This is a genomic window from Porphyromonas gulae DSM 15663, from assembly GCF_000378065.1.
Classification (GTDB): domain Bacteria; phylum Bacteroidota; class Bacteroidia; order Bacteroidales; family Porphyromonadaceae; genus Porphyromonas; species Porphyromonas gulae.
This window is the reverse complement of sequence record NZ_KB899159.1, coordinates 1-57671: the sequence shown is the minus strand read 5'-3', so window position 1 is coordinate 57671 and position 57671 is coordinate 1. Positions and strand designations below refer to the sequence as shown.

Sequence of the window (57671 nt, the reverse complement as noted above, 5' to 3'; positions counted from 1 at the left end):
AAAGCAGGGTCCCATTTTTGCAAACTTTATTTTGGCCGATGAGATCAACCGTGCTCCGGCCAAAGTGCAGAGTGCTCTGCTCGAAGCGATGCAGGAGAGACAGGTTACCATTGGTGAAACGACCTTCAAGCTCCCAGAGCCTTTCCTCGTAATGGCTACCCAGAATCCTATCGAGCAGGAGGGTACTTATCAGCTGCCGGAAGCACAAGTAGACCGATTCATGATGAAGGTACTGATAGACTATCCTCAAAAGAAGGAGGAGATGCAGATCGTTCGGCAGAATATCGGTGGCCGGTCAGCTGAAATTCGTCCCGTGATCTCTACGGAGGAAATACTGGAAGCACGCCGAGTAGTAAGGCAGGTGTATCTGGATGAAAAGATCGAACACTACATTGTCGATATAGTTTTTGCCACACGCTATCCCGAACAATTCGGGTTGAACGATTTGAAAGATATGATCAGTTTCGGAGCTTCGCCGCGAGCTTCTATCAATTTGGCGTTGGCTGCACGTGCATACGCTTTCATTAAACATAGAGGTTATGTGATTCCTGAGGATGTGCGTGCCGTATGTCATGACGTGATGCGTCACCGTATCGGACTCAGCTATGAGGCAGAGGCTAATAGCCTGACTCCGGACGCCGTCGTCAATGAAATCCTGAACAAAGTAGAAGTCCCTTAATTAGAGGCAAGTGCAGACAAGCGACCTACTTAAGAAAGTTCGACGGATCGAGATCAAAGCGCGAGGCCTTTCGCGACAAATCTTTGCCGGACAGTATCATTCCGCTTTCAGAGGACGCGGTATGGCGTTCAGCGAGGTGCGCGAGTATGCCGTAGGGGATGATGTGCGCGACATCGACTGGAATGTGACGGCGCGTTATGCACGCCCTTATGTGAAAGTTTTTGAGGAGGAACGTGAACTGACGGTCATGCTAATGGTCGATATGTCCGCTTCGTTGTCTTTCGGTACGGAGGTAGAGACTAAGCGAGAGCTGACGGCTGAAGTGGCAGCTACATTGGCCTTTTCCGCTATCCAAAATAATGACAAGATCGGAGTCCTTTTCTTTACGGACAGGATCGAAAAGTATGTGCCACCCGCCAAAGGAAAGAAGCATATCCTGTATATAATCAGGGAGCTATTGGAGTTTCGTCCGCAGAGCAGAGCCACGGATCTTTCAGTTCCGCTCTCTTATCTGACTCGCTTGGTGAAGAAGCGGTGTACAGCATTCCTGATTTCCGATTTTCAGTCAGAGCCGGATTCCTATGAAAAGACTTTGCTGATGTCTGCTCGTAAGCATGATATTGTAGCCATCAGGATATTCGATCGGCGAGAGGCCGATCTGCCGAATGTAGGGTTGATGCGCTTTCGCGATGCAGAGACAGGGCAGACTCATTGGGTAGATACTGCTGATGGCTCCGTTCGGAAAGCGTATGCGTATGCCTATGAGCAGAGGCAAGCAGCACTTGCCGTTTTGCTCAAACGGTGTGGTGTAGATGCTACCGAGATACGTACGGGGCAGGATTTCGTGCAGCAGCTTCTCATCTTATTTAAAAAACGCTCATGAGACACTCTCTTGCCATTCGCCGCTTTGTCCTTTCTGCTTTTTGCATGCTCCTTGCCTCTTCCCTGCTGAAAGCGCAAGAGCTTTCTATCACCGGCAAACTGGATCGTGCAGAGATGCAAATAGGAGAGCAGGCAGTCATAGATATTACTATCCGCACAGCCGACTTGGCAAGTACACATCTGCAAATACCGACTGATTCGACTATGAGCCGGATCGAAATTTTGGCATTCGGTATTACTGACACGGTTGTAGTGAAAGACCCGGTCGTGGAGATAAAAGCCAAGATGGTGATTACCTCATTCGATTCAACCCTGCTGGAGATTCCTCCTTTTATTGTCACGGATGGTCGGGACCAGGTTATGTCCAAAAGTCTTTTCCTGAAAGTTACAATGCCGGAGGTCGATCTTTCCCAACCGGATTCTATTTATGACATCAAGGAGCCGTGGGGCGTGCCTTATACGTGGAGCGATATTTTCAATATCATGCTTCGCCATCCCCTTACGTGGATCATACTTGCAGCCTTTTTGGCTGTATTGTCTTACCTCTTTTATAAGAGATACAAGGAGCACCAAGCTCGCCGTCCTGTGGTGATTCCTGATACTCCGGCTATTCCTGCTTATGACCGAGCTATTGCAGCCTTGGAAACATTGCGTGCAAAAAAACTGGTGGAGGCCGGTTTGTATAAGGAATACTTTACGGAATTGACAGATTTGCTTCGGAGCTATATTGCCGAAACTCGCGGAATAGATGCCAGGGAGATGACCAGCAGTGAGATATTACAAGCCCTCCAGCGGATCGAACTTCCTGAAAAAGAAAGACTGCTGCTACGTGGAATATTGCAAACGGCCGACCTGGCCAAGTTTGCCAAGTATAAGCCGATGCATGGAGAGGATGCGGAAGCTATTCGAGATGCTCGCGCCTTCCTCGATGAAGTGCATAATATCTGGGAGTCATGACGTTTGCATATCCTGAACTGCTTTGGCTACTGATCCTGTTGCCTTTGATGGCGGCCTGGTATATTCTGCAAGCTCGTAAGACTTCGGCAACGATGACCATATCTTCATTGAAGCCTTTCGAAGGAGGTCGCCGAGGATTAAGGGTCTATTTGCGCCATTCGTTGCCGATATTGAGAGTTCTTTCAGTAGGCTTTCTCATTATTGCTCTGGCTCGCCCACAGAATACCAATAGCTGGCAGAAAGATTCGATCGAGGGAATAGATATTATGTTGGCCATGGATGTCTCGGGTAGTATGCAGGCCATGGACTTCAAGCCGAATCGCTTGGAGGCAGCCAAAGATGTAGCGATTTCCTTTATCAACAATCGTCCGAACGACAATATTGGGATGGTTACATTCGCAGGAGAGAGCTTTACTCAATGTCCATTGACTACCGACCATGCCGTACTGCTCAATATGGTACAGGACTTGCAGATGGGTGTTCTGGATGATGGTACGGCTATCGGCATGGGACTGGCTACGGCCGTCAATCGACTGAAGGACAGCAAAGCCAAGAGTCGTGTAGTTATTCTGCTGACGGACGGATCGAACAATATGGGTGATATCACTCCCCGTATGGCAGCCGATATTGCCAAAACGTTCGGTATTCGTGTGTACACAGTCGGTGTAGGCACACGAGGAGAGGCTCCTTTCCCCATTCAGACGGAATTCGGAGTTCGGATTCAGAATGTACCTGTGGATATCGATGAGCCGACATTGGACGGAATTGCCGAGGTGTCGGGTGGAAAATATTTCAGGGCAGTCGATAATAAGACGTTGGATGAAATTTACAAGGAAATCGATAAGCTCGAGAAGACGAGACTTATGACCAAGAGCTTCAAGGCTTATGAGGAAAAATATTTCGTCTATGCCCTCATTGCTTTTCTTTTGCTGCTGACAGAGTTTTTACTTCGCAATACGCTTCTTCGTTCCAACCCGTAAAGAGATTCCCATGTTCAGATTTTATTCGCCGGAATACTTATACTTGCTGTTGCTGCTTCCATTGCTTGTGGGGGTAGGCTTCTATGCTTATCGCAAGAGACGGGCACAAGAAAGACGGTTTGCCGAACTTCCGCTGCTGAAGGCCCTCAAACCGGAGGCAAGTACCAAACGGCGGATCTGGCGCAACGGATTTCTTCTTCTTGCCATCGTTTTCTTGATCGGGATGCTTGCTCGCCCCCAAATAAGTATTCGTGTGGATGTGCCTAAAGAGGAGAAAGGCATTGAGGCTATGATTTGCTTGGATATTTCCAACTCCATGCTCTGCGAGGATGTCAAGCCCGATCGTTTGAGTTTTGCCAAGCAAGTATTGGGAAAACTCTTTGATGGTATGCAGAACGACAAGGTCGGATTGGTTGTTTTCGCAGGTAATGCTTATACGCAAATACCGATTACTACGGATTTGTCTGCTGCCAGACAGTTTCTTGCGGACATAAGTCCCAACATGGTTACAGCTCAGGGAACGGCTATCGGAGCGGCTATCGAACTTGCCTCAAAATCTTTTTCCGATAATAAAGAGATCGGCAAGACGATCATCATCTTGACGGATGGAGAAAATCACGAGGGAAATGCTATCGAAGCAGCACAGCAAGCTCGTGAAGCAGGCATCCGGGTCAATGTTATCGGTCTTGGAACAGCCTTGGGTGCGCCTATACCTATTGACGGGGGATACCTCAAAGACGAAACGGGCAATCCTGTTGTTACCAAATTCGACGAAAAGATGTGCCGTGACATTGCTTCCGCAGGAGATGGTACTTTCTTTTCCGGGCAGAGTGCCTCTGCCCTGGTACGGGCTGTAGAGAGTCAGTTGGACAAGCTCCCCAAAGCTGTCCTCTCTTCTTCGTCTTCATCGGGCTATCGCGAAGTGTACGGATGGTTCGGATTTGCAGCTTTGATATGTTTATTGTTGGAGTTCCTGATTCAAGAACGGAAGAGCAGGTTCTTCAGTAGGATCAAATTGTTTGACAGATGAGACATTCATGGGCATACGCCGCCTTCATAACTCTCTTCATACATCTTGCTTCGTCGAGCCTCTTGGCGCAGAACATGCGAGAAGAAGTACGTCGGGCTCGACAGGTATATCGAAACCGTCAATATGCCAATGCGGAAGTTGCATATCGCAAAGCTCTCTCCAAGGATAGCACTTTCACCGAGGCACGATTCGGGTTAGCCGGTACGCAGTATGCACAAGGTCGCACGGACGAAGCACTCCAAAACTATGCTGCTCTTGTGCAAGATCCGACATTGACGCCTAAGCGCAGGGCCGAACTGATGCACAATCTCGGCAACTCCTTTATGAAGAAGAAAGACTATCGCCAGAGTGTAGAGGCTTATAAGCATTCGCTCCGAATGAATCCGACCGATGAGGAGACTCGCTACAATCTGGCTTTGGCTATGAAGCTGCTCGAGCAGCAACGACAGCAAGGGGGCGGGGACAATCAGGATCAGAATAAGGAGAATAATCAAGACAAAAACCAGCCACAGAACAATCCGAATAACAATAACCAAGGCGGACAGCAGCAACCTCAACCGTCCAAGCAGGACAATACGCAAAAGGATCAGCAGTCACGGCAGAACGAGATGAGTCGTGAAAGTGCTGAAAAGATATTGAAAGCCTACGAGCAGGATGAGGAGAAAACGCGCGAAAAAGTAGAGCAGATGCGTAAGCAGCGCATGAAGCAGCAAAAGAGTAATTCCACCAAGCAGTGGTAGCCCGTTTCTTTGTCTCGTTGGTCGTTTCGATGCTATTATTCCCACAGTTCCCGAAAGGAATATGTATTTTAGCAACCTGCTGAAAACAAAATAGCTACCGGTTGAAACCTTCTGATAGTTTTTATAATGCCGGCATTAAGAAAGAAAACAGATCTCAATAATCACGGACTATACGATGATTAAGGTGCGATATATACTGGCAAGCCTTTTCTTGTGTCTCTCTTGGTGGACCCATGCACAGGTGTCTTTCACGGTTCAGGCCCCTGCAAGTGTGGCGATGGGGGAGCAATTCCGGGTGAGTTTTACGCTCAAAGATGCTAATGGAGCGGAGTTCAAAGCTCCTGCAATGAGCGACTTCGAAGTTCTTTTCGGTCCGGCTACTGCTACAAGCTCATTCAGTTCCATTTCCAACGGCAAGACCACTTCGTCTCGAAGTGTCACTTATACGTACACGCTGATGCCCAAGTCGGTCGGCACCTTTCAGATCGGGCCGGCTTCCATCCGTGCCAATGACCGAGATTATAAGACCAAGCAGGTATCTATCAAGGTACTTCCGGCCGACAAGAAATCATCGAAAAATACTAAGTCCTCCTCTTCTTCCTCACGGGTCGATGCCGGTAGTTTGTTTGTCCGAACCATCATCAATAAGACCAAAGTGTACGAACAGGAAGCCATCCTCGTCACTTATAAGCTCTACACTCTCCATCCCAATTTGCAGTTCGAGCAGGTCAAATTCCCCGAATACGAAGGGTTTATATCACAGGATGTGGAGGACAATGCAGAGAAGCAATACAGCCTTGAAAGCTATGAAGGGCGGAACTATCAGACAGCCGTTCTCAAGCAGTCGCTGCTCTTCCCTCAAAAAAGCGGCAAGCTGATTATCCCATCGGGTAACTTCCGTGTCGTGGTAGCGGTACGACGGGAGATAGACGACATAGATGACTTCTTTGTTCTCCAGCCGTATGAAAATGTGCGGAGGACTCTGACCACCAATCCGGTCACAATAGATGTCGCCCCCTTGCCGGAACCGAAACCCCAAGGATTCGATGGTGCCGTCGGTAATTATCGGATCTCAGCTTCTTTCAATGACCGTCAGGCCAAAACAAACGAAGCCCTTACACTCAAGCTTGTAATTAACGGAAGCGGAAATATCAAGCTAATGGGAGATCCCAAAGTGAAATTTCCCGACAGCTTCGAACAATACGACTCCAAGGCCGAGAGCAGCCTTCGTGTAAGTGTTTCGGGAGCCGATGGACAGCGTACGATCGAGTATTATGTGGTGCCTCGTCAGACGGGGAAGTTTACCATACCCGCCATCAGCATACCCTATTTCGATCCTGTATCCCGCTCATACAAAACAGCTTCCACGCAAGAATTCACCATTCAGGTAGCGAAAGGAAAAGGCGAGAGTGCTACCATGAGTGGCTCCGGGTCCGATGCGGTCAAGATGTTGGGGCAGGACATTCGTTACTTGAAGCCCTTTACAACTTCTTCCTCTCCCTCTTCCTTTGCTTTTTCGGTCGCTTATTGGGGCATCTATCTTCTCTTGTTTCTGCTCGCACTCCTGTTGCTTTTCCTCTATCGTCGAAGGATGAAGATGATAGCCGACGAAGCCGGTATGCGATGGCGCAAGGCTAACAAAGTTGCCGTCAAACGTCTGCGACGGGCAGCCGAATATAAACAGAGCGGACGGGGCGATCTCTTCTACGAAGAAATCCTTAGAGCCGTTTGGGGCTATTTGGGTGATAAACTGGGAATAACCGTGTCGGAATTGAATAAGAATAATATAGCCGAACGGCTTGCTCAGGCCGGTCATGTGCCGGAAACTCTTATCGGGGAGCTCATGCAGCTGATCGAGACTTGCGAATTTGCCCGATATGCTCCTGAGAGCAATGAGCATGCGGCTATGGACTCCGTGTACGAACGTGTTTGCAGTATAATCGAACAGATTGACAGCACTAAAACCTTGAAGAGATGAGAACGCCTGTACTACGCCATATTGCGGTTTTACCCTTGATCCTTTTTCTGTCGATCGGCTCCCTGCTGTCCTTGCAGGCACAAAATCCGGATACCTCCGTTCGCCGATCCGTATTCTTGCCCGTGGATTCTTCCTCAATCGCTGTGTCGGAAGTAGAGACTGAATCGGCTGCCGATTCTTCGACAGTGGAAAAGATTTTATCCGCCGAGGAGATCCACCGCTTGTTCGATGCCAAGCAATATGGCCGGGCTGCTGCTGCATACGAACGAATCCTGCGCGAGACAGACCGGCCCGATGCTTCGTTGCTTTACAACCTCGGTTGCTGCTATTACAAGAGTGGCGAGGTGGCTCTTTCCATCCTCATGTTCGAGCGCGCTTACCGACTGGCTCCGAATGACAAGGATATACGCGTCAATCTGGAAATGGCCAGACTCAAAGCCTTTGATAAGATACCGGATAGCGAGAGTATTGCTGCCAAGCTCTGGCGACGTCTTTGTTATTCGGTGTCGTCGGGTGTAATCGTAGTAGCGGGGATTATCTGCTTTATTATTTTTCTCGGTAGTATTTTGCTTTTTCTGTTAGGGGGAAGCCGGAAGTTGCGGCGAGGGGGATTCTATGCTGCTTGGGTCAGTTTGTTCTTTTGTATCCTGCTCAATTTGGCCGCTTTCCGCCGCAAGGCTGATTTCCATGACGATAGCTATTGCATCATGATGGCATCCGTAGCCAACGTCAAGAGCTCTCCGGACGAAGATGGCACCACCCTTTTTGAACTTCATGAGGGTGTGCGTGTTAGAATTACAGGGGAACCTATTGACGGCTGGTACCCAATAGAACTGGCTGACGGCAAGGAAGGGTGGCTTCCTCAGACCGTCCTGACTCGTATTCATGTCTCTCCCGTGGACTGATACTTACTTCTCTTACATATATGTTTTTGGAATACATTCTCGAAGTAGAACGAAACCTCTTTTTGGCTCTGAACGGAGTACAGCATCCTTTGTTGGACGGCTTCTTCTATTTGATCTCGGCCAAATGGACTTGGGTGGTAATGTCCATTGTGTTTCTGTTCTTCCTTTTTTATAAGAAACCGACGAAGGAAGCCCTCTTCATCGTAGGAGCAGTCTTGTTGAGCGTACTCATCTGCGACCAACTCTCCTCTTCTTTTTTCAAGCCTTTCTTTGCAAGATTCCGCCCTTCGCACCACCCTGATTTTATCGACTATGTGAAGACGGTCTACGGCTATCGGGGAGGGAAATTCGGATTTATCTCAGGGCATACGACGAACTATATATCGCTGGCAGTGCTGACGAGCCGCATTTTTCGGAATAAATTCTACACGTGGACGATTTGGGGCGTCGTCGCACTCGTCATCTATAGCCGTATTTATATCGGAGTACACTTCATTACCGATATTATCCCGGGTATCGCTGTCGGACTTATCGTCGGGCACTTCGTCTATAGAGTCTATCTCTATGCCCGTTCCCGTCGGTTGGGAGCCTCATGCCCTGCCCACCCCTCGGCAGTCTATGCCGGCGATTCCATTCGGCTTTGGACCCTTAGCCTTATCGGCTTTGTCTTTGCCATGCTGTGTATGTCTCGCCAGCTGATGGAGATACTGCAGTACTACGTCTTCCTGCACTTCTGAGGGGATTCCTCGGTATCAATCTTCGAGCAGGAGCTGTAGTTCGTCCGTGGTGATGTCCTGATGAATCTCTCCGCGGTAGGCAAACGAAATCCGCCCTCTCTCTTCGCTGATAATGATGATCTTGGCATCCGTCTCCTGCGAGAGGCCGAGAGCCGATCGGTGCCGCAATCCCAAATCCTTGTTCAGATCCGTATTGTATGCAACCGGCAAGATACAGCCGGCTGCAATGATGCTATTGTCCGCAATGACCATGGCACCGTCGTGCAGCGGACTGTTCTTGAAGAAAATATTTTCGATCAGTCGGGCATTTACTTCTGCCCGGAACACCTCGCCCGTATGGGCAAACGGAGTGAGGTCTATTCCCTGCTGGATGGCGATGAGAGCACCGGTCTTCTTGCGAGCCATGTTCATACAGGCAAGCATCAGGGGGGCTATGATGCGGCGTTCGTCCTGCAAGTCCTGCTCGCGCCTTTCCTTATTGAGAAGGCGCCTGAGCGAACGCCATCGGCGTGTGGAGCCTATCGCCGTGAGCATTTTGCGCAGCTCTCCCTGAAAAAGAATGACCAGCACGAAGAACCCCAAGCTGACGAACTGATTGAGGATGGCTCCCATCAGACGCAGCTGGAATATCTGCGATACGATGATCCAGATGACGAAGAAGGTGAGAATCCCCGAGAAAAGGGCCTTGCTGCCCGAGTGCTTGAAAGTGGTATAGATGGCATAGATGAATAAAGCCACGAGCAGAATGTCTATTATATCCTTGATGGTAAACTGGAGAAACATGAGATTGAGATGTTTTTTTGTGAGTGGTAAGAATTTCTGTTTCCGAGAAAGGGAGTGCTCCTATTTGACAATGCCGAGTTTGTCCGCTATGCGGCATACTTCCACCGCTTCTCGTACGTCGTGCACCCGAAGGATGTCCGCCCCATGCATGACGCTGTACATATTGAGCGCCGTGGTACCGTTGAGCGCCTCCTCCGGAGTGGTGCCGAATAGCTTGTAGATCATACTCTTGCGCGAAATCCCGACCAGAATGGGAAGCTCCAGCTCGCTGAAAGCCTCCTCCTGCCGCGACAGCAATTCGTAATTCTGCTCCAGCGTCTTGCTGAAGCCATAACCCGGATCGAGGATGATGTCGTGCAAACCCAATTCGCGCAGCTCCCCGACACGCTCCACGAAGTAATCCAGTATATCCACCGCAATGTCCTCGTAGTCGGTGAGGCTCTGCATCGTAGCCGGTGTACCCCGCATATGCATCAGTATATAGGGCACTTGCAAAGCCGCCACCGTGCGGAACATGTCGCCGTCGAGCTGTCCGCCGGAAATGTCGTTCACGATAGCCACCCCGTACTCTTGTACGCACATCTTGGCCACATCGGCACGGAACGTATCCACCGATACCGGCACGTCCGAAAACTCATCCCGCAATACTTTCAATGCCGGGCGCAGCCGCTCCATCTCCTCCCGTGCCGATATGTGGTCGGCATTGGGGCGCGACGAATAGGCACCGACGTCGATCAGGGCCCCTCCTTCTTCCACGATTTCGCGAGCCCGACTCCGCACACCGTCCGCGCTCGAGAGGCGGCTACCGGAGTAAAAAGAATCGGGGGTGATATTCATAATACCCATTACGACGGGCTTTTCCAGACTGAAAAGCCTGCCGCCGAGGTTGAGAGTCTTCCGTTTCATCTGCTTAATGCTTTCTTTTTGACACCCCCAAAAGTAGCCAATTCGCTCCATACCGAGGTCGTACAATGTTCATACCCAAAGGCTGTGGCTTCCGGTCTCAAGAGCAATGGGCAGATGATTATCCCCTCCCCGCAGTGCGGATGAGGGAGGCTATCGATTCGTTCAACTCGCGATAGTCTTCGGAAAGGCTTTCGATCGGAATGGGCATCCGATAACGCCAGTAGTGGTCGGAAATCTCCGGCTTGTTGATCTGCTCGGCCTCGGGTGTGACGGCTCCTTGCAAGTCTTCGGAGAGTGCCAGCCAGTCGGCCAGCGGGAGAATAGCCAGCATGGATGAGGAGCGGAGGTGCTGCCCAAGGATTCGGCGAGCCGTCTCCGGCGTACATGCCTGCGGGGCACTGCCTTTCTCTCCGAGGATCATCGAATAGTAGTGCCGGCGCAGCGGTTCGTTTTCCTGCCACCAAAGGCGTAGGGGGGCCATATCGTGCGTGGACGTGGTACATACCGAGCAATAGGGCTGCCGACTCATATCGGCAAAGTCCTGTCCCGGCTCTTTGGATATTCTTTCCAAAATGAGGGATAGCAGCTGCAACTGTTCCATTACGACGGGCACCGCAGGTGGTATCATCCCCAGATCCTCCACACAGACGAGCATATCCGTCGAGGAAAGCAGCGGTATCAGCCGTGATAGTGCCTCTTGCTTCCACAGTTCATCGTTCCGCTTGTAGAAGTAGTCGTCCGACAGACGCTGCCAGGCTTTCTTTTCTTCCAAGCTCAGATGGGCATAGCGAAGGGATCTTTCGAAATGGATGCGTGGGTGAAAGGCTGCCGGCTTATCGAAGTCGATAACGAAGCATACTTCCGTGGCTACACGCATCAAACCCCTGATCGTGTCCTCTCCTCCGACAACGGCTGCAGGGTCTAACGCCGCTATATCGGTCTGATAGAAATTCTTCGTCGTCAGCGTATAATAATCCGAATCGAATGGGCGAAGGTGTCGACAGCACACTTCGCTTGCATAGCGTCCGAAAATCGGCTTGAGGTCATCCGTATGAATGAGCGGAAGGGAGCAGAATCGGGCATCAAACGGGAAGCCGTACTCCTTTATCTCCTTTTCGGTCATGGCTATAGCCGGATTAAAATGTCCCAGCAAGCCCGAAATATGCTTGACAGGGATTTCCCATATTCGGAAAAAGCCCAATATATGGTCTATGCGAAAAGCCTTGAAGTAGTCGGACATGCTCTCGAAACGCTTGCGCCACCAGGCAAAGCCGTTTTGGCTCATTACGTCCCATCGGTAGATGGGGAAACCCCAGTTTTGTCCATTCTCGGAGAACTGATCCGGAGGAGATCCGGCTGCATGTTCCGTATCGAACAGGGACGGCTCCATCCACACCTCCACACTGTTGGGGCTGACTCCGATCGGTATGTCACCTTTGAGTAGGATCCCTTTCTCTTCGGCATAGGCCGATACGGCATGCAGCTGCTCGTGGAGTAAAAACTGTACGAAGCGGTAGTAATTAGTCTCCGTTTTCAGTTCGGGAGATACCGCCATTCGTTCGATTCGGTTTTTTTTCCACGTATATTCAGGCCACAGGTGGAGCGGCAGTCCCTCGTACTTATCACGCAGATGGCAGAAAGCTGCATATGGATCCAACCAATCGGCCGCTGCTGATACGAATTGGCGGAAAGCTTTCTTGCGCATCACATTCGCCCCCTCCTGTCGATACAAGGCATGCAGAAATTCCTCCTTCAGAGCCAACACGGCCGGATAATCCGTTTGCTCGAGCACCCTCAGTGCTTCGGCCTGCTTCTCCATTTTTGCCATCAGAGCACTATCCTTCAGTCGTGGTAGCGCATCCAAATCGGCATAGATAGGATGGATGGCAATGACGGATACTATATTATACGGATAGGAGTCGCGATAAGAGCGTGTGTAAGTGGTGTCGTTGATGGGCAGGAGCTGTATGATGCGTTGGCCGGTCATTGCCGCCCAATCCACCATACGGCGGAGTGCGCCGAAGTCTCCTATGCCCCAATCCTTGCGGCTACGCAGTCCGAACAGTGGGATGACGGTGCCGGCATAGCGTGGCATATAGTCACCCTCGCGGAAACAGAGACCGGCCAAATAGACGGCACCGTAGGCATCCGTTTCTTCGAATCGGTAAGATCTGTTTTCGCCCTCTTCCCAACGGATGTCGGAGCAGTCGTCTTGTCCGGCGATGAAAAACTTATATTCCAAAAGTGGGGGCAATTCGTCCTTCTCCAGCGTGATAGACCATTCGCCCTTTCCCAAATGGTGCATGGCACGGGCTTGCTGCACAGACCAGTTGCCAAGAGCAGGGCTATTGCCCGTCATATAAATCTTTTGGTCAGGGTGAACGCATGGAGCATATAGCTGCATGACGACTTTGACGCCCTCTTTCGTTGGTTTCGGGGCGCGTTCCAGCTTCTCCTCATGGCGGAAGAAAACATCGTAAAAAGCAGAACTGAAAAAAGGTGCATTTTTCGGTCGATCGATCCAGTAATCGTCCATCAACACTCGTTTATAACCATGATCCAACACCAGATGGTGCATGCGCTTCCATTCCTTGCGAACGGAGTGTCCGTCAGCATCCCGTACCAGATAGTAGTACTGTATATCCTTGCGGCGGCCGTCTATGATCACACGTCCCACCCATCTGTCCTCGCCCGTGGCTGTCAGCTCCAAGGCAAGTGCTTCGTCCCAATTTCCCAATTCGGCCGAAGAACCCGATATACAGAGGCGTTGCCCCCAATCGGCTCGATACTTGATCGAAAAAACTATCTCCATCGTTCTTACGAATATCTCATTCCGTTATGGCCGATCGGTCAGCCACTTTATCTCCTCATAGGCGTAGGTGGCAAAGCTACCCAGCCAATGATCGCCACCGTAATTGCTGTTGAATATCTGCTTCATGCCCTCTTCGTAATGCAGCTTGGCTGCTTGTCGCAGCCGTTTGCCCATGCTGTCGTTCGTCGGCAGAGTCCTCGCTATGGCTCCCATACACCATGCCCGAGAGAAAGAAAGTCCCACCAAGTGGACTATGTGATAATCGTTCAGATCCGATACGATGGGAGGCGTACACAGGCGTTCCAATCCCTCGGCCGTAAAAAAATGCTTGAGCCATTGCCGATAAGTATCGGCAGGCATGACTCGTCTCATCAGATCCGCTTCCTGCAAGGAGGGAGAGAAGAAGTCCGTGGCGTTAGGTTCCCATTCGGCCGGTATGGCTCGGTCATTAGCAAAGACGTCCAACGCTTTTTGGCGTAGTACTTCCTGAAACCTACTGTCACCCACAGCTACAGCCCAGTCGTAGGCAAAGGCCATACCGAAAGCCGAGTTGGAGTGCGTGCCGATTCGATCGGCGTAGGTCATCTTGGGAAGATAAGCTTTCCATCGGGCTACGATGGTTTGTGAGAGGGGAGCCATATGCCGATGCCATTCGGCTGCGCGGCTTGCCAAGTGCTGAGGCATGGCTGGATCCTGAGACATCCGAAGCAACTCCTCGTCCAGCTTCAAAAGCCAAGCCCAACCGTAAGTGCGCTCGAACGTCGCCCCTCCGGGTCTGTCGAAATAGGCGGCCTCCGCTGCAAGCTTCTCAGCCGTAAATGAATGGTCCAGAGCTGCAACGATGCTATCCCGAAGGGCTATATCGGGTACAATTCGCAGCGTATGTACCAGCATCCAATGGCTGTGTACGCTGCTGTGCCAGTCGAACGATCCGTAGAACACTGGATGCAACTGAGAGGGCGTCAGTCGGGCATCGGCTTCGTCATTGATCACCTGCCCCGTCTTATTGGGGTATTCCGTGGTAATACTCTTGAGTGGCATACGTACGAGCCGCACCAGCGTGCTCGCATCTTGTGCCAATAGCAGATAAGCAGAAAACAAAAGGAAGGTAATGGCAGCAATTCTTCTCATAATTTTAGAGGGATAAGCGTACAAATTTAAGATTTTGACCTGATGAAAACCAGGAAACGGATTTATTTCGTCTGCTTAAAGTCTGCGTGGGGTCCACCGTTTTTCCGATGTGGGCATCGGCGCCAAGAAATGATATTGAATGTACCCATAGAAAAAAGGTGTGTCGAAGCACTCGCATGCTCCGACACACCCTGTACGTCCCCGCTGAGGGAGGATAAGCTGTTTTTTTAGTAAGACAACTTCACGGAGTGATTGCCCACCTTAACGACGAAAGTTCCGCCCTGGCCCAAATCCGCTACGATAGACTTGTTGCCGGAGTTGTTGCTATAAACCAAACGGCCGTTGAGGTCGTAGATGCTTACGGCTTCGCCATGAACATTGTCGATATGGATATTGTCCTCTACGACTTTCACCATAGCCTTAGCCATGCTCACGGAAGGAGTCAGGCTCGTGGGAGAAGGACTGATGCCGAAAGATTCGAGCTGACTGTAAGCAGATATTTTATAGCCTTGGTATTGTACACCTTGGCCTCCATGCTTCACGGCAGCCACCTGGTGGAACATTTCGTTATTGAATACCTGCTGGGGCACAATCACATCAACAGATTGGCCATCCACATATCTCTTGAAGAGGAACGGATCCATCAGACTCTCGCCGGCTTTATACTGCTGAGAGATCTTGAGGTCGTCTACGTAGAGGTTCTCCGGTGCATACACAGCGTATATACCGATTACCGAACGCGCCGTTCCCTTCGTCAGAGAAACGTTGAATACCTTCCACTGATCCACCAGTCCATCCGATTCTTTCAGATATACCAGCTCGGACTGAACATAGTCGCCGAGAGTCTCATCATATTGGAAGAGAGCGATCGCAGCACGCGTATAACCTTGTACCTCATTGCCCTGACCATCGTCACCGACGTATTTCGTAGCATAGAGCTTCACGCTCAGGTCTATCTTGCCACCATTTTTGGAAAGATCCAACTCCGGTGAAATCAGACCTGCATCTTTCTTATTGAAAATGTACTGCCATGCATCCAAGCAGATATAGTCCGTGTAAGGAGCATAGTTGGTTCCTTTCCAACCGGCCTGTACCAGATCGCCCAGGTAGACTTCATCGTACGTATAGGTAGAGGGATTTTCGATCGTCCAGCCGGTCAGTTCTCCGGTAGGAGTCTTGATGCCATCGAAGTTTTCGTTGGTAACAAAGAATACGCCATCAGCGGCAGCCGTGCGCTTGAAGCGAGCGAAATAATTGTAGCGTTCGGCCGAAGGTACGGCGTTCCATGAAGCAGTATAGGTTACCTCTTCTGCGGAAGCAGCGAGATTGTTCACCGGATTCATCTTAGGTGCTTCAAGGTCGAACACTTCCATGGGTTTGGATACGATGGAGGTGTGAGTTCCCTTGCGAGAACGAACCTGATAGTAATAGGTTTTGCCCGATTCGGCGTTCGTTACGTTGAAGGTAGTATCATTCACAGCCTGTCCTTGCAACAAATATTCGGGATCCATCCCGTTGCCACCGGAGAAAACATCCAACAGATAGCCCTCGGCTCCTGCTACCTTGTTCCAGTTGGCATTGAAGCTGGTACCCTTGTAATTGCTGTGGGGCAATGCTTTGGGTGTGCCCACATGCTGGTCGATCTGGTAAACCTCCAAGTTGTCGATATAGACGGGATGATCGTTGACTACGATATTGAATATCGAGTACGAACCTGCCCCGTAGAAGATCACCTCATAAGTCTGCCAGTCCGGAGTAACGGGAGGCAAGATATAAGCACCGAGGATGTCCCATGTAGGGCTCATATTGAACGTTTCGGCCGCTTCTATCATGATCTGATTGGCGATATCATCTGCCGTACGGGCATCGAAGCGTACAAGAACGATGTTCTGATAGCCGGAAGCATTGAGCATGGGGGTATTCAAGTGGGAGAAATTCTCTCCATCTGCATTGAGGCAGACGGTGCCACCGGCCTGCCACACATTAGCAGCACCCCAACCTTCTTGGTGGGTGTAGCCGGGCTTGAAGTTGATCCAAGGATATTCACATTCGCCGGGGAAAGCATAGGTCAGTACCGTATTCAGATCCGGTGCTCCTATAGAACCGGCGGTAAAGCCGGCAAAGTCTTCTTTCAAAATGCTAACCTCTGTGCCATAATCGTTCGCTTTTTTTTGCTTTCTCGGCATAACCGATACCTGTACTTTGCCTTGGCTGAAGCTTGGCTTCTGAGGAGTGGCCACCTTGACCTTTCCGGCAGTCTGCGATGCTGCCGAAATAGTTCTGCCTGTCAGCTGGGCCGATGTCTCTGTGGCAGCAAATAATGACAATGCCGCCATGAGCGCAAATGATGTAACTTTCTTAGACATAAGTTTTTTTCTATATCCGGATTTTCGTGACTACGATCCCGCTTCGGTGTGGCAAAACCCGTGAAAATCAACATTGAAGCGGTCTTAGGGCACCAAAAATAGCCAAAATCGTCAATATATAAGACGCCTGTTCGATGCTTATACTCAAAGTAAGAACCAAGAGGAACACCGTCTTATTGACACCTCCGGGATTTCTGCTCTGTCAGTGGTTGCAATCCGGCTTGGATAGATGGTTTTTCAATATCCGGTGTTCATTCCGCCGATATTATTTTAGGCTCGGGATTTTCTTTGTGTATGGCACCCAAAAACGTGGTTCGCGAAAATTTTTGTATTGGCGCGGGAAGTAAAAATTTTACGCGCCGGAACGAAAAAAATCTCGCGCGCTTTTTCTCGCTTTTACGGACGGCAATTTCATCATTTTCGGCTCCAAAAATCCGAGACCGATCCTGTCGAATCGCCTCAAAAAGTAGCATGAATTGCATGCAATGGAACTCGGAAATCCGATTCGGCAGCCGTAGCCGATGGATAATTGAGTAGAATTGGCAGGTAAGAGGCTTGCACAATTGAAAGATATGTGTACCTTTGCACCGCTGCTCGCAGGAGCATCCATTTATGATGGTGGGCGTAGTTCAGTGGTAGAGCAACGGATTGTGGTTCCGTCTGTCGTGGGTTCGAGTCCCATCGTCCACCCCAATCATTCCGAGAGACCGTTTCAATATCGCATTGGAGCGGTCTCGTTTTTATTTACATGGCTCAGTCTCTCACATGGACTTACCCTTTTTGCTTTTATCTTTGTGGGACTGGCGGTAATCAAATTATAGTCTGTGAGCGAACGTGTTGCATGCCGGTAGCGTTCGTATCGCCCTACACCAAGAGCTATAATTTAACTTTCTCGCAATGAAGACGAAGATGAAAATTCAGTACAAATCGCTGATCTTCTTTTTCCTGACGGCAATGATGCTCACGCTTTTCGCCCCACAGGAACTGAAGTTCAAATACCAGTTCTATCGTGGCAAACCATGGCAATATGAACTGCTCACGGCTCCTTATGATTTCCTGATATACAAGCCTCAAGTGATACTCGATGCCGAGCGCGACAGTCTGCGCAATACCATCAAGCCGTATTTTACGATGGACGATACGATCGGGGCGAAGATGCAACTGGCTTGGCGCAGCGACTATGACAAAAATCACAAGGGCAGATTGTCGCCCATGTACGACCAGTACGTAGTGGGCTTCCTGCGCAATATATACAGACAGGGCCTCATCAGCAATGAAGATAGCAAAGCTCTCCATGACGATGACGTGATGGAGATCAATCTCTTACAAGCCAATCGAAACTCGAATCGCGAGCCCCTTACGCGTTTCTACACGCTCAAGGAGGCTTATGAGATGTTCGTGGAAGAGGCTCCGTCCGAGTTGGATCGGGAAGTTCTTCGCGGACTGAACCTGACCAACTACTTGCGAGTGAATCTCACCGAAAGCCCCGAAATGCACAGACAGGTGGTACAGGAAGAGCTACAGAATCTATCGGTATCGACCGGAATGATACAGGCCGGCGAACGTATAATCGGTACAGGCGAGATTGTAGACACCTATACTTATAATGTCCTTCAGTCGTTCAAGAAGACCTATGAAGAGCGTTCGGGAGGTACGACCCTCAGATTTACACGCAATCTCGGCATCTTTCTGATTATCTTCTTCCTGCTGCTGGCTCTTTGGACTTATATGCTCTCGTTCCGCCCTGCCTTTTTCGATCGGCTGCACAATTCCTTCTTTGTGCTCTCACTGATTTTGGTGATCAATTTGATTACGGAACTGGCTATCAGCTTCGGATGGTTCAATATCTATATCATTCCTTTTATCATTCTGCCCATTTTGGTACGTACGTTTCATGATTCGCGCACGGCATTTTTTGCCCATGTGATCAATGTCCTGATCGTTGCCATGTTCGTACCGGACATTTACGAGTTTATCCTCTTGCAAGTACTGGCCGGTATCGTATCGGTGACCAGTATGCGCCGTCTGACATCACGCCTGCAGTTGGTTCGGACGACCTTTTTGGTTTTCCTCACTTATTCCATCGTACAGCTTTCGTTCTCACTGATGCAGGACGGTCGGGTGGAGATGGAAGACGGGCTGAACATTCTCTATTTCGGTGTGAATCTGATCTTCCTCATGTTCAGCTACCTGCTCGTCTATCTGATGGAGCGTGCTTTCGGCTACGTTTCCAATATCAGTTTGGTAGAGCTGAGCGACGTCAATACGCCACTGCTCAGTCAGCTCTCGGAGGTGGCACCGGGCACCTTTCAGCATTCGATCCAAGTGTCCATCCTCGCTACGGAGGCAGCCACCAAGATCGGAGCAGACGTGCAGCTTGTACGCACCGGTGCTCTCTATCATGATATAGGAAAAATGAAGAACCCATCCTATTTCACAGAGAATCAGGGGGCAGAGAATCCGCACTCCAAATTGCCTTTCGATGAGAGTGCTCGCATTATCATTCGTCATGTGACCGACGGTATTGCCTTGGCGCAGAAACACCGCCTGCCGGACTCCGTTATCGACTTTATCCGGACGCATCACGGACGGGGCAAGACCAAATACTTCTATAATTCCTACTGCAATCAGTACCCCGACAAAGAGGTGGATCCGGAGTCGTTCACCTATCCTGGGCCGAATCCATTCAGCAAGGAGACCGGTATACTGATGATGGCAGATGCCATCGAAGCATCGAGTCGAAGCCTCAGCCGCCATACCGAAGAAGGTATCAAGCAGCTTATCGACAAGATAGTCGATGGCATCTTACAGGACGGTTTACTCGTGGATACACCTCTTACATTCAAGGATATTCGTATCTGCAAGGAAGTTTTCTTCGAGAAGATCAAGATCATGTACCATTCACGCATCACCTATCCGGAGTTGAAGAAGAAAGCTCCGGAAGGTGAGAGCACCACCGAAGAGACACAAGGGGCCGTCTGATCGTTTCAGGTGCTTTGCTATCGGTGGCAATAAGAAGATGAGGTAAGATGCACGCTCCGATTTTTATCGTTGGCTATATGGGTTCCGGCAAGAGTACGGTAGGGCGCAAGATGGCCGATCTGCTCGGCTGGCGTTTTATTGATACGGATTTCTTCATCGAGAACCGATTTCGCAAGTGCGTGGCGGATATATTCCGTGACGAGGGCGAGGCGGTTTTTCGCAGGCGCGAGCGTGTCGTCATCGAGGAACTATCGGGGATGGAGGATACCATTATTGCCACAGGGGGCGGATTGTCCTGTCATTCGGACAATATGGAGCTGATGAACGAAGCCGGCCTGACGCTGTATTTGGAAGTTTCGGACGAGGTTCTTGCCGTTCGTCTGGAGTTATGCAAGCGGACAAGGCCGAAGGTGAAAGACAAGACCGGCGAAGAACTGCTCTCCCACATCCGTGAAGAAATGGCTTTCCGAGGCGATATATATCGCCGTGCAAAGGTGATTGTAAATGCAGAGAAGCTGGTGGACGAAGAGGATGAGAGGCGACTTGTCACTCGTATTGTCGCCGATTTGCGCGCCAAAGGATACCTACCGCAAGCAATACAGCCATAATACATAGTGCGACCGGCAAGGAAGGCTGCCAGGCGTATTCCACGTTCGGCGACACAGCAGCTGCCGCAGTGACCAATCTCTCCGCCCCATCGGCACAAATACCGACTACTCGAGACAGCAACACCAAAGGGAATCCGACAGCTGCCAATACCATATAGATAAGGCTAAGGGGAATCAGAAAAACGACCAGCAGGGTAAGCGGAAGATTGGCCCAAAGGAAAATAATGCCGATATGTCCGAAATAATGAGCCGCCAACGGCAGGGTGAAAGCCTGTGCTGCGAGGCATAGTGCCATGGTATCACGACACAGACGGAGAAGAGGCTGCCGCACATCGGGGAGCAAGGACGCCAGCGGTCTGAAGAAGATCAGGATAGAAGCTACCGCAGCATAGCTGAGCACAAATCCTACATCATAGAAAGAGAGTGGATCGACCACGAGTGTGATACAAGCTGCCGCAGCCCAGATATTCAATCCATCCGTCGGTCTGCCCAAGCATTTGCCGACTATATATAAGGTAGCCATCAGCATGGCTCGGACTACGGGAGCACCCAGCCCGCAAACGAATGCGTATATCCATCCCCCTGCAAGCGGAAGCAACCACTCTGCCCGACGCCATCGCTGCGGTATCGGCAGAATGCGCATAAGAAAACCGAGGGCAGCCAATACGATACCCACGTGAAAACCACTCACCGCAAGGATATGTGCCACGCCTGCCGCGACGAACTTGCGGCGAACGTCGGGAGCTTCGCCCTCACGCCCCAGACACATGGTCTCGAGCATCGCACGCTGCGATTCGGACAGTAGCCAAGGGGAAAGTTCGTACAACGTAGCCGCCAAGCGATCCGACAAATCCAAAGCCTTTTGTCTGAGAGAGAACGGCCGTTCGGCTGCCGGCAAGATTTCTACATCTCCGGTCTTGGCATGCAGACTGCCGGACAGTCCCTTGCCGGCCATATACCGCCCCATCGCAGGAGCTTGCTGCTCCCATTCTTCGGCCGATCGGGCATAGAATTTCCTGAGCTTGAGCATATCGCCACGAACGATCGGCTCGTATTCTCCTTCGTGTCGGATGTACAGGATATAAGATGAGGAGGAGGCTTCGGACAGTTGCACTTGCATCCGCAGCTTGCCTTCGCATGGCTCCGGATTCCCGATGACCCGAAAGGTGTCGGACGAAGACAGCTTGTAGCGTGAAGACGCTGTCAGCCGCTCTCGTGTCAGCTGTGTAGAGAAAGCTCCCGCAGCAACGAGAAGCAAGCCGATCGGGGCGAAACGAAGAGCTGCAATAGTCCTTTTTCCAACAGCCGGACGGAAAAAGAAACTGAGGATATAAAGAAAAAATCCTGTCGTCAGCGCACCAAGCGCAACGACAGGAGAGCGAAAGTATTCCGTCAGGCCTATGCCTATCGACAGGAAAAGCAATACCCACAGAAACGGTCCGGGGCAAAAGTACGGCTTCGGGCAGACCGGCATACCAACAGCCTAACGGCTATAACTCTTCAGCAGACTGATGGCCTCTTCCGGCTTCTCTGCTCCGAACACATAGCTGCCGGCCACGAGCGAATCGGCTCCTGCTTCGATCAGGCGTTTTCCCGTGGTGGCATTGACACCGCCGTCGATCTGAATAATCGTATCCAGACCTTGGCTATCGATCATTCGGCGCAGGCGTTGCGTCTTGTCTATCGTCCTTTCGATGAATTTCTGTCCTCCGAATCCGGGGTTTACGCTCATCAGAAGCACCATATCGGCCTCTTCCAGCACGTCGGTCAGCACCTCCACGGGAGTATGCGGATTGAGCGTGACGCCCGATTTCATGCCGGCCTTGCGAATCGCCGCCAGTGAGCGATGCAGGTGCGGACTGGCTTCATAGTGGACGTTCATCATATAAACGCCCAGTTCGGCGAGCCTGTCCACGAACTTCATCGGCTCCACGATCATCAGGTGAACATCGAGCGGCTTCTTACAAATCAGTCGGATAGCCTCGAGAATGGGAAAACCGAACGAAAGATTGGGGACGAATACGCCATCCATGACGTCGATATGCAGCCAGTCGGCCTCGCTGCGATTGATCATTTCGACATCGTCGGCCAGATGCAGGAAGTCGGCCGACAGCAAAGATGGAGATACGATAGGTTGCATAAGATAGTATCGGGTTTATTTTTTGTTGATTCGATACTCACAAAGTTATGCCTTTCTTTGCGATCACGTACAGATTCAAACGGGCTTCCTGTAATTTCTGTAATTCCCAAGCCCTGGGTTTTTATCTGCGAAATCATTGTGGATTGAATTATTTTTCTACCTTTGCGCCGTATTCGAAAAGACAATTGCCCGGATGGCGGAATTGGTAGACGCGTTGGTCTCAAACACCAATGAATGCAAATTCGTGCCGGTTCGATCCCGGCTCCGGGCACTTCCCGTCTAACTCTCTTTCCCTAAATGATGAATCCGATCAGTATCATCAATAAGTACTACACAGAGGGAACCGACCAATATCATATCTTAGTAGAGCATAGTCGCGACGTGGCGGCCATGGCTCTTCGTGTCGTCGATAGCCATCCCGAACTTCAAGTGGATCGTCTCTTCGTCGAAGAGGCTGCCATGCTGCATGATATTGGCATATTCTTGACCGATGCCGAGAGCATTGCCTGTTTTGGGAAAGAACCTTATATCCTACATGGATATCTGGGTGCCAATATTCTGCGCAAAGAGGGTTATCCGCATCATGCTCTGGTTTGCGAACGCCATACGGGGTCAGGATTGACGCCGGAGGATATTGCTGCCAGACAGATTGCTCTCCCGGCAGGTATTTATATTCCTCATAGTATCGAGGAGAAAATTGTTTGTTATGCAGATAAGTTTTTCTCCAAAACGAAACTCCACCGTGTGAAGAAACTTGAAGCAGTCAGACGCAGTATGCTCTCCTATGGGGCTGACAGTCTGCGCCGTTTCGATGAGATGCACGCCATATTCAAGATTCCGGTAGAATAATAGTCCGGAGTAAACCGTGGAGCCGCTCGATATAATCGGACGATGTATTCCCCTTCTGTATACAAACGGTATTGTTAGATAGTATAACAGCTTCATAATCAATCGATCGATGACAGACAAATTGCCTTTCGCTCTTTATTCGCGCTGCGTCAAAGCCGGCAAACGCTTCTACTACATTGATGCCAAACGCGATTCCAAAGGAAATGACTATCTGGTGATAACCGAAAGCAACAGTGCCGAAGAAGGTGCTGCAATGACGCGGCATAAGGTTTTCCTGTATCGTGAAGATTTTGCCAAATTCACAGAAGCCTTTTTGGACGTGCTAAAGTCTTTCGAAGAGAAGAGTGAGGTGCCCGGATGCGAACAAGCCATTGGCTTGCCCGATATGGAGCAGAGACTTTCCTATATGGCTACAGAGGTGGAGGGCTTGGCGGAGTCCTCCGATTCTATTTTGGGAGGAGATGAGCCGCTGAAAATAGATTTCGATTTTTGACCTTTTCCTATTCTCACCTCTCTCTGTGCGGATATAAAACAAAAAAGCACCTCTCCTCCCGGAGAAGTGCTTTTTTTCGGTATTTCTATGAAGTCCTACCGACTGCGATCGATTTATCACTTTTATAATGGTTACATCATTAAGACCAAATGGCTTTGGTTAAACAAATGTGTTACTATTACATTGGCAAAGGTATAGTCAGCCATGTATCTCCGCAATACCGATTAATAAGTAAAATTATTCTATACGCTACCTAACCATATGGCTAAATGGATATAAGCTCCAAGATCTTGCCAATGTGTACTAAAAAGAGTTGAGGCTCGCAGCCGTTAATCCGGCTTTGGATTCCTACTTACATACATCACTTAGGCCATACTGCTTTGGGCGAATACAAGAAGTCTGAGTATATCCATCGCAAGAGGTAGAAATGGCTATGCCTTATAAAAGCAAATCCATCAGCAAAGCGGGATGCCTCGCTGATGGATAAGAAAGTATTACTGTCCTAAGGACTATAAGCCCTTTTCCTGATGGGGCGTATTACGCTGCGGAAGCAGTGGCTTGTCTCACTTGATGCGTTTTAGCCGCGGGGCTCGCGATGTTCACGATCGCCTCCACGAGGCTCGAAATTGCGACCTCCCTCGCGTCCGCCTTCGCGACGCTCACGTCGCTCTCTCGGCTGAGGCTCCACGTAGCCTTCCGGTTTTTCCAATAGTACCTTGCGGCTGAGTTTGAATTTGCCGGTCTTCGGATCTATGTCGAGCAGCTTCACGTCGATGGATTCGCCTTCCTTCAGGTTGGTGTCCTCGATGGTCTCGAATCGTTTCCAATCCACTTCCGAGATGTGCAGGAGTCCTTCCTTACCGGGGAGGAATTCGACGAAGCAGCCATAGGGCATCACACTTGTGATCTTGCCCGGATAGGTTTCTCCAACTTCCGGCATAGCCACAATACCCTTGATCATGCCGATCGCGGCATCGATGCAGGACTTGTTCGTACCGCTGATTTCGATAACGCCCATGCCATCCACTTCTTCGATGTTCACCGTGGCGCCGCTCTTCTCTTGTATACCTTGAATGATCTTTCCGCCCGGGCCTATCACGGCTCCGATAAACTCCTTGCCGATGCGCATCTTCTCGATACGTGGGGCGTGGGGCTTGAGGTCGTCTCTCGTCTCGGGTTGAGCTTCCATAATCTTACCGAGGATGTGTAGGCGTCCTTGCTTCGCTTGCTCCAGAGCATTCTCCAAAATCTCGTAGCTGAGACCGTCTACCTTGATGTCCATTTGCGTGGCCGTGATACCGTCTTTCGTACCCGTTACCTTGAAGTCCATATCGCCGAGGTGGTCTTCGTCGCCGAGTATATCCGAGAGGATGGCGTAGTTCTTACCCTGATTTTCGGAGATCAAGCCCATGGCAATACCGGATACGGGTTTGCGGATCTGTACGCCGGCATCGCGCAGAGCCAAAGTTCCCGCGCAGACAGTAGCCATTGAGGATGAACCATTGGATTCTAATATATCGCTGATCACGCGTACCACGTAAGGGTAATCTGCCGGTATCATGCGCTTGAGGGCACGGTGAGCCAAATTGCCATGACCGATCTCGCGGCGGCCTACACCACGCTGGGGGCGAGCTTCACCGGTGGAGAAAGGAGGGAAGTTGTAGTGCAGCAGGAAGCGTTCCTTCGTATAGTTGAGTACGTCGTCCACGAGCTTTTCGTCGCTCTTTGTTCCGAGAGTAACGGTCGTGAGGGACTGCGTCTCACCACGAGTGAAAATAGCTGAACCATGCGGGCCGGGCAGGCAATCTGTTTCGATCCATATGGGACGGATCTCTGTGGTCTTGCGTCCGTCCAGACGTTTGCCTTCGTCAAGGATGGCACGACGCATTGCTTCCTTTTCTACATCATGGTAGTAGCGAGCTATCATTTCGCCCTTCTCAGTGAGCTCTTCTTCTGTATACTGAGCTTTGAATTCTTCTACGATCTTTTCAAAAGCTTCGCCGCGTTCATGTTTGCCGGTGCCACTGGTCGCCACCTCATAGGCGCGAGCGTAGCATTCGTCGTGTACCTTCTTGCGCAGGTCTTCATCGTTCACTTCGTGGCAGTACTCGCGCTTTTGGAGCTTTCCTACTGCTTCCGACAGTTCGAGCTGTGCCTTGCACTGTACCTTGATGGCTTCGTGTGCTACGCGAATGCCTTCGAGCATTTCGGATTCCTGTACTTCGTCCATTTCACCTTCGACCATCATGATGTTGTCCATCGTGGCTCCGACCATCAGGTCTATGTCGGCGCGCTCAAGCTGCTCGAAAGTGGGATTGATGATAAAACGGCCGTCCACACGCGCTACCCGTACTTCGCTGATAGGGCCGTTGAACGGTATATCGGAGACGGCGAGAGCTGCCGAAGCAGCCAAACCGGCCAAGGCATCGGGCATATCCTCGCCGTCGGCTGAAAAGAGGATCACATTGACGAATACCTCTGCATGATAGTTGTCCGGGAAAAGCGGACGAAGGGCGCGGTCCACAAGGCGGCAAGTCAGGATCTCATAATCCGAAGCCTTGCCTTCACGGCGAGTGAATCCTCCGGGGAAGCGTCCGATGGCGGAGTATTTCTCCTTGTATTCCACCTGAAGAGGCATGAAGTCGCAGCCGGGGTTAGCGTTTTTGGCTGCACAAACTGTAGCGAGCAATACCGTATTGCCCATGGTGACTGTCACGGCACCATCGGCTTGCTTGGCCAATTTGCCGGTTTCGATCTTAATGGAACGGCCGTCCCCCAGATCGATAGTCTTACTTACAACGTTAAGCATAAGTCTTTTTTATTTCTAATCTATAACTCTTTAGTATCGTGGGCAAAAGTACACAAAAGGGACGATAAAATGCAGAATAATAATAAAATAACTCCACTGCACATCCCATCTGCAGTAGCGTTGCATATATACATAGAAAAAGACGCCGACGAAAGTGTTCTCATCGGCGTCAATAGGATTCAAATAATACGTTTTTTCGCGATGCCTCTTGATAGAATGCTCAAGGTCGGTTTCTCAGAGCTGACGAAACCCGTCCTACAAGATGATGTTCTTAGATGTCTGTGTATTATCTGCGAACAAAACAGTGACGAGAACATGGCCCTTCGTCTTTAAGTCGATACAAAATTCTCGGCCCTGTGTTTGACTCGTGGCAAAAAGTATCCGTCCTGCCATATCATAAATATAGACTGCTTCGATCTGTTTTTCTGCCTTGATGCTGATGACCGTTCCTTTGGCGTAGACATTTATGTCATTCGACGAAGGTATAACGTTTTGGCTGTCTGTCGTGTGGCATGATTTGGCAACCGTGCTATAGAAGATAATGGGATACTTCAGCTGGTAATCCTGCACAATATCTCCCTCTATCCTGACGTGTGTTTGGAGGGGGTAGGAGTTGCCGGCTATCATTACTTCGCCATTTTCACTACTGATAAAGTTGCCTTCGTCATCTTTGATTGCGATCTCGAAGCCGCTGTCCTCTTTTACGCAAACAATGGTAGCTGTCACTTCCGGATACGTGAATTGCGGCATAGGAATCTCGGTAATCACTCCCTCGAATGTTCGATTGGGGAGAGTGATGCGTGTGCACATCAGTTCATAGTAGGCATCAAATTCATGGAAACGACCTTCTGTAACGAGCCTATCGCCCAACTTGGCGTATGGACAGAACTCCCTTAATCCCCCATAATAAGCTGTAGGATAATAATAACCTTTTCCCTGATAACTGAATGGTGCTCTAAAGGCTATCGGCTTGTCAAAGGCATTCAGTTGTGCATCGCATACCATCCCCCAGGCCGAGTGATAATCGACTGAGACAGTATCGGGCAACATGACAGGCTCTAAGATGCCGGTCGTTGCGTATCCTCTCGATTGCGATTGCCCCGATAATGCTACTGTACATCCTGCAATCATGAAAAATGAAAGCCAAATCCTTGTCCATTGCGGTAGCTGTATGCCGAGTATTGTTTGTTTCATCTTGTGTTCATTTTTGTTGTGATACTGTTTTGGCACAAATCTGCAGGAATCGAATTTCTCCTGCGCCCACGGCATACTTTTGGGATACGTCCCCCACAATCTTTACATTGGTATTGAGCAAGAAAGGTTTACCTCCTATCGTTACTTCGTTACCATCGTAAGACACAAAGGTGTCGTCTTCTTTGCAAAGGATAAACTCCCTCCCGGCTTCGGTTCGGATACAGGGTACCGATTCCGATACATGAGGTAGCGAGACTTTGGGTTTGGGTATCAAGACGATCGCTCCTTCTATTTCTTGATTCTCAAATGTGATCCGAGTGCAGACAGCATTGTAGGTTGGTATGTTGTAAGTCATTTTCATAAAACGACCTTCTATCGTCACGATGTCGCCCGGGTGTGCATAGTCGCACCATTCATTCAAAGTTGCCTCGCTATTCGCTATGTAATAGGTGGTAGCTATATCTCCCAGGCTGTTGAAACGACTGAAAGAGATAGGTATTTCGAAAGGGAGACCATTCGCATCATGGGTTATTCCCCAAATCTCCGTGCTTACGGGTGGGACCCCTAAGTTCAAACTCACCTTCTCGATTCGTCCTGTAAAATAACTCCGGCTGCCGTTCGTAGCTGTTTGGGCAAAACTGCTGAACGAGGAGAATAGGCAAACCAGTAGTACGAAAACAAATGCTTTTTTCATCATAAACTTATTAGTTAAGAGCCGGAATTATATAAATTCTATATGATTCCGGCTCTGAGTTAATCGTTACTGTTTAACAAAAATCTTGCTGCCTACTTTCTTTCCACCGGCATCCCAAAGAATAACGGTGTAAGAGGAAGCAGGATAACCGGAAACATCTTTCGTGAATGAAGAACATTCTTGTCCGAATACGATTGTCTCCATATTGACACCCTGAGCAGATACGATGCCGATCTTTGCCCCCTGTTGCATTACTTTACTGAAAGTAATGGTTATTAGGTTCGTGGCAGGATTGGGAGATATGGACGCGATCTGGTTTGTCGGAATCACAGAGATATGCGAGTAGTCTTTGAAGCCGCTTTCTTTTGCTGTTACTTCTAAGATATACTCTCCGTTGTTCTGATTGGCATCAAAGACAAGCGTATCTGCAGCAAGCAAGTTCATAGAGCCATCATACCAGTTGTAAGATGCCGGAATAGAGATCTCTTCTGCCATCAAGGTGGGATTCTCATTTTCACTCACAGTAATTGCAGAGCGAACATCAAAACTGTTTTCCTTGTTGATAACAATGGTTTGTCCATCGACGATCTCGTTGGTTGCATTGTCGCGTATCCTTACATGATACACATAGCGATTGTCATTGGTCAGTTTCTTTGTCAAGAAGTTGAAGTGGAGGGTCAGATCTAAACCGGTATTGTCATTGACAGAAATATTTTTTAGTTCTGAATAATTCCGGTTGATCTGAAGGATATCAGAACCACTCCTGTAGCTTGATATACCCATTGCTTCTTCACCGCTTTGCTGCCATGCTTCTTGCAAGCGATCTCCAAGATTTAGCGTAACTTCGGCTTCTGCCGTCGGTGATCCATAAGTCTCTGTCAGCTCTTCCACGAACTCTATACTATAGTTGCTTGTTCCCGGCAAACTATCAAAAGAGATTCGTACACCATATCCACTTACTCCTTGATATGCGGGTGCGATGTTAAGTACTGCTACTCTTTTTCTTGTCAAATTATTGTTGTTCAGAATGTGATCTGCAGTGCTGCCGGGGCTGTTAGGAGTAGAAAATGTTAGTACATCTTCCACAGAATTTATTCTAGCGGACAATGTATAAGTCGGCTTTACGCTTACATCTGATGGTGGGGCTGCAACAACCCACGGGAATTTCAGCACCTTGCTTGAAAATGCCGGTATGGTCCCTATTGGAGTTTGTACAGAGAAAGAATTGTCTCCCCTTGCTGACACTCTGAGTGCAGCGTCAGGAGCGGATGTGTACTTACTATTATTGCGGATGCGGACATAAATGTAGTTAGGTTCTCCATTCGGTTTGTAAATAGGTTGTTGATGTTCATCAAGGACATCGTCATTTTGGTTTCTAACCCAAATGTCGGGGCTATTCCAACTGATTTGGGTAGAAAGGTTGGGCTCAATGCCTATATCCTCAGGATTGTCCTTGATCATCAGATCGTATTTCTGCGGGATAAAAAGCAAAGGGTCTCCGACTATTGTGAGGCCATAGAACCAGCTAACCTCCCAGTTACTATGTTCGGCTCCACAGGTTTGGTGCCACCATTCCTTGAGGGACTCTCCGATGCTCTTTCCTTGGCCCAAATGAGAATTAAAGTTATAGAATCTCAGCATTGATCCTATTTTGGTGCTGCCAACGAGAGACAACGTACCACTCTCATTGCCATAGACGTATGCACCGCCGAGGTAGGGTGTGGTGGTAGAGGGTTGCTCCCAATCGCAGGCAGAACAGCAGAAGAGATTGAAAAAGGTGGAGCGAACATTACGGTTGATAATGGTTTGTGAGCCAATGCCCCCTCCCGTCATGAAGTGCCACGTAGGGCTTGAGTGACATGCCAAAACGGCAAAGTCGTATTTGGTGGTGCTGATTCTTTCGAGATAATCCGTTGATCCAAATTCTGGATCAACGCCACAGCGAACGTAATCCGATTTGAGATCACCCGGAGCAAAAATGTCATGAGCTGCTACAGCTAGATCGCTGTTGAGAGAAGTCCAATCGAAATCAAGGTATGCCAAAGAGTATTTACCATTAAAGCGGTTGGTATTGCTCCAGAATTGATGATTTTTGTCAAAATATTTTCTGAGTTTCGCGTAACCTGTTTCAATGCCCTTAGTCGATATTCTTCCTACAAATATTTCCGGCTCTACGTTTTTTTCCAGCGCAGCGTTTCCGGTGTGATTGTCGAATATGTTGTTGCCGTTTTTGTCTATCCAATCGCCGTTCAAGTCCATATAGTAAAGATCACAAGGCCACGAAGCATAGACACCTGTTTCGAAGTGGAGCCCCTCGTATCTTGCTGTGGGGATATCGCCGATAAAAACGGCCCCCCATAGGTTAGGACTATTCTGTACAAGAAGATCTTTGACATCCATGTGTGATGCATTTTGGACTGTATAAAGAGTTATCTTTTTTTGGGTCACATTATTAATGTCGGTTGCGTATCGGTCGATGTATGATTTAACATTGTCATAAGTGAGTTTATCGACAACTATCATCACATATTCTGCTGTCTGATTCGTTTTCGCTTGCAACTCCAATCTTTTCACCACAGATAGCGGTCCGGACGGAAGTGTTATGGAGGTCACTTGAGGTAAGAGCATATCCCGTTCGAAGTCGGAGCGGATTAGCTCAAACATTTGTCGATAATAAGTATCTGAACCTTCATTCTGCGCTTGTACATAAGGTGACACGAAGAAGCAGAGAGCACTGAATAATAAAATTATTCGCCTCATAGCTGAGTAACATTAAGTTTTTTATTGATAATCGAATTTTGTGTTTCGATCATGATAGTCATAAAGCCGAGCATAGGTGCCCTGAAGGATAGGGTATAAGCGTTTTCGGTCATTCTTTTGCGAAAAACACTTTTCCCCTCAAGATCGTATACGACCACTTGGACTATGGGGCTGTTGCTATCGATCTCTATTTGCCTGCCTTGTTGTTTGACAAAAACCTCATCGTCTCCTGCAACGGGTTTCATGCTGAGCGGGTAGCAATTGGTCGGATAAATATCCAAATAGCAGCGGCCTATGATGTCCCACCGCTGTGAGACATGACCATACACCCGAACAGAAGACCCAAAGGAAGCAGAGACTCCGGCAATAATCGGAGGTTCCATCCCGTCAGTGATGTTTACAACCCCTAATTGATTTGTCAGAAAGACTTTGCGGTTGTTTGAGATTTCTATGCAATCAGAAGCCCCGGGGAGTATCGGAATTGTAAAAGCAGGATTCCCCGTCATGCTCACAACGCCTTCAATGGAAGCATTATAGGAGGTAATTCTTGTCGGAAAAAAACGATAGTACAAAAGATTCCCCATGAATACAGAGCTTCCTTCTACTTCAATGTAATCACCTTCTTGAGCGAATTTGAAAAACTCAGTTATTCCTTGGTTTGACACAAAGCAGGGTTCGTTTGTAAGACGGTTATAGAAAAGCACGGGAGTGAGGTCATCCGTAACGGGAAGTATAAAAAAGAAATCCTCGCTCGCACGAGCCATACCCCATACCTCACGATCTCCATACATAAGCGGTGCTTTCACCTTTTCAAGGATGCCCCTAAAAATACTTGTTCCTGCGGAGAATACTTTTTCATCGACTCTTTCTTGTGCCCAAGAAAAGCTAAACAGGGCGAGCAGCAAGCAGAAAATTATTGTTTTTCTCATTTTCGTATTGTCTTCAAATGAATTTGATTGATTATTTCTCACGGAGGGCGTGGCATGACTTTAGTATTTACAAGTCTGCCGCCACTGTGCTTGGTGGATTATCGTCGTTTTTCATAAGTAAGTGTCTCTACAGTTGATTTTCGGCTACAATGTATAAAATGAAATTAAATTGTGCAAATATTTTCCTCAAAAATTGTGTCATGCAGATTATACCCTGAAGGGCAATAGCCGTTGGTGGGAAAAAAAGATTTGGCTAATTTTGTCTTGCCGAAAAGCATTGCTCCGAACTGTGGATTCCCCGTGTATTGGAAACGAGCAATAAATTGAAAAAGAGAATATTTATAGAAGAAAATGCCACACATCTGTGAATACCAGCTACGCCCCATCACCTGACATCAAGCCCGAATAAGCTCCTGTTCGGGCATTTCGCCTCAGCAACAAACCACGATCCGATCCGAGATTGCACAGAGGAAATTCGTACATCCACTTCAGATCACATGTAGAAGGATAGCATCTTGGCATAGGCCCCACCACATACATATCCGGGCTGCACCCGTCGGAGTTCTACGGAGAACTCGACGGGTGCTTCTTTTATATCAGCTGCTGAAAAGGCTTTTTTGATCCTGCGATTTATATATAAATCATTTACGATTTATATATTTATTAAAAACGATTTATATACAAAACGAAAACGATTTATATATAAATCAAAAATGTTTTATATACAGATCGTTGTCCGACTTGTTTTAATTCGTTTTTCAGTCTGTGAAAGTTCATCTCCTCGCTGCTTTTGCCTCGGTTTTATTGTCTCCGGAGATGCTTATTTGGAATCATTCCAAACTCGTCTTCGTTGTTGAAAACTTTTTTGGCGCATGATTTTTGAGCGGTTTATTGTTTTTGGGGTTATCCTTTTGTGCTCTCTTTGAATTCCCGAAAGTGTTTTCAAGATGTTTTTCGAGGAGAGATGGCCGATGGCTTCGCTGTGGATGCCTCCGGAGAAGGTGGCAACAGTGGTAAGCAGGGCAGGAGATTCTGATATATTCGTCTCGAAATGGAACGAGGGTGCTCCCTTGCGGGTGCACCCTCGTTCGCACAGGCCGGACTCATCCGGCTTAGAGTATTGTTCCCAGTTGTTCGGGATTCGGATCTACTGCCCGTATAATCCCTTGTGCGTCTACCAGATAGCTGTGGAAACGGATCTTCAAGCCATATACGTTGAGCATTTGATCGCGTTTACTATTTTCCACCAGTCGCTGGGCAGACAAGTCTATTTGGTCGAAAGCCAAGGTGTTCGTGAATACCGATAGGTTCTTATCCATCGAAACACCTACATACCGTACCCGACTATCGGGCCTTTTGGCAAAATAACGAGACCATCGGACATTACCGGCTCTGCTCTCTCCGTCGTATGCCGCCCAGAAGTGGACTAGCGTGTACGAAGCAGCCTCTGTGCCGCCATCCGACTGTACGACCAAAGACTTTACCTCCGGCACCACTGCCCCTACTGCCAAGCCATCTATGGCTTCGGACGGAGAGGAGGCCGAGCTGCCTGACAAAAGCAAGGCTGCCGCGACCAATGAGCCGGAAAGTATCCTCTTTAATTTCATACTATTCCGTTATAGTTAGACATCCCCAAGCAACCGCCCGTCAGAGCGACGGATCCGGCAGGCTTGAGCCCCCGTGTTTCGGAGGGTTTCGAGGTGGCAGCCCACCCTTCGCTAAGGGCTTGTAGAAGCAACCACGGCGACAAAGATAAGCGTTTTAGCCAATCTATCAAACACTTAGCTCTCAGGAGCCGCTCCAATACATTGCCAAACCTGCCGGATAAATGGATGGGAGTGACTACCTTTGGGCCGATGAAAAAGATCATAAAGACCATCATTCCTTCCATCGGAATAGCAGTCGTTTCAGGAGGTCTTGCCCCTCATCCGAAGCCTGTTTCCTTCCGTGTGATGACCTATAATGTCGAGAACCTTTTCGACTGTTATGACGATGTTGGCAAGGACGACAGAGAATTTCTCCCAGAAGGAGAGTTGAAGTGGACGCCGAACCGTTACAACCGCAAGCTCAAACAGGTGGCTTCGGTGATCAAAGCTGTGGGTGGTCCCGATTGGCCGGCACTGGTGGCTCTCGTAGAGGTGGAAAATGATACGGTCATGAACAATCTGCTGAGCCGTACCCCTCTCGGAGAACAGGGCTACCGCTATGTGATGACTAACAGCCCGGACAAGCGCGGAATAGACGTAGCTCTGCTCTATCGGCCGGAGCTGTTCAGTCTGGATCACAAAGAAGAGTATAGAGTACGCTTTCGAGGCGAGAGGGACAGACGAACGAGGAATATCCTACATGCTCAGGGACGGTTGGCCGGTGGAGACACGCTGGATGTATTCGTTTGTCATTTCCCTTCCCGTAGGGGAGGTGTGCGTAAGACGGATTCTTATCGGCACGATGCCGCCACGCTCCTAAGGGCAAAATGTGATGAAATAGTAAACCGTCGGGACAATCCTTTTATCCTGATCATGGGAGACCTCAACAGCAATCCGAACGAATCACCTCTGACTGAAACCCTGCGAGCGTATACCGTTCTACCCGATGCCGACAAAGTAGGAGCCGGAGAGTTGTACAACCTCTCAGGGCGTCCTCTCTCTCAAATTCCTCCCGGAACGACTCTGTATAAAGGTAAGTGGGAACAGTTGGATCACATCATCGTGTCCGGTAATTTGCTGAAGTCAGATTCACGGATCAGCTACCGAGCCGGATCGGTCAAGAACGTAGTCCTGCCTTATTTGGTACACTCCGCTCCGTACAATGTAGCGCGTATCGCGCCCAATCGTACTTATCAGGGGATGCATTATAAAGGAGGGTATAGCGACCACTTGCCCGTGATGGCCGAGTTTACAACAGAGCCTTGATACGCGATGCCACCTCTTCCATCTGCCATCGGGGCGTGGAGGTAGCTCCGCAGATGCCTATGCTGGTCGGCAGTGGCACGAGCATATCCGGCACGATAAGCTCCGGAGAGGAAATAAATATACTGCGGGGATTAGCTGCCAGACAATGTGCGAAGAGTACTTTTCCATTGGAGCTTTTCTCTCCGGCCACGAAGAACACCAATTCGTGTGCAGCTGCGAAAGCTCCGATATGCGGGATCCGATTGGCCACCTGACGGCAGATGGTATCGTGATGCTCGAATGTTACACCCGGCTGCATACGTGCGCTGATGCTGTCAATGATCTGTCCGAATCCCTCCAGACTCTTGGTCGTTTGTGAAAAGAGGATGACGGGACGTGTGTAGTCTATTTTGTCCAGCTCCTCTTCGCTCTCGATGACAATAGCCGTTCCTTCGGTCTGCCCGACCAGACCGTTTACTTCCGCATGCCCCCTTTTGCCGTAGATGACGACTTGTGCGCCGAGGCTGCGCGTAGCTTCGTATCGTGATTTGATTTTGTTTTGCAAGCGGAGTACCACGGGACAGGTGGCATCTATAATCGTTACCCCATTTTCTCCTGCCATCCGATAGATTTTGGGCGGTTCGCCGTGGGCTCGCAACAGCACTTTTGCCCCACGGAGCCGGGAAAAAGCATCGTAATCGATCGTCTCCAATCCTTTCTTCCCTAACCGTTCGACTTCCAGCGTATTGTGTACGATGTCGCCTAGGCAGTACAGCTTATCGGAGCTTTTCTCCAATTGATTCTCGGCATGACGAATAGCATTGACCACACCGAAGCAAAATCCCGATCCGCTGTCTATTTCTATCGGAATCATGAACCGGTCACTTCCTGAAAACGCTCCAGCAACCATGCCTTCTGCTGTGGGATGGTCATATGAGAATTGTCCAGCACTAAGGCATCCTCAGCCTGCCTCAAAGGTGAAACGGCACGCGTGGAGTCGATCCTGTCGCGCTCTTCTATGTTGGCCAGTACGTCATCGAAAGTAATGGCAACATCGCCCTTGGCACGCAATTCGTCCAAGCGGCGTTGTGCTCGCACATGCGGCAGAGCCGTCACGAATACCTTCATTTCCGCTTCGGGGAAGACCGTAGTGCCTATGTCACGGCCATCCATCACTATGCCTTTGCTCTTTCCCATTGCCTGCTGCTCACGCACCATTGCCTCGCGTACGAAATCAAGCGTGGCGATCGGGCTGACTTTGGCAGAGACTTCCATGCTGCGAATATCCTGCTCTACATTTTCTCCGTTCAAATAAGTCTCCGGCAATCCTGTCTCCGTATTTAACCGGAACGTAATCCGTACATCGGACATTTGGCTTCGCAGAGTCTCTGCATCGAGAGCTCCGTCTTTCCACAGCCCCCTGCGGATAGAGTACAATGTTACGGCACGGTACATGGCACCGGTATCCACGTATATATAACCGATGGCACGAGCCAAATCCTTGGCCATGGTACTTTTCCCACATGAGCTATGCCCATCGATGGCAATAATGATCGGATTAGTCATAAGAAAGTAAGCTGATGGTTGATGGTGTATTAGAAGATGCTCTTATCGTCCAAACGGATACCTACCGAACACATGAACGAAAGAGCTGCAGGATGATAGGTGGCAGCAGATACGCCTACACGTACTGCACCGGAAGTGAAACCAACGCCGGCCGAAAGGCCTCCCCATTTGTTGCCGCCTTCCACTTCGAAGTCCTGTGCAATCTGCGGCGTATATCCCAGTCCGACCCAAAACTTCTCCGAGGGAGTGAATTCTGCTCCCAACGAGAAGTGTCGGAGGAACTTTTGCATCTTGGTCAAATCGCGCGGAACAAGGCGTTTGAAATAATGCGGATTCAGATTGAACAACGTGATGTGCAATCGAAAAGGAGCATTGATAAAACTGCGAGAAAAGCCAAGCTGGAAATCCCAATCGAGCGGTTCCCGTTCATCATTATAGCCTTTGAGTTGCGCCCCTATGTTCTTGAAGAGGGCGGAAGCTGAGTATCCTTTGTCATCATCGTAATAACTGATGCCGACATCCACACCCAGCCCCAACGAACTATAGGTCTCAATAGAAGAATACAGTGCTTTCAGGCTGACCCCACCGCGGAAGTGATTGCTTAGCTCATGACTGTAAAACCCCTGTACAGCTATATCCGAGGCACTAAAAGAGCCGGTTTCAATCGCATTCGGGTCGTATCCTTGCATAGATCCGTAGTTCAGGAAACGTGTGCCGACACCCCACATGCCGCGCTCTCCGACGGACGAGGCATAACAGACATTGCCCATATGCGAACCACTCATATAATATAAATAGGAAAGAAAGGCTCGGCCCCCGGATTCATATCCGAGCAGAGCCGGATTCTCAAAAGCCAGTCCGGGATTGTCGTCTACGATGGTGATAGCTTTTCCTCCTGCAGCCAAAGCCTGTGCAGTGGCCGGAAGGTTCAGAAAATGAAACACCTGCTTCTCTTGTTGGGCACCTGCCGAAAACACAAGAGAGAGAAATCCCAAAATGATACCGAAATGCTTGCGAATCATGAACACAAGGTTATGTGGATAGTGAACAAAGATACATTTTTCCATCATTGGATATATAACGGATAAAGCAGAGGAAACCGTATGTACATCGCTTTTTGCCGGTCAAAGGAAAAGGCCGTCGGAGCGTATGATAAACGTCCGACGGCCTTTTTGATAACTCTCGTTAGGAGATGGAACCGTTACTTACTTGATATTATGCAATTCGTGTCCCATGCGTTCTTTCTTCGTACGCAGGTAGAATTCGTTGTAGCGATTCGGAGCGGTTTCTAGCGGGACATTCTCCACGATCTCCAAGCCGAAAGCTTCCAGACCGATACGTTTTACCGGGTTGTTTGTCATCAAACGCATTTTCTTCACACCCAAGAGGCGGAGAATCTGAGCGCCTACACCGTAGTCTCGCTCGTCGGCTTTGTGTCCGAGACAGAGGTTAGCCTCTATCGTATCCATACCCTGTTCCTGCAGCTTGTATGCCTTCATCTTTTCCATCAGACCGATGCCACGGCCTTCCTGATTTAGATAGATAACGGCTCCCTTGCCTTCCTTTTCGATCTTCTCCATCGCTTGGAGCAATTGGCCGCCACAGTCACAGCGCATAGAGCCGAATATGTCGCCCGTGGCACAGGATGAGTGCATACGAACGAGTATCGGTTCATTTTCCTCCCATGTTCCCTTGAAGAGGGCTATGTGCTCTAATCCATTGGATTTTTGGCGGAAAGGTATGAGACGGAAGTGTCCGTATTCGGTAGGCATATCCACTTCTACACCCTTTTCTACGATGGACTCTTGTTTGAGACGGTAGGCTATCAGATCTTTGATGGCGATGATCTTCAGCCCAAAACGCTTGGAGACCTCCCATAGCTGTGGCAAACGTGCCATGGTACCGTCTTCATTGATAATCTCTATGAGGGCTGCAGCCGGTTGCATACCACAGAGACGTGCCAAATCCACTGCTGCTTCCGTGTGTCCTGCACGGCGCAGAACACCACGACTGCGTGCACGTAGCGGGCAGATATGACCCGGACGTCCCAAATCCGACGGACGTGTGTTGGGGTCGGCCAGTGCCAGAATCGTCTGTGCACGGTCGTACATGGAGACACCTGTGGTACAGCCGTTGCCGAGACGGTCTACCGTAACGGTAAAGGGTGTCTCGTGTATCGAGGTATTGTCCGGCACCTGCATCTCCAGCTCCAGCTCGTGAGCACGCTCTTCGGATATGGGAGCGCAGAGGACACCGCGACCATGGTGCATCATGAAGTTTATCTTCTCCGGTGTCACCTTCTCTGCTGCGATGATAAAGTCGCCTTCATTTTCGCGATCTTCATCATCCACGACGATCAGGAACTTACCTTCCTTGAAGTCTTCCAGGGCTTCTTCAATAGTATTCAGCTTGATTTCTTCCATCATTACTTTATATGATTTGGTTTGTATTTTTCTTGTTGATTATTTCTTCCAATTCGTCACACGTCTTGATCAACGTATGCAGTTCTTCTTTCAATAGTTTGCGCCGACTTCCCAGATAGATCAACATCGGGAGGGAGATTGGCAAGAGCAGTCCCAAAGCGATGCCGTGCCGCTTGTCCTTGGGCAACCAGTGCGAAAGGGTAGTGGGCAGCGGAGGTACATCCATCAGCTTGGCAAAAATGAGATTGTCAGTAGTATTATGGAGGTATTCTACCATATCATCTACGCGAGCACTGAGTTCCTTTTGTAAGGATAGATCACTGCCAAACAGCCAGATGAGGGGGAGGGGACGGCTCATGATCCGAGAGGCGAGCAGCCGTTGTGCATCGGAGCGGACCTTGGCTATTTCGGTCAATGCGTATTCGTAGTTTGCCTCCTCCACTACAAGCTCTTTCCTCTCCAGCAGACGCAGACGTTGAGGCCTGAAAACACGTTTAATCCAGTTTACGTATGTGTCCACATTCAGCGTAGAGGAGTCCCGGGTAGCTTTATAAGTCAGGAAGAAACCGAATGGCACCAGTACAAAAGTGCTCAGCCACATCCCCAACCAGACAGGCCACTCTTCGGTCTTGGCCATCTTAACTCCAAAGGTATCCACCATATAATAGAGAACAAAGAAAAGCACCGATGCGACAATAGGTGTGCCGAGTCCTCCTTTCCGTATGATAGCACCCAGCGGTGCGCCGATAAAGAAAAAGATCAGGCAGGCCACCGGATAGGTAAACTTCGTATGCCACTCCCTCATATGAGAGATGCGTCTATCCCTTTCGAATGCGGTGGATTCTTTCATGATCATGCATTCGCCGATGTAGGTGTCGAATCGGTTGATCATTACGGATCGGGCTTCCAAACGCTGCGAAAGGGTCGATCTGCTCTCTATGCTGTCCAGCGTTGTCGGGATTGCTTTGGCTGCCTGCTCTATTTTAGTCCTGTAGGCAATCGAAGTTGCCGATGTATCGAGCGGAGAAAGTGGCGATGTCGCATAGCGGGCATTGTAGGTTTGGATGTATAGATTGTTCGCATTTCGGAACGAAGCACTATCGACACGGAGAGTAACGGTGTCTATGAATCGTTGCAACTGGATCAGGTTTTTGCCCACATATTCTCCACGCATAGCTCCTTCGTCCATCAGACTGAAGTTGGCATCGAAGGGGATGACGATCTCTTTCGTTCGGAATCGTTCGCGCATGTATGGCGTGGGGGCATTGCTTTCGGTCTTTTGTGAGCGGAGGTTTTGGAAGGTTTCGCCGGAGTGGAGCATGAGGGTAAGGAATGTTTTGCCCTCATCCATCTTTAGCTTACCGCTGTCGGCCACGATAATGCGGGCATCGGCAAACCCTTGAGAGTGGTCATAGATCATCATGTCATGGAGCATTCCCGTGCGACGATCTTTCTTGGCTACAAAGAGATTGTAACCACGAATACCATTGTAGAAAGAACCTTCGGGAATTTCCAGTTCCGGAGTCGCTCTTCTCGCAGAGAATAGGATCGTATAGAATTTCACTTGGGACTGGATCATCAGATCGTTCTGAAAGATGAAAAGCCCGCAAGCAATGGCTACCACAGAGAAGAAAAGAGGTTTCATGATGCGGTAGAGCGGTACTCCGGCCGACTTCATGGCGAGCAATTCCAAGCGTTCGCCCAAATTACCGAAGGTCATCAATGAGGCCAATAGGACACCCAGTGGGAGTGCCATGGGAACCAAGGTCATGGCTGCATAGAAAAGCATCTTGGACAAGATGATGGCACTCAGTCCTTTGCCGACCATGTCGTCCACATATTTCCACAGAAACTGCATCAAAACCACAAACCAACAGATGGCAAAAGTCATCAGCAGGAGTGGCAGAAAAGTCTGTAGCATGAAAAGGTAGAGCCTCTTGACCGGTAGTTTTTTCATCTTGGCGGGTTGAGCTTCCTTGTTAGTTCCTACAAAAGTAAGAAAAAGGTGCTTGAGCTATGAGCAGGGAGGAATGTCTTCGTCTTCCTTTTCTTCTGTTTCGGAGATTGTATTTGTCGATTGTTCCAGACAACCGAAGAGGGTGAGCCAAAACTATGCGTTTTGGTCCACCCTCTCATATCGTTTTATTCTGAATGCCGACAATGCTGTTATTCCTTATCCATGTCCGTCCAAGCGACGGCGGGCAGGCTCAAAAGGAACGATCACAGCGAGCTTATTCAGCTGCAGCTTCTGCTTGTTCTGCCTCGGCAGCCGGTGCTTCCGCTACGGGAGCGGGCGTTTCTTGGGGCTTTGCTTCTACGATAGTTTCATTTTCAGAAACCACTTCGAAGGGTATTTCCACCGTAACTTCCTTGTGCAGACGTACTATGGCCGTATAGTTGCCTACTTCCTTGACGGCAGGCTTGAGGACGATGATCTTACGATCCACTTCCACACCTTTTTTCGCCAGTTCTTCAGCGATCTGGATATTCGTTACAGATCCGAAGATCGTACCCGTACTGCTTGTCTTGGCTTTGATCGTCAGGCTGATGCCCTGCATCGATGCAGCTTTTTCTTCAGCTTCTTTCTTGATCTGAGCGATTTTGTGAGCGCGTTGTCTCAGGTTTTCAGCCAATACTTTCTTGGCTGATTCCGATGCGATCACTGCTTTGCCCTGCGGGATTAGAAAGTTGCGACCGTAACCGTCCTTGACTGTCACGATATCGTCTTTGTAGCCAAGGTTGACTACATCTTCTTTCAAAATAACTTGCATATTCTGTCTCCTCGTCTTGTTTTATTATTTCATCATATCGGTTACGTAGGGCAACAGTGCCAAGTGGCGAGCACGCTTCACAGCCTGAGCGACACGACGTTGGAATTTCAACGAAGTACCGGTGATGCGACGCGGCAGGATCTTGCCTTGCTCGTTCAAGAACTTTTTCAGGAATTCGGGATCCTTATAGTCGATATAGCGGATACCGCTCTTTTTGAACCGACAGTATTTCTTCTTCTTTGTGTCTACCGACAACGGAGTCAGGTAACGAATTTCTCCTTGATTGTTAGCTGCCATGATTTACGCCTCCTTTACTTCTTCTGTTTTTGCTTTCAGACTTCTTCTCTTTGCTGCATACTCTGCTGCGAACTTATCCTGACGGAAAGTCAAGAAGCGGATCACGCGTTCGTCACGACGGAAGTTCGTCTCCAACTTGGCGATTACATCGGGATTGGCTTGGAACTCGACGAGCTGATAGAAGCCGGTCGATTTCTTTTGGATCGGATAGGCGAGCTTGCGCAAGCCCCAGTTTTCTTCGTTCACGATCACAGCCCCTTCTTGTTTGAGGAGGCCGGTGAACTTGTCTACCGCTTCCTTCATCTGAGCATCAGACAAAACGGGAGTCAAAATGAAAACGGTTTCGTAGTTGTTCATTGTTAAACCTTTAAGTGAATTATTCGATAATTTCGGCCGCGAAGGTACGCACATTCGTGCAAATACGCAACCCGAATATTTTGTAGTTATTGGGCGTTAGCCGAGATAACCCTTCAGATTCTTACACTTGTTGCTCTGTCGCAAACGGCGAATAGCCTTCTCTTTTATCTGGCGGACACGTTCGCGAGTGAGACCGAACTTGTCGCCGATTTCCTCCAGTGTCATCTCTTGACAGCCGGCAATGCCGAAGAACAGCTTCACGATCTCTGCTTCACGCTCCGTCAGTGTGGACAAAGCCCTTTCGATCTCAACGGCCAACGATTCATTGATCAGCGACTTGTCCGTATTAGGGGTGTCCTCATTGACGAGTACATCCAACAAGCTGTTGTCTTCGCCCTCCACGAAAGGAGCATCTACGGAGATATGTCGTCCGGATACCTTCATCGTATCGGCGATTTTGTCTTCCGCGATGTCCAACTCCTTGGCCAGCTCTGCCGATGAGGGACGACGCTCGTTCTCCTGCTCGAATTTCTGCTGAGCCTTGATGATCTTGTTAAGCGTACCCACCTGATTCAGGGGCAGGCGGACGATACGGGACTGTTCGGCCAATGCTTGCAGGATGGACTGACGAATCCACCATACGGCATATGAGATAAACTTAAAACCACGCGTTTCGTCGAATTTCTCTGCTGCCTTGATCAATCCAAGGTTACCTTCATTGATCAAGTCCGGCAAGCTAAGTCCCTGATTCTGGTATTGTTTGGCTACGGATACTACGAAACGAAGATTGGCACGAGTAAGCTTTTCAAGGGCTTTGCGATCGCCACGTTTGATGGCTTGCGCCAACTCCACTTCTTCTTCGACCGAAATCAAGTCCTCGCGACCGATCTCTTGCAGATACTTGTCCAGAGACGCGCTTTCACGGTTTGTGATCGACTTGGAAATTTTAAGTTGCCTCATTCTTGCTCCTTACACTATTAAATTGAACTGCAAAAGTAGTAAATATCCTTAGTAATCGGAAAAATACAATCGCTCCTCTCTCGATCTTTCCTCTGGGTATGAGAAGAAGGTAGAGAGAAGAGCGACTGCAGCGGGAATAATCCCAGTTGGGTGCGCGCGACTTACATCAAGGTCTTGTATTCCTTGTCCTTATAGTTCTACTTCGAAGGTCCGTATATTGCCGTCCGGATAGAACCCGCGTACGATAATCAAGCGACCTGATCGGTTTTGTCTTGCCTCACGGACAATCTCGCTGACATCCGAGCCTGAGCTTACCGGTTGGCGGTTGATCGAAAGAACGATGAATCCTTTCTTGATACCTGCTTCCTTGAATTTTCCTGAGCTTACAGAGGCTACCTCTACACCATAAGAAACACCATAGGACCGCATTTGTTCAGTACTCAGATCTTTGAACGATGCTCCGAGTATGCTTTCTGAGGATTCGCCGGTGATCACTGAGGTGCTTCCTTCATTGTTCTTCAGGGTCACGGTCAGCTCTTTGGTCGTCCCCTTGCGGTTGACGGTCAGCCTTACCTTGTCCCCCGGTCTGTAGCGGCTGATGGCCTCTTGCAGTTGTGGGAAGCTCTTTATCTGTTTGCCTTCTACGGCAGTGATCACATCGCCTTTCTGCATACCGGCAGAAACGGCTGCGCTGACCTCGGCAAAGTCTGCCACAAGAGCACCCTCGCGTACCTTCAGATCGTATTTTTTGACGGCTTCGTCCGATATATCTCCACCGGCAATACCCAGCACTGCACGCTGTACGGTGCCATACTGCTTGATGTCCGCTACCACTTTTGCCGCTATGGAAATGGGTACGGCAAATGAATAACCGGCATAGTTGCCCGTCTGGCTGTAGATCATCGTATTGATGCCGATCAACTCACCGCGATCGTTTACTAAAGCTCCACCGCTATTGCCCGAATTGACGGCAGCGTCGGTCTGGATAAAGGATTCGATCTGGAGCGAACCGCCTCTGGCTGCTTGCTGTGTGGAACGCCCTTTCGCGCTGACGATACCGGCTGTTACCGTAGAGGTGAGATTGAAGGGGTTGCCCACTGCCAATACCCATTCCCCGACGCGGAGCTTGTCCGAATCGCCGAAAGGCATCGTCGGCAGTCCCTTGGCATCTACTTTCAGCAAGGCTATGTCGGTCGTGGCATCGCTCCCGATCAGTTTGGCCTTGAAGGTGCGATTGTCATTGAGCGTTACCGTCATTTCTTTCGCTCCCTTTACCACATGATTATTCGTGATGATATATCCGTCTGTACTGATGATCACCCCCGAACCGTAGCCTACTATCTGCCGTGTTTGGGGACGTTGGAAGTTCCTGGATTCGCCTCCGAAGAAGAATTCGAACGGATCGAAGTACTGCTGTGAGTCCATTCGCTGCTCGGACTCCACTTTGATGTGTACTACGGCGTGTACCGATGCTTCTGCAGCTTCGACCAAATTGGGCAGAGCGGCGGAGGCTCCGGATGTCATTGTGTAAGATGTCTGCTTGAATCCGAATTCGTTTTCCGTACCATCGGTTATGAAAGATTCGCCTCGGTAATGTCCCAAAGCTGCCACTGTTGCCATCGATGCCACTGCGCTGACGGCTGCTACGCCAAAGGCTCCCGTCACGTATTTCCACACTTTGTTCATACAATGTTCTCTTAAAGTTTGACTAATGTGTTTTGTCGTTTATGCTTAGATAGACGTCGGTAAGGGCGTCAGGTTTATTGGGCTGCAAGCAGAAAGCGCAACACCCGCTCAGCAAAATAGCTTTGAGCGGGTGTCAAACTAATCCTCTCCGCATCCTTGAGGCTCTGTAGAGCTTTCGATGCGAATGAGTATTCAAAAAAGGCGAAAGAAATACTTACTTCTTCTTGTTGCGGTCGCCGTAACGGCTCATGAACTTATCCACACGACCGGCCGTATCGACAAGTTTGGCCTTGCCTGTGAAGAACGGATGCGACGTATTGGAGATTTCCACTTTGATCAAGGGGTAAGTAACGCCGTCGATCTCGATCGTCTCCTTTGCCTCCATCGTAGAGCGTGTGATAAAGATGTCTTCGTTGGACATATCCTTAAACACTACCGGACGATAATTTTCGGGATGAATACCTTTTTTCATTGCTGTCTATTTAGTTTTGTTCTTGTTTTCGTTCGTTATTGATGCACTCTGCGTTGGTAACCGTTCGTTTATAATCGGATAGAGATTTCCGGACGGCAAAGGTAGGGATATTATTTTACTTGGCAAGCAGTTACGCCGAGTCAAAAACAAGTTCTATCCTCCATGTCGGATACCGATGGGGCAAAGATAAGCAGGCGATCAGGTGTTTTGATGTTTGTCGTAAGACTGTTCCCTCGCGTTTTGGTGCCGAAACTGCGGAGATTGCGGTTCCGTTTCTTTGAAAAAGTCGAACGAGAATTTTTTTATTTGGGCGCGAGATTTTTTTGATTGCCGCGCCAAAACAAAAACTTTTACGCGCCACGTTTTTCGGGCTGTCGATCAGAAAATTTTTCGCGCGACAATAAGGTCGGATGCGGATTCTGCTCCGGAGATCGAATTCCTTCTTCCGATAACGGGGTATCTGTGCCTTGCTCTGACCGAATTTTTATGCGCTTTGGACTGATCGGGGCGAGGGTGGGGGAGGTGTATGAGTAGCCTCTATCGGATACCTATATTATATATAAGGGGGAGATGATTGGACGGGTTTGCCCTCTTAGATCAACGTGCTTCCGTCTTATTTCAGCCTGCCATATCGGAATTATTCCGAGCAGTCGTTGGTGGGATTAAGGCGTTTCATATACCTTTGCGCTGCAATACAATTATAAAGACTGTTTTCTCCATGCTGGAAAAGCTCATTATTCTGGACTTCGGTTCCCAAACTACGCAGCTCATCGCCAGACGAATTCGCGAGCTGAACACCTACTGCGAGGTTTATCCCTACAACAAACTGCCGGAAGACCTCTCAGGAGTGCGAGGCATCATCCTGTCGGGGAGTCCTTATTCCGTGTATGACAGCAAAGCCTTCCGTGTCGAACTGAGCGAATTGCGAGGCAAATTGCCTCTCTTGGGTATCTGCTACGGAGCACAGAGCCTTGTCCATCAAGCCGGTGGCAAAGTAGAGCCGTGCGATAGTCGCGAATACGGGCGAACACATCTGACCCTCCGGCAGCCTGATGATGCACTGCTGACTGGCCTGCAATCCGGCACTACGGTGTGGATGTCCCACGGCGATACGATTACGTCATTGCCTGAAGGATTCGAGGTCATAGCAGGTACAGAGGATGTGCCTAATGCTGCATTCCGCATCCGAGGGGAGAAAACGTGGGGCGTACAGTTCCACCCTGAGATCTACCACTCAGAGGAAGGTGCCAAACTGCTTGGCAATTTCCTCGACATCTGCAGTATGAAGCGCGACTGGACGCCGGCTTCGTTTATCGAGACCACCGTGCAGGAGCTACGCAAGCAGTTGGGCGATGACAAGGTGATCCTGGCACTCTCCGGAGGTGTGGACAGTTCGGTGGTGGCAGTGCTGTTGAACAAAGCCATCGGTCGTAACCTGACTTGTATATTCGTCGATCACGGCTTGCTGCGTAAGGGCGAATTCGAGCGCGTACTTCAGGACTACGAGCACTTGGGTCTCAATGTAATCGGGGTGAATGCAAAAGAAAAATTCTTTGCAGCCCTTAAAGGCGTTACCGATCCCGAGCAAAAACGGAAGATTATCGGTCGTGGTTTCATCGAAGTGTTCGACGAAGAAGCCCGAAAGCTGAAAGATATTAAATGGCTTGCTCAGGGCACGATCTATCCCGATGTCATTGAAAGTCTGAGTATCACCGGTATGGTGATCAAGAGCCACCACAATGTGGGAGGACTGCCCGAGCGGATGAATCTCCGCCTCGTGGAACCGCTCCGTACCCTCTTCAAGGACGAAGTGCGTCGCGTGGGTCTCGAGCTTGGCATGATGCCGCACCTGATCCATCGCCATCCTTTCCCCGGTCCCGGTCTTGGCATCCGTATCCTCGGAGAGATCACGGAAGAGAAAGCCGCTATCTTGCAGAACGCTGATGACATCTATATGAGCCTTATGCACGAGTGGGGGCTGTATGATCAGGTGTGGCAGGCCGGAGCCATCCTGCTACCGGTACGATCCGTAGGCGTAATGGGCGACGAGCGTACCTACGAATACACCGTGGCACTGCGTGCCGTGACTTCTTTGGATGCCATGAGTGCCGATTGGGTGCATTTGCCGTATGATTTTCTGGCCAAGGTGTCGAACGAAATAATCAACAAAGTGCGTGGCGTAAACCGCGTAGTCTACGACATCTCCTCCAAACCCCCCAGCACGATCGAATGGGAATAATAATGTCAGTGCCCGTACACAAATCTGTACAGTGACCACCGATCCTATTCACTATTATAAAAACTGCTTTCATGTCCACGTACCAACTGGAAGATACTCGTAAGGTAACTACACATCGCCTCATCGAGATGAAGAGCCGTGGGGAGAAAATCTCCATGCTCACAGCCTATGACTACTCTATGGCTAAGCTGGTCGATGAGGCCGGTATGGATGTCATTCTTGTAGGTGATTCGGCTTCGAACGTTATGGCCGGCAATGTCACCACCCTACCTATCACTCTCGATCAGATGATCTACCACGGCAAATCTGTGGTCAAAGCCGTCAAGCGTGCTCTTGTGGTCGTAGATCTTCCTTTCGGATCCTATCAGGGCAACTCCAAAGAAGCCTTGTGCTCGGCCATCCGTGTGATGAAAGAGACACATGCCGACTGTATCAAACTCGAAGGGGGAGAAGAAGTGCGCGAGTCCATTGTGCGAATCCTGTCGGCCGGTATTCCGATCATGGGGCACCTTGGACTGATGCCTCAGAGCATCAATAAGTTTGGCACCTACAATGTCCGCGCTAAGGAAGAGGCCGAAGCCGAGAAGCTGCTTCAGGATGCTCACCTCTTGGAAGAACTCGGATGCTTCGCTCTCGTCCTCGAAAAAATACCCGCCGAATTGGCTACACGTGTGGCTTCGGAGCTGAGCATTCCTGTTATCGGCATTGGTGCCGGAGGTGGTGTGGACGGTCAGGTGCTGGTGATGCACGACATGCTCGGTATCACGGAGGGGTTCAGTCCCCGTTTTCTGCGCCGTTATGCCAATCTGGCCAACGAGATAGATCGGGCACTCAAGCATTATATCGCCGATGTGAAGAGCATGGATTTCCCCAATAAGGATGAGCAGTACTGATCCTGTTCTCCCTGACGCTTACGATTTTCCTGCGATTATCAGCGATCGACTATGCATGGAATAGAGCAAGGTCTTACCGAATTTATCACTTGGTGCGACTATCTGGGCACCTTTGCTTTTGCGATCAGTGGTATTCGTTTGGCTGCTGCCCGGCGCTTCGATTGGTTCGGAGCCTATGTGGTCGGTGTGGTTACAGCCGTTGGTGGTGGTACGGTGCGCGACATTCTGCTTAATGTGCCGCCGTTTTGGATGCTCCAGCCTTCCTACCTTTTCATCTCTATGCTCGCTCTCATCTTCACGATTGTCTTTCGGAAGTATGTGGTGCGGTTGAATCATACGGTCTTCATTTTCGATACTGTGGGTATAGGCCTATTTACCATAGTCGGTGTTGCCAAGACTTTCGAGTGTGGTTATGCCTGGTGGCTGGCCATTGCGATGGGTACGATCACAGGGTCGTTTGGTGGTATGATCCGGGACATTCTGATCAATCAGACACCGCTTATCTTCCGCAAGGATATATATGCCATGGCATGCCTGATCGGAGGGGCGGTCTATGTGGGGCTCATGTACACGACTCTTCCGATCGAAATGATACAGTTCATAGCAGCCTTTATTGTCGTAGCAGTGCGGTTCGTCTCGGTGAAATACCATATCAGTATCCCCACTTTCCGCGGAGCTGTATAAGTTGTCCCCAAGACAGAATTTTTCCTTTTGGAGGCATCTCCTTTTTGACTGTCACCTTATTACGATAGCTGCGGAGTGATCTTCTGCTCTCTCTTTATCGCGTTGGGCTTCATATGCAGACGGAAAAAGTCGCCGGTAAAAGGCGACTTTTTTGCTTTTGACTGTACCTATATAGATGTGGTCAATGATCCGATATATCGAGGCTGTTGCGGACGAAAGATAGTACACATAGCTTTGCACCAGAAACAAACGTTCATACTAAACAAACTAAAAACAGAAGCATTATGACTCCTATCCTGAACACAGTTTTCCCCGAGTTCAAACTCAATGCCTATCACAATGGCGAATTCAAAGTAATCACCAACGAAGACCTGAAAGGCAAGTGGTCATTGGTCGTTTTCTACCCCGGTGACTTTACATTTGTATGCCCGACGGAATTGGAAGACTTGGCCAATAAATATGAAGAATTCAAGCAACTCGGAGTAGAGGTTTACTCTTGCAGCTGCGATACCCATTTTGTACACAAGGCATGGGCCGACGCTTCTCCTGCGATCAAGAAGGTACAGTATCCCATGTTGGCCGATCCCTCCGGTGCACTCACTCGCGATCTGGGTATCCTGATCGATGATGTTCACATGGCTTACCGTGGCTCTTTCGTGATCAACCCCGAAGGCATTATCAAAATCGTAGAGCTGAACGACAACAGCGTAGGCCGTGATGCAGAAGAGATCCTCCGCAAGATCAAGGCTGCACAGTACGTAGCTGCTCACGATGGCCAGGTATGTCCGGCCAAGTGGCGTGAAGGTCAGCAGACACTGAAGCCGAGCATTGATCTCGTTGGTAAGATCTAAGCAGTAAACCGAGGAGAGAGGGTGTGTCGGAATCGCGAAACGAGGTGATCACAACACACCCTCTTTCTTTAAGGTACGAGAGAGTTCTCTATGCTCTTCCTCTGAATACAGTGAGAGAATTGGAACTCTTGACAAAAATCCCTTTTTAATCATTATCCTAACGACTATGCTTGATAAAGATACTCTTGCCCAAGTGGGTTCTTATTTTGCCCAACTGAAAAAGTCCTATACATTACGACTCAACGCTCATGCGTCCCATCCTTCCTACAACGAGGCGAAGGAAATGCTCGATGGGCTTGCATCCGTTTCGGATCACGTTCGTGCGGAATACAATGCAGCAGATGGTTTTCGTATCGATCTGCTCGTAGACGGAGCAGATAGCGGCATCGGTTTCCGTGGTATTCCGGGAGGCCATGAATTTACCTCATTGCTTCTTGCGATTCTGAACAATGATGGTATCGGAAGGAATATCCCCGATGAAGGAGTACAGGATAGAATCCGCCGTATCAATGGGCCGATAGAGCTGAAAACCTATGTCTCCCTCTCCTGCACGAATTGTCCTGATGTGGTGCAGACCCTCAATATGATTGCCATTCTCAATCCGGCCATCAGTCACACTATGGTCGATGGTTCTTTCTTCCCGGACGAAGTAGAGTCGCTGGGCATCGCTTCCGTTCCGACGGTTATGGCCGGAGATGAAGTGATCCATGTGGGGCGTGGCGACATGGCCGCCCTGCTCAACAAGATAGAAGCCAAATATGGCTCTGTCCCGGCCGAGTCGGCAGATAAGACACCACGGCCTTTCGACCTCCTTGTCGTGGGCGGTGGCCCGGCCGGATCGGCTGCAGCCATCTATTCTGCTCGTAAGGGGCTGAAGGTAGCCATAGTAGCCGAACGGGTAGGCGGACAAGTAAACGAAACGGTAGGAATCGAGAATCTGATTTCCGTGCCTTACACCACAGGATCGGAACTCGCATCTAACCTCAATTCTCATATCAAGGCCAATACGATCTCCCTCTTCGAGGCGCGAACCGTGTCGTCCATCACACAAGAAGAAGGTATATCCCGTGTGGAAGTGACTTCCGGAGAAGTCTTCACGGCTCCGGCTCTTATCATGGCTACGGGTGCTTCATGGCGCAAGCTCGGTGTGCCCGGGGAGAAAGAATATACGGGTAATGGTGTAGCTTACTGCGCTCACTGCGATGGGCCTTTCTTCAAAGGCAAACGCGTGGCCGTGGTCGGTGGAGGCAACTCCGGTCTGGAAGCTGCCATCGATTTGGCCGGTATATGCGAACATGTGACCGTAGTGGAGTTTCTGGATGTACTCAAGGCTGATGAAGTGCTTCAAAAGAAAGCACGTGAAACGGCCAATATCGACATCCTCCTCAGTACTGCTACCAAAGAAATCATGGGCAACGGACAGAAAGTGGAGGGAATACTGCTTACCGATCGCAATACGGGTGAAGAAAAGCAAATTGCACTCAGTGGCGTATTCGTACAGATCGGTCTTGCCGCCAATACAGCCCTTGTGAAGGATTTGGTAGAAACAAACAGCCGAGGCGAAGTGCTCATCGATACTTCCTGCCGCACCAATACGCCCGGTATATATGCTGCAGGTGACTGTACTACTGTGCCCTACAAACAGATCGTCATTGCCATGGGCGAAGGAGCGAAAGCAGCCCTCTCAGCTTTTGAGGATCGCATACGTGGCTGATCCCGCTCGGGAGGCCCTCGTATTATTCACAACTACTATTAAGAAGAGGCTGTGTCGAGTCCTTTTTCGACGCAGCCTCCTTTTTATTGGTGGTATTATAGTGCCTTAGCTTTTACATCCGTTCCGAAAAACAGCCTGTTTTACTACCTTTGCCCCCAATTATTTAGAAAAAGAAAATGCAGGACATCAGGAACATTGCCATCATTGCCCACGTGGACCATGGTAAAACTACGCTCGTGGACAAGATGCTCTTAGCCGGCAAGCTTTTCAGGGATGACAAGGCTGCCGAAGTGGATACTTTCCTCGATAGCAACGACTTGGAACGCGAACGCGGTATCACCATTCTTTCCAAAAACGTCAGTATTCGCTATAAGGGTTGTAAAATCAATATCATCGACACCCCGGGACACGCCGACTTCGGCGGTGAGGTGGAGCGCGTACTCAATATGGCCGATGGATGCCTCCTGCTGGTGGATGCCTTCGAGGGGCCGATGCCGCAGACTCGATTTGTGCTGCAAAAAGCCATCGAGATGGGACTCAAGCCCATCGTTGTCATCAACAAAGTAGACAAACTCAACTGTCGCCCGAGCGAAGTGCAGGATATGGTGTTCGACCTCATGTGCAGCCTCGATGCGTCGGAGGATCAGCTCGATTTCCCCACCATATACGGCTCGGCCAAGCAGGGTTGGATGAGTACCGATTACAAACATCCCACACAGGACATTGCTCCGCTACTCGATGCCATCATCCGACACATCCCCGCTCCCGAACAGCCGGAGGGAGCTACGCAGATGCTCATTACATCGCTTGACTATACTTCCTATGTAGGACGCATTGCCGTCGGACGAGTACACCGCGGCACACTCCGTGAAGGGCAGGACATCATGCTCTGCAAGCGTGATGGCACGATGCAGAAGCAGCGAATCAAGGAGCTGAACACCTTCGAAGGCTTGGGACGAGCCAAGGTCGACCATGTGGATGCAGGAGATATATGCGCTATCATCGGTTTGGAAAGTTTCGAGATCGGGGAGACCATTGCCGATGCCAACGCACCCGAAGCTCTTCAAGCGATTGCGATCGATGAGCCGACGATGAGTATGCTCTTCACCATCAACAACTCACCGTTCTACGGCAAGGAGGGTAAGTACGTTACCAGCCGGCATATTCACGACCGTCTGATGCGAGAATTGGACAAGAATTTGGCTCTTCGGGTAGAGACCACCGATAACGCCGACAGTTGGCTCGTATTCGGGCGCGGTGTGCTGCATCTTTCCGTTCTTATCGAGACCATGCGCCGCGAGGGATACGAACTTCAAGTGGGGCAGCCTCAGGTAATCATCAAGGAGATAGACGGCGAGCGGTGCGAACCGATAGAGCTTCTTTCGATCAATCTGCCGGAAGAGTCCTCCAGCCGTATCATAGACATCGTGACCCGTCGCAAGGGGGAGATGGTGATGATGGACAACAAGAACGATCGGGTATTCCTCGACTTCCATATCCCTTCGCGAGGGATCATCGGACTCAATAATGCCGTACTGACGGCATCTGCAGGAGAGGCCGTAATCGCGCACCGTTTCTTGGAATTCCAACCGTGGAAAGGAGAGATCGAGCGACGTAACAACGGATCGATCATTGCACTCGAAAGCGGAACGGCCTATGCCTATGCCCTGAATAACCTCCAAAGCCGCGGACGCTTCTTCATTTCTCCGCAGGAGGAAGTCTATGCCGGCCAGGTCGTGGGTGAGCACACGAAGGAGGGCGATCTCTGCGTCAATGTCTGCAAGAGCAAAAAACTCACCAATATGCGTGCTTCCGGCAGCGATGATAAGGTGTCATTGGCTCCGCCCGTGGTATTCAGCCTCGAAGATGCTTTGGAGTATATCAAGTATGATGAGTATGTGGAGGTGACGCCGAAGAGCATGCGCATGCGGAAAATCATCCTCGACGAGACAGAACGTAAACGCCAAGGGAGATAATAGCAGCAAAGTATTTGCATATCTCATCCATCTGTCGTATTTTGGTGCCCGAAATAGAGAAAATCAAACAAATTGTTTCACTAATAAAAGATATACGAACATGAAAATCTTTTCTCGTTTAGCGCTTATCGCCGTAGGATTATCGTTTCTGGGGCTGAGCGCATTTGCGCAGAAAGCACAGAGCAAACGTGCCGATGCGTATCCTCGTACTGCTGTTATGGAGGTTTTCACCGGCGAATGGTGTGGTTGGTGTCCACTTGGCAAATTCTTTGTGGAAAAAGCTTACAAACAGCTTTCTCCCGAGGAACAAGCCCGTGTGGTTATCAGCTATGTCCACGATGGTGACTTCATTACTCAACAGTTCCCTCTTGTTGGTTCATATGGAGGATCCTTGGCTAATGCTTTTGGTGTGACCGGATTTCCTAATGCGGTAATTGACAGGACAAAAACGACCACATTCAACTCTGTAGCATTCAATCCTAATCATGGGGATGAGAAACTCCTGAAAGCTATTAGAGAACGTTTGGCTCAAGAAGCTCCAGGTACGGTGGATTTTACTTTGACGAAGAATGGGGACGAATTCACAATGAATATCAAGGGTGAATTGGCTTCTTCTCTTGCAGGTCAAGACGTTTATATTAGTTCATACTTGATTCGCGATAGCATTCCAAAGAAAAGCCAGAGCAATTATGTAACCTCTCCCTCTCAAGTGGGTGGAGATCCTGCATTATTTGCAGAATATCAAGCTTTCTGGAAAAACTTTAAGCATGACCATACCATTTTGCAGCCGCTGACTTCGGCTCAAGGAGAAAAAGTTACTCCGGATGCAGATGGTAAATTCAGTATGACCAAAGCTTTTACTCCTAATTTCGCTCCTTATAACACGGACTACTCCCATGTAGTAGTTATTTTGCATTTTGCAAATAGCACGAAGAAAGGCATCATCAATGCTATGCAGAAAGACATGGTGGCTGGTCAGCCAGAACCCGAACCGGAGCCCGAACCGGAACCACAGCCTCAGCCGGCCTTGAAAGAAGTGATGTTGGAGCAGTTTACGACAGAGAAGTGTGGTTATTGCCCCGGAGGAGCTACGACGATTAATAACGTCATCACCAGTATGATCGAGGAAGTTAAGGTTAGTTGGGTTTCTCATCACGCAGGCTTCAATACAGACTTCTTGACCGTTCCGGAAAGCACTCAGTTGCTCTCTCTGTATTCAATCGGAGGAGGCCAAGGAACTTTCGCTCCGGCCTTTATGGTCAATCGGAATAAGGTCAACGGAAAGGTGGTACATGGTGTTTCTGCTGCCAACGTAAAGAATTTGATAAATTTTGCAAAAGAGCATTTGGCTTCCGGCATTGAGATCGAATCTGAAATCTCATATGATAAAGACACACGTAAGTTCAAGATCAAAGTCAATGCTCCGACAACATCCCAATTCACAGGTGGCAACGACCTCTATCTGAACGTAGCACTCACAGAAGACAATATCAAAGCACAGAACCAAGCAGGTGCCGGATCAAACTACATCCACAACCACGTGCTTCGTCGCTTGCTGGGTGGTGCAAATGGACAAAAGGTTGAGCCTTCTGCTGCTACCTATGAGTGGGAGTATGATATTCCTAACGATTGGAAGACGGACAAAATGAAAGTGATCGTGTTTGCTCACCATGCAAAAACGAATACGGCAGATCCTTCGGTCTATCGTAGTCGTGAATATCCTTTCCCTGTAGCGTCTACTATTTCCGACGTCTTGGATCAGAACATGAAGGTATATGCCGTGAATGGCGATATTCTTATCGAAGGTGAATACCAATCTTTCCGCGTATTTGATATGCAGGGTCGTATGCATGCCGGCAAGAACCTTCAAGCAGGTACATACGTAGTTTCTATCGAAGCTAATACGGGCAAGATCATTAAGAAAGTTGTTGTGAAATAAAAAAATTGGATCTCACTGTCTGCTTGTGTCCAAACTTGGACCCGTGGAGATATCTGAGCCATTCTATAAGTAAGACCCGGGCTGTAAGGAAATACCTGCAGCCCGGCTTTCTTTTTTCTAACAAAGTATATATGTGATGTGTAAGGGCATATTTGTTGTATATAATCTGTCTATGCCAATATGAGAATGACCATCCCGCCCCCAAGTGACCTTATTATCTTGTTTGCTGTAACGAAAAATCGGCTATCAATTTTGGTCTATGGGTCAAATTGCAGGCTATTATTTTCATGTTGTGGTTCTATGGGTCAAATTGCAGGCTACTGTTTTAGGTGTATGTTGGGCTATCTTCCTATCTTTATAAGATTGTTCGAAGCATGGTCGATCACTGCCGGTGAGCAACTCGATGAGGAATAGACCACAAGGGATGAGATGCAATGTCGCAACAGGAGTCAGGAGCAATGCTATGGCTCCTGTTTTACATTGCATAGAGAGGCTTTCCATGCCAAGAAAAACCCACAAATCAACCGCTGTCGATTAGCTGCAGACATACCACTATGGCAGTTTATCTTGCGTTTGAGAGCGGAGAACGTCCCCTCTATTTTGTTGTTGGTATTGGGCATCCCTATGCATTGTGATTGTTGGTAAGTGAAGAGGTATGGGAGATAAAACTCAATACTATGTATAGCGGAGCGCAGCTTACGATGTCGGTAACGACTTTTGCCTGATTTGAGCAAGGAACGTCTCATAATGGTGTCATGCCACTTGCTCTTCCATGCTTGAAAGGCTTGGTTAAACCCTTCGTATGTTTGGTTGGATAGGCTGTCTATAAGTAGCAGTAAGTCCCTTGAAGCCAAAACTTTGGGCGTTTGGTTAAGTGGCGAGAAATAATCTGCCGCATATGATACTGGCACATCTGCACAGGGATATTCAGCGAAAGAGAGAAGAGCGTACGGGTGCCATCGACCACAACACCGCGAATAATATAACCTCGTCGGGAGATACTTTCTAAAGCTCGTCTATAGTCTTGAGCACACTCGTTGCGGATGAACTCAAGATACAAAGGGCGAGCTGTGTGGTGATCTATCGCTAAGAGAATACCTGCACCGCGTCCCCAATACGTAGCATCGATATGCACAAATCCTGCTTGCTCCAGAAGCGGCTGTTCCCAAACTTGCTGCACTTCTGATAGGCGTCGTTTAATAGTAGATGCACTGACTTGGTAGTAAGCTGCAAGCTCTGAGATTGTTTGCTTGTGTTCCAAATAACGCTCCCATAGTTCGTCAAGAGAGATTCTGTTTGTCGTACGAAATTGATAGCCACAGTGAGTGCATTTGTAGAGTTGGCGACCATGGCGGATGCCGTTACGCTTTGTCTGTAGAGACTGACAGCAGGGGCACTTTTTTATTCATTGTAAGGGCTCTTTATCGCTTTTGAAATGCCCTCAAGGTAAGTGTTTATCGGCCTTGTAAGTATATTACAGCCTGCAATTTGACCTATAGAGACTTTTCAATCGCCGATTTTGTATTGAATCCGTTCAATTGCCTTCTAGCCCTTATATACAAAGGTTTTGAGAGGGGGCGCAGCCTGCAATTTGACCCATAGACCTCA

49 protein-coding genes, 2 tRNA genes and 1 pseudogene (1 of these 52 running past the window's edge) are annotated in these 57671 nt (G+C 49.3%); 25 read left to right on the top strand and 27 right to left on the bottom strand.

The genetic code is table 11. The features are described from left to right. From F452_RS0105345 to lpxF, 9 genes are all read left to right on the top strand, one after another. Positions 1–679: the 3' portion of an AAA family ATPase gene (locus tag F452_RS0105345; RefSeq protein ID WP_018965203.1), read on the top strand. 317 nt of this gene lie to the left of the window's left edge; 679 of the gene's 996 nt are visible here — the last part of the coding sequence; its start codon lies off the left edge, out of view; it ends in the stop codon at positions 677–679. 10 nt (positions 680–689) lie between these two features. Next, positions 690–1562 (top strand): DUF58 domain-containing protein, encoded by an 873-nt coding sequence (locus tag F452_RS0105340; protein ID WP_026292222.1) that lies wholly within the window; start codon positions 690–692, stop codon positions 1560–1562. After that, positions 1559–2518 (top strand): hypothetical protein, encoded by a 960-nt coding sequence (locus F452_RS0105335; protein ID WP_026292221.1) that lies wholly within the window; start codon positions 1559–1561, stop codon positions 2516–2518. Before F452_RS0105340 ends, F452_RS0105335 begins: the two co-directional genes overlap by 4 nt. Continuing rightward, positions 2515–3498, top strand: coding sequence for a vWA domain-containing protein (locus tag F452_RS0105330; RefSeq protein WP_018965200.1), 984 nt, complete (start codon positions 2515–2517; stop codon positions 3496–3498). Before F452_RS0105335 ends, F452_RS0105330 begins: the two co-directional genes overlap by 4 nt. A 10-nt stretch (positions 3499–3508) precedes the next feature. Further along, complete coding sequence (locus F452_RS0105325; RefSeq protein WP_018965199.1) at positions 3509–4528, top strand: vWA domain-containing protein; 1020 nt, start codon at positions 3509–3511, stop codon at positions 4526–4528. Continuing rightward, on the top strand, positions 4525–5268 hold the full coding sequence (locus tag F452_RS0105320) for a tetratricopeptide repeat protein (protein ID WP_018965198.1): 744 nt from the start codon (positions 4525–4527) through the stop codon (positions 5266–5268). The genes F452_RS0105325 and F452_RS0105320 overlap by 4 nt, the downstream gene beginning before the upstream one ends. A gap of 175 nt (positions 5269–5443) precedes the next feature. Beyond that, positions 5444–7246, top strand: coding sequence for a BatD family protein (locus tag F452_RS0105315; protein ID WP_026292220.1), 1803 nt, complete (start codon positions 5444–5446; stop codon positions 7244–7246). After that, positions 7243–8151 (top strand): SH3 domain-containing protein, encoded by a 909-nt coding sequence (locus F452_RS0105310; RefSeq protein ID WP_026292219.1) that lies wholly within the window; start codon positions 7243–7245, stop codon positions 8149–8151. The genes F452_RS0105315 and F452_RS0105310 overlap by 4 nt, the downstream gene beginning before the upstream one ends. 20 nt (positions 8152–8171) lie before the next feature. Next, on the top strand, positions 8172–8888 hold the full coding sequence (lpxF, locus tag F452_RS0105305; protein ID WP_018965195.1) for a lipid A C4-phosphatase: 717 nt from the start codon (positions 8172–8174) through the stop codon (positions 8886–8888). 15 nt (positions 8889–8903) lie between these two features. On the opposite strand, the gene cdaA is transcribed toward lpxF, so the two are convergent. The 6 genes from cdaA to F452_RS12720 form a co-directional block, all read right to left on the bottom strand. Next, positions 8904–9671: a diadenylate cyclase CdaA gene (gene cdaA / locus F452_RS0105300; protein WP_018965194.1), complete on the bottom strand. Its 768-nt coding sequence runs from the start codon at positions 9669–9671 to the stop codon at positions 8904–8906. A gap of 60 nt (positions 9672–9731) precedes the next feature. Next, the gene (folP, locus tag F452_RS0105295; RefSeq protein WP_026292218.1) at positions 9732–10577 is read right to left on the bottom strand and encodes a dihydropteroate synthase; all 846 of its coding nucleotides are present in this window, start codon (positions 10575–10577) and stop codon (positions 9732–9734) included. 118 nt (positions 10578–10695) lie between these two features. Continuing rightward, positions 10696–13389, bottom strand: a complete 2694-nt coding sequence (gene malQ, locus F452_RS0105290; protein ID WP_018965192.1) for a 4-alpha-glucanotransferase — start codon at positions 13387–13389, stop codon at positions 10696–10698. Positions 13390–13413: 24 nt separating this feature from the next. Next, a complete protein-coding gene (locus F452_RS0105285; protein ID WP_018965191.1) occupies positions 13414–14520 on the bottom strand; it encodes a DUF2891 domain-containing protein in 1107 nt (368 codons plus the stop codon). A 227-nt stretch (positions 14521–14747) separates the two neighbouring features. Beyond that, positions 14748–16886, bottom strand: a complete 2139-nt coding sequence (locus F452_RS0105280) for a fibronectin type III domain-containing protein (protein ID WP_026292217.1) — start codon at positions 16884–16886, stop codon at positions 14748–14750. A 270-nt stretch (positions 16887–17156) separates the two neighbouring features. Next, positions 17157–17261, bottom strand: coding sequence for a DUF1661 domain-containing protein (locus tag F452_RS12720; RefSeq protein ID WP_152566903.1), 105 nt, complete (start codon positions 17259–17261; stop codon positions 17157–17159). On the opposite strand from F452_RS12720, the gene F452_RS12305 reads away from it, so the two are divergent. From F452_RS12305 to F452_RS0105260, 4 genes are all read left to right on the top strand, one after another. Next, positions 17218–17361, top strand: coding sequence for a DUF1661 domain-containing protein (locus F452_RS12305; RefSeq protein WP_230587216.1), 144 nt, complete (start codon positions 17218–17220; stop codon positions 17359–17361). The two genes, F452_RS12720 and F452_RS12305, sit on opposite strands and share 44 nt — an antisense overlap. Positions 17362–17504: 143 nt before the next feature. Then, positions 17505–17579, top strand: a tRNA-His gene (locus F452_RS0105270). Positions 17580–17783: 204 nt separating this feature from the next. Next, positions 17784–19868: an HD family phosphohydrolase gene (locus tag F452_RS0105265; protein WP_018965188.1), complete on the top strand. Its 2085-nt coding sequence runs from the start codon at positions 17784–17786 to the stop codon at positions 19866–19868. A 47-nt stretch (positions 19869–19915) separates the two neighbouring features. Beyond that, positions 19916–20476, top strand: coding sequence for a shikimate kinase (locus F452_RS0105260; RefSeq protein WP_018965187.1), 561 nt, complete (start codon positions 19916–19918; stop codon positions 20474–20476). Here the strand turns inward: F452_RS0105260 and F452_RS0105255 are convergent. Both F452_RS0105255 and rpe read right to left on the bottom strand, forming a co-directional pair. Then, positions 20415–21950, bottom strand: a complete 1536-nt coding sequence (locus tag F452_RS0105255; protein ID WP_026292216.1) for a ComEC/Rec2 family competence protein — start codon at positions 21948–21950, stop codon at positions 20415–20417. The two genes, F452_RS0105260 and F452_RS0105255, sit on opposite strands and share 62 nt — an antisense overlap. Before the next feature lie 9 nt (positions 21951–21959). Continuing rightward, positions 21960–22616: a ribulose-phosphate 3-epimerase gene (rpe, locus tag F452_RS0105250; RefSeq protein WP_018965185.1), complete on the bottom strand. Its 657-nt coding sequence runs from the start codon at positions 22614–22616 to the stop codon at positions 21960–21962. A 187-nt stretch (positions 22617–22803) separates the two neighbouring features. Here rpe and F452_RS0105245 point away from each other — a divergent pair. From F452_RS0105245 to F452_RS0105235, 3 genes are all read left to right on the top strand, one after another. Further along, positions 22804–22887, top strand: a tRNA-Leu gene (locus F452_RS0105245). 26 nt (positions 22888–22913) lie between these two features. After that, on the top strand, positions 22914–23465 hold the full coding sequence (locus tag F452_RS0105240) for an HD domain-containing protein (RefSeq protein WP_018965184.1): 552 nt from the start codon (positions 22914–22916) through the stop codon (positions 23463–23465). Positions 23466–23574: 109 nt separating this feature from the next. Further along, on the top strand, positions 23575–23958 hold the full coding sequence (locus F452_RS0105235; RefSeq protein WP_018965183.1) for a DUF3276 family protein: 384 nt from the start codon (positions 23575–23577) through the stop codon (positions 23956–23958). A 577-nt stretch (positions 23959–24535) separates the two neighbouring features. On the opposite strand, the gene F452_RS0105230 is transcribed toward F452_RS0105235, so the two are convergent. The 6 genes from F452_RS0105230 to F452_RS0105205 all read right to left on the bottom strand — a co-directional run bounded on the left by F452_RS0105230 (position 24536) and on the right by F452_RS0105205 (position 33951). Further along, the gene (locus tag F452_RS0105230) at positions 24536–26767 is read right to left on the bottom strand and encodes a polyribonucleotide nucleotidyltransferase (RefSeq protein WP_018965182.1); all 2232 of its coding nucleotides are present in this window, start codon (positions 26765–26767) and stop codon (positions 24536–24538) included. A gap of 255 nt (positions 26768–27022) precedes the next feature. Then, a complete protein-coding gene (locus tag F452_RS0105225) occupies positions 27023–27961 on the bottom strand; it encodes a T9SS type A sorting domain-containing protein (protein WP_235317491.1) in 939 nt (312 codons plus the stop codon). 7 nt (positions 27962–27968) lie between these two features. After that, complete coding sequence (locus F452_RS0105220; protein WP_018965180.1) at positions 27969–28658, bottom strand: hypothetical protein; 690 nt, start codon at positions 28656–28658, stop codon at positions 27969–27971. Between the two features lie 63 nt (positions 28659–28721). Then, positions 28722–31415 (bottom strand): C25 family cysteine peptidase, encoded by a 2694-nt coding sequence (locus tag F452_RS0105215; RefSeq protein ID WP_018965179.1) that lies wholly within the window; start codon positions 31413–31415, stop codon positions 28722–28724. Continuing rightward, positions 31412–32344: a hypothetical protein gene (locus tag F452_RS0105210; protein WP_018965178.1), complete on the bottom strand. Its 933-nt coding sequence runs from the start codon at positions 32342–32344 to the stop codon at positions 31412–31414. Before F452_RS0105210 ends, F452_RS0105215 begins: the two co-directional genes overlap by 4 nt. Before the next feature lie 1112 nt (positions 32345–33456). Continuing rightward, positions 33457–33951 carry a hypothetical protein gene (locus tag F452_RS0105205; protein WP_026292214.1) on the bottom strand — a complete coding sequence of 165 codons (495 nt, stop codon included), beginning with the start codon at positions 33949–33951 and terminating at the stop codon, positions 33457–33459. A gap of 249 nt (positions 33952–34200) precedes the next feature. Between F452_RS0105205 and F452_RS0105195 the strand changes: the two genes are divergently transcribed. Beyond that, positions 34201–35256 (top strand): endonuclease/exonuclease/phosphatase family protein, encoded by a 1056-nt coding sequence (locus tag F452_RS0105195; protein ID WP_018965174.1) that lies wholly within the window; start codon positions 34201–34203, stop codon positions 35254–35256. Here the strand turns inward: F452_RS0105195 and F452_RS0105190 are convergent. The 12 genes from F452_RS0105190 to F452_RS13320 form a co-directional block, all read right to left on the bottom strand. Then, positions 35240–36109, bottom strand: a complete 870-nt coding sequence (locus F452_RS0105190) for a 4-hydroxy-3-methylbut-2-enyl diphosphate reductase (RefSeq protein ID WP_018965173.1) — start codon at positions 36107–36109, stop codon at positions 35240–35242. The two genes, F452_RS0105195 and F452_RS0105190, sit on opposite strands and share 17 nt — an antisense overlap. Continuing rightward, a complete protein-coding gene (gene cmk / locus F452_RS0105185) occupies positions 36106–36801 on the bottom strand; it encodes a (d)CMP kinase (RefSeq protein ID WP_018965172.1) in 696 nt (231 codons plus the stop codon). The genes F452_RS0105190 and cmk overlap by 4 nt, the downstream gene beginning before the upstream one ends. Before the next feature lie 29 nt (positions 36802–36830). After that, positions 36831–37823 (bottom strand): type IX secretion system protein PorQ, encoded by a 993-nt coding sequence (gene porQ, locus F452_RS0105180; protein WP_018965171.1) that lies wholly within the window; start codon positions 37821–37823, stop codon positions 36831–36833. 183 nt (positions 37824–38006) lie between these two features. Further along, positions 38007–39224, bottom strand: a complete 1218-nt coding sequence (locus F452_RS0105175) for a bifunctional 3,4-dihydroxy-2-butanone-4-phosphate synthase/GTP cyclohydrolase II (RefSeq protein WP_026292212.1) — start codon at positions 39222–39224, stop codon at positions 38007–38009. Positions 39225–39231: 7 nt separating this feature from the next. Continuing rightward, positions 39232–41181, bottom strand: a complete 1950-nt coding sequence (locus tag F452_RS0105170; protein ID WP_018965169.1) for an LptF/LptG family permease — start codon at positions 41179–41181, stop codon at positions 39232–39234. 274 nt (positions 41182–41455) lie between these two features. Beyond that, positions 41456–41995 (bottom strand): 50S ribosomal protein L9, encoded by a 540-nt coding sequence (gene rplI / locus F452_RS0105165; RefSeq protein ID WP_018965168.1) that lies wholly within the window; start codon positions 41993–41995, stop codon positions 41456–41458. Between the two features lie 24 nt (positions 41996–42019). After that, a complete protein-coding gene (rpsR, locus tag F452_RS0105160) occupies positions 42020–42292 on the bottom strand; it encodes a 30S ribosomal protein S18 (protein ID WP_004585133.1) in 273 nt (90 codons plus the stop codon). Positions 42293–42295: 3 nt separating this feature from the next. Continuing rightward, positions 42296–42649, bottom strand: a complete 354-nt coding sequence (gene rpsF / locus F452_RS0105155) for a 30S ribosomal protein S6 (RefSeq protein ID WP_004585132.1) — start codon at positions 42647–42649, stop codon at positions 42296–42298. 96 nt (positions 42650–42745) lie between these two features. After that, a complete protein-coding gene (locus tag F452_RS0105150) occupies positions 42746–43609 on the bottom strand; it encodes a sigma-70 family RNA polymerase sigma factor (protein WP_004585131.1) in 864 nt (287 codons plus the stop codon). A 189-nt stretch (positions 43610–43798) separates the two neighbouring features. Then, positions 43799–45295, bottom strand: coding sequence for a DegQ family serine endoprotease (locus F452_RS0105145; protein WP_018965167.1), 1497 nt, complete (start codon positions 45293–45295; stop codon positions 43799–43801). Positions 45296–45509: 214 nt separating this feature from the next. Next, positions 45510–45767: a type B 50S ribosomal protein L31 gene (locus F452_RS0105140; protein WP_004585129.1), complete on the bottom strand. Its 258-nt coding sequence runs from the start codon at positions 45765–45767 to the stop codon at positions 45510–45512. Between the two features lie 198 nt (positions 45768–45965). Next, positions 45966–46106, bottom strand: coding sequence for a DUF1661 domain-containing protein (locus F452_RS13320; protein WP_152567399.1), 141 nt, complete (start codon positions 46104–46106; stop codon positions 45966–45968). Here F452_RS13320 and F452_RS10730 point away from each other — a divergent pair. The 8 genes from F452_RS10730 to F452_RS0105100 all read left to right on the top strand — a co-directional run bounded on the left by F452_RS10730 (position 46045) and on the right by F452_RS0105100 (position 56063). Continuing rightward, the gene (locus F452_RS10730) at positions 46045–46269 is read left to right on the top strand and encodes a DUF1661 domain-containing protein (protein WP_018965166.1); all 225 of its coding nucleotides are present in this window, start codon (positions 46045–46047) and stop codon (positions 46267–46269) included. The genes F452_RS13320 and F452_RS10730 overlap by 62 nt on opposite strands. A 216-nt stretch (positions 46270–46485) precedes the next feature. Then, complete coding sequence (guaA, locus tag F452_RS0105130) at positions 46486–48006, top strand: glutamine-hydrolyzing GMP synthase (protein WP_018965165.1); 1521 nt, start codon at positions 46486–46488, stop codon at positions 48004–48006. 71 nt (positions 48007–48077) lie between these two features. After that, positions 48078–48899 carry a 3-methyl-2-oxobutanoate hydroxymethyltransferase gene (gene panB / locus F452_RS0105125; protein WP_018965164.1) on the top strand — a complete coding sequence of 274 codons (822 nt, stop codon included), beginning with the start codon at positions 48078–48080 and terminating at the stop codon, positions 48897–48899. A gap of 51 nt (positions 48900–48950) precedes the next feature. Further along, on the top strand, positions 48951–49583 hold the full coding sequence (locus F452_RS0105120) for a trimeric intracellular cation channel family protein (RefSeq protein ID WP_018965163.1): 633 nt from the start codon (positions 48951–48953) through the stop codon (positions 49581–49583). 284 nt (positions 49584–49867) lie between these two features. Further along, positions 49868–50434 (top strand): alkyl hydroperoxide reductase subunit C, encoded by a 567-nt coding sequence (ahpC, locus tag F452_RS0105115; protein ID WP_004585168.1) that lies wholly within the window; start codon positions 49868–49870, stop codon positions 50432–50434. Positions 50435–50600: 166 nt separating this feature from the next. Then, complete coding sequence (gene ahpF, locus F452_RS0105110) at positions 50601–52148, top strand: alkyl hydroperoxide reductase subunit F (RefSeq protein WP_018965162.1); 1548 nt, start codon at positions 50601–50603, stop codon at positions 52146–52148. 176 nt (positions 52149–52324) lie between these two features. Next, complete coding sequence (gene typA / locus F452_RS0105105; protein WP_018965161.1) at positions 52325–54124, top strand: translational GTPase TypA; 1800 nt, start codon at positions 52325–52327, stop codon at positions 54122–54124. Between the two features lie 100 nt (positions 54125–54224). Beyond that, on the top strand, positions 54225–56063 hold the full coding sequence (locus F452_RS0105100; RefSeq protein WP_018965160.1) for an Omp28-related outer membrane protein: 1839 nt from the start codon (positions 54225–54227) through the stop codon (positions 56061–56063). 461 nt (positions 56064–56524) lie between these two features. On the opposite strand, the pseudogene F452_RS13555 reads toward F452_RS0105100, so the two are convergent. Beyond that, positions 56525–57468 (bottom strand): annotated as a pseudogene (locus tag F452_RS13555) (IS256 family transposase, variant Zn-binding type). Between the last annotated feature and the right edge of the window lie 203 nt (positions 57469–57671).

Bases quoted from the DNA above. Each gene is read 5' to 3' on its own strand.
- F452_RS0105240 (WP_018965184.1), top strand. From the start codon at position 22,914: ATGATGAATCCGATCAGTATCATCAATAAGTACTACACAGAGGGAACC.
- F452_RS0105220 (WP_018965180.1), bottom strand. From the start codon at position 28,658: ATGATGAAAAAAGCATTTGTTTTCGTACTACTGGTTTGCCTATTCTCC.
- F452_RS0105335 (WP_026292221.1), top strand. From the start codon at position 1,559: ATGAGACACTCTCTTGCCATTCGCCGCTTTGTCCTTTCTGCTTTTTGC.
- F452_RS0105260 (WP_018965187.1), top strand. From the start codon at position 19,916: ATGCACGCTCCGATTTTTATCGTTGGCTATATGGGTTCCGGCAAGAGT.
- F452_RS0105205 (WP_026292214.1), bottom strand. From the start codon at position 33,951: ATGAAATTAAAGAGGATACTTTCCGGCTCATTGGTCGCGGCAGCCTTG.
- F452_RS0105325 (WP_018965199.1), top strand. From the start codon at position 3,509: ATGTTCAGATTTTATTCGCCGGAATACTTATACTTGCTGTTGCTGCTT.
- panB (WP_018965164.1), top strand. From the start codon at position 48,078: ATGTCCACGTACCAACTGGAAGATACTCGTAAGGTAACTACACATCGC.
- porQ (WP_018965171.1), bottom strand. From the start codon at position 37,823: ATGATTCGCAAGCATTTCGGTATCATTTTGGGATTTCTCTCTCTTGTG.
- F452_RS0105285 (WP_018965191.1), bottom strand. From the start codon at position 14,520: ATGAGAAGAATTGCTGCCATTACCTTCCTTTTGTTTTCTGCTTATCTG.
- F452_RS0105315 (WP_026292220.1), top strand. From the start codon at position 5,444: ATGATTAAGGTGCGATATATACTGGCAAGCCTTTTCTTGTGTCTCTCT.
- F452_RS0105255 (WP_026292216.1), bottom strand. From the start codon at position 21,950: ATGCCGGTCTGCCCGAAGCCGTACTTTTGCCCCGGACCGTTTCTGTGG.
- F452_RS0105320 (WP_018965198.1), top strand. From the start codon at position 4,525: ATGAGACATTCATGGGCATACGCCGCCTTCATAACTCTCTTCATACAT.
- F452_RS0105195 (WP_018965174.1), top strand. From the start codon at position 34,201: ATGAAAAAGATCATAAAGACCATCATTCCTTCCATCGGAATAGCAGTC.
- F452_RS0105230 (WP_018965182.1), bottom strand. From the start codon at position 26,767: ATGCTTAACGTTGTAAGTAAGACTATCGATCTGGGGGACGGCCGTTCC.
- F452_RS0105330 (WP_018965200.1), top strand. From the start codon at position 2,515: ATGACGTTTGCATATCCTGAACTGCTTTGGCTACTGATCCTGTTGCCT.
- F452_RS0105120 (WP_018965163.1), top strand. From the start codon at position 48,951: ATGCATGGAATAGAGCAAGGTCTTACCGAATTTATCACTTGGTGCGAC.
- F452_RS0105145 (WP_018965167.1), bottom strand. From the start codon at position 45,295: ATGAACAAAGTGTGGAAATACGTGACGGGAGCCTTTGGCGTAGCAGCC.
- F452_RS0105150 (WP_004585131.1), bottom strand. From the start codon at position 43,609: ATGAGGCAACTTAAAATTTCCAAGTCGATCACAAACCGTGAAAGCGCG.
- F452_RS0105310 (WP_026292219.1), top strand. From the start codon at position 7,243: ATGAGAACGCCTGTACTACGCCATATTGCGGTTTTACCCTTGATCCTT.
- F452_RS0105235 (WP_018965183.1), top strand. From the start codon at position 23,575: ATGACAGACAAATTGCCTTTCGCTCTTTATTCGCGCTGCGTCAAAGCC.
- rplI (WP_018965168.1), bottom strand. From the start codon at position 41,995: ATGCAAGTTATTTTGAAAGAAGATGTAGTCAACCTTGGCTACAAAGAC.
- ahpF (WP_018965162.1), top strand. From the start codon at position 50,601: ATGCTTGATAAAGATACTCTTGCCCAAGTGGGTTCTTATTTTGCCCAA.
- F452_RS0105140 (WP_004585129.1), bottom strand. From the start codon at position 45,767: ATGAAAAAAGGTATTCATCCCGAAAATTATCGTCCGGTAGTGTTTAAG.
- folP (WP_026292218.1), bottom strand. From the start codon at position 10,577: ATGAAACGGAAGACTCTCAACCTCGGCGGCAGGCTTTTCAGTCTGGAA.
- typA (WP_018965161.1), top strand. From the start codon at position 52,325: ATGCAGGACATCAGGAACATTGCCATCATTGCCCACGTGGACCATGGT.
- F452_RS0105265 (WP_018965188.1), top strand. From the start codon at position 17,784: ATGAAGACGAAGATGAAAATTCAGTACAAATCGCTGATCTTCTTTTTC.
- F452_RS0105225 (WP_235317491.1), bottom strand. From the start codon at position 27,961: ATGAAACAAACAATACTCGGCATACAGCTACCGCAATGGACAAGGATT.
- guaA (WP_018965165.1), top strand. From the start codon at position 46,486: ATGCTGGAAAAGCTCATTATTCTGGACTTCGGTTCCCAAACTACGCAG.
- cmk (WP_018965172.1), bottom strand. From the start codon at position 36,801: ATGACTAATCCGATCATTATTGCCATCGATGGGCATAGCTCATGTGGG.
- lpxF (WP_018965195.1), top strand. From the start codon at position 8,172: ATGTTTTTGGAATACATTCTCGAAGTAGAACGAAACCTCTTTTTGGCT.
- rpsR (WP_004585133.1), bottom strand. From the start codon at position 42,292: ATGGCAGCTAACAATCAAGGAGAAATTCGTTACCTGACTCCGTTGTCG.
- F452_RS0105280 (WP_026292217.1), bottom strand. From the start codon at position 16,886: ATGTCTAAGAAAGTTACATCATTTGCGCTCATGGCGGCATTGTCATTA.
- F452_RS0105215 (WP_018965179.1), bottom strand. From the start codon at position 31,415: ATGAGGCGAATAATTTTATTATTCAGTGCTCTCTGCTTCTTCGTGTCA.
- malQ (WP_018965192.1), bottom strand. From the start codon at position 13,389: ATGGAGATAGTTTTTTCGATCAAGTATCGAGCCGATTGGGGGCAACGC.
- F452_RS0105175 (WP_026292212.1), bottom strand. From the start codon at position 39,224: ATGGAAGAAATCAAGCTGAATACTATTGAAGAAGCCCTGGAAGACTTC.
- F452_RS0105210 (WP_018965178.1), bottom strand. From the start codon at position 32,344: ATGAGAAAAACAATAATTTTCTGCTTGCTGCTCGCCCTGTTTAGCTTT.
- F452_RS0105190 (WP_018965173.1), bottom strand. From the start codon at position 36,109: ATGATTCCGATAGAAATAGACAGCGGATCGGGATTTTGCTTCGGTGTG.
- rpe (WP_018965185.1), bottom strand. From the start codon at position 22,616: ATGCAACCTATCGTATCTCCATCTTTGCTGTCGGCCGACTTCCTGCAT.
- cdaA (WP_018965194.1), bottom strand. From the start codon at position 9,671: ATGTTTCTCCAGTTTACCATCAAGGATATAATAGACATTCTGCTCGTG.
- rpsF (WP_004585132.1), bottom strand. From the start codon at position 42,649: ATGAACAACTACGAAACCGTTTTCATTTTGACTCCCGTTTTGTCTGAT.
- F452_RS0105100 (WP_018965160.1), top strand. From the start codon at position 54,225: ATGAAAATCTTTTCTCGTTTAGCGCTTATCGCCGTAGGATTATCGTTT.
- F452_RS0105170 (WP_018965169.1), bottom strand. From the start codon at position 41,181: ATGAAAAAACTACCGGTCAAGAGGCTCTACCTTTTCATGCTACAGACT.
- ahpC (WP_004585168.1), top strand. From the start codon at position 49,868: ATGACTCCTATCCTGAACACAGTTTTCCCCGAGTTCAAACTCAATGCC.